We start from the raw sequence: 56329 nt of genomic DNA, 5'->3' as shown, positions 1-56329 counted from the left end.
TCGCCTTTTTTGCCAGCCGTTACGAAGAGGCGGCCCGCTATTTTCGCACATCGCTCCAGTTGGACCCAGACCAGCCGGAAGTGTGGAGCTATTTCGGACTCGCCTCGGCGTACGCCGGTCATATCGAAAAAGGGCTCATCTCTTCGCGCGTGGCGGTCAGCTTGTATCCGGGCGATTTGTTTATCGAAACGAACCACGGTGTGCTGTTGTTCCACGCGAAGCGGTTCACCGAAGCGCGCGCCTGGTTTGATCGTCTTGTGCGCCGCGAACGGCGGGATGCCCAGCTTTGGTATGAGCGGGCCCGCTGCGATCGGGAGCTCGGCCGCCGGCGCAAGGCGGAACGTGGCTTTTGCGTCGCCAAAGCGCTCGACCCGCAGGAATCGTACCCGTATTTGATGTTGGCTGACTTGTATGATGACGACGGCGATCGGGAAAAAGCGAAAGCGGCGCTGGAAGAGGGGCTGGCTGTTGCTTGGCGTTTGGCGCCGCTTTACGTCCGCCTTGGCGATCTATATATGGATGAAGGAGAGGCGGAACAAGCGGTTTCGTGCTACGAAGAGGCGATCCGCCATGACAGCGATGACGTGTTTGCCCATCTAGGCTTGGCGGCCGCCCTCGCGGAGCGCGGGGATGTGGAAGCGGCGCGCCGGTATGTAGTAGAGCAGCGCACCCGTTTTGCCAACAACAGCGAATATTGGCTCAATGCAGGCAAATGGCTCATCGCCCACGGTTTCGCTGATGAGGAGGAAGGACGCGAGACGGCGCTGTCGTGGTTGGAGGAGGGGCTGCGCCTTGCCGAGTTTGATGCCGAAGAAGCGTACGAGTTTTACATCGACCAGCTGACAACGCCAACTCTTCGAGAGCGCGGCCGGGCGTTTTTGAAACAGCTTGTCTCGGCTCGCCCGAAACTCGCTTCGGCCCATTCCGCTCTCGGCGTCCTTTATGAGCGGCAAGGCCGGCCGTCCAAGGCCATGGCGTTTTACCGAGAAGCCGCCGCCATGGGCCATTGGCTTTCACTCTTCCGGCTGGCGGAGCTGTGCGCCTCGCTCGGACGCTACCAAGAGGCGAAACAACATTATGAGGCGTGTCTCAAAGCCGATCCGTCGTTTGTCCTCTGCCATTTTCGCTTAGCTGCGCTCTATGAGGCAGAAGGAAACGAAGAGCGGCAGCACGCGCATTTGCTTCAGGCGGTTCGCCTTGCTCCGCTGCGTGTGCATAGCGAACAGCTTGCAGCGATCATAGAGCCTTCAGCGCTGCTTCAGGCGTTGGCCGATGCCCGTCCGCGTGGAGGAGATGCGTGGTACTATGACAGCCTCGGGTATGTATATGGGGCGCTCGGACGCAACGATCAAGAAAAGGCGGCGGTCGAGAAGGCGCTTGCTCTTGACCCGGATCACAGTGAAGTGCTTCGTCATTACGCGAACGTGCTTAGCCGGGAAGGACGCACGAAAGAGGCGATCAAGCTGCTCGAGCGGTTGATGGTGCGCCATCCCGACGATGAATCGTTGTATTCGGCATATGTCGCCTTATTCCCGAAAACGATGCGCGGCTTAGGGAAGCTGCGCCACCGGCTGGAACGGCTGAAGATCGGCCGTGAGGCGAAAAGCGTTATTTATCGGAACGCGGCCGCCGCTCTCCTTCCGTATTTGGAAGAGGAACAGAACGAAAACGACGAGCCGGTGCGGTGGTGGACAAAAGCGAAAGAATGGATGGGCAGGTTTTCCTTGTTTTCGATCGTCATTGATTTGTATGAGGAGGCGATTCGCCTCAATCGCAGCCATGCGGAAGCCTATGGGCAGCTCGTCCGCCTTTATGCGGCGATCGAGCTGGAGGACGATGCCGTCAAAACGTGGCGCAAAGCGCTTGCCCGCGTTTGGGATCCTTCATTGGCGCGTGAATTTGTCGAACACTTGTTGAAGGCCGACGAGGAGAAAAAGCGCCAAGAAGCCAAGCGGTGGCTTGAGCGGCTAGTGGCTGATGACCCGGACGATGTCGAACTGCGCGTGTTGCAGGCGGTCGTTTGGCTTCAAGAAGGGCAGCACGAGAAAGCCGAGCGGCAGCTGGAGGCGATCGTGGCGGAAGAACCGCTCGCCCGTGAGGCGCTCATGTTGCTTGGCGAACAGTATATGGAAACGGGCCGCTATCAGGAAGCGGCGGCGCTTTGGGAGCGCTACGCCGATTGGTATCCTGAGGATGAAGAGCTGAATATGCAGCTCGCGGCTGCTTATGAAGCGGCAGGGCACATTGAGCGGGCGTTGGCTGCCATTGAACGGTGCGCCCATATGGCCAAAGATGCTCGACTTCGCTACGAACGAGCCCGCTATCTCGCGCTACTTGGACGCTTCGATGAGGCGAAGCAAGAGCTTGAGGCGGCATTTTCGGCCGATGAAAGCGGAGAGCTCGCCATGTTGGCGGCTGACGAGCCGGCATTTCACCGCTTGGAGCGGATGTGATCAATTGTTGCTTTTCTTTTGATGGAAAGTTTGCTATTGTATGAGAAGAGAAGATGGACGGGGCAAAAGGGGGTGGACGGGACGCATGGAAGCGCCTATTGATTTGCTTGTGTATATGTCGCTTGTCGGCGCGTTATGGATCATCATGAAAGGGTATATGGGCGCACATCGGACAGCGAAATCATTGTTTTACGAGCCGGCGTTGGCCTCGGTTCGCGAGCGGGAGGCGGGAGGAGGCGCCGAACGAGCGGCGCTTCCATGGCGCCCGCTGTTTTTGCCGCAGCGGCGGAAAATTCCCGTTCGGGAACGGACAAGCCGAACGGATGAGGATGGAAGGCCCTTTCCTTTATGATGAAACGGCATGATTTTGCAACATGATATTAAGGAGGGCTTTTCATGAAAAAATGGGTATTGGTGCTGCTTGGTGCAGTCTTGCTTCTTTCCGGCTGCAACCGCAACGAACCGATCAATGAACATAGCCAAGGCATTTGGAACCATTATTTTGTCTACCCGATGTCGAAGCTCCTTTTGACGCTTGGGCACTGGTTTGGCGACAACTACGGCATCGCCATTATCGTGCTGACGCTCATCGTCCGTTTTTGCTTGCTGCCGCTCATTTTGAAGCAGTTCCGCGCATCACTCGCCATGCAAAAACTGCGCCCGGAATTGTTGAAGCTGCAAGAAAAATATAAAAGCAAAGACCCGGAAACGCAGCGCAAGCTCCAGCAAGAAATGATGCAGCTGTACCAAAAGCACGGCGTCAACCCGGCGAGCGGCTGTCTGCCGGTGTTAATTCAAATGCCGATTTTTATGGCGCTTTATTACGCGATTTCGCGGACGCAAGAAATTAAAACCCACTCGTTCCTATGGGTCGAGCTTGGCCACCGCGATCCGTATTTCATTTTGCCCGTTTTGGCGGCGTTGACGACGTTCATCTCGCTCCGCCTCTCGCCGTCGATGGCCGAAGAACAAATGCCGCAAATGGCGATGATGTTGTACATCATGCCGGTGATGATTTTTATCGGTGCCAGTTCCGTTCCGTCGGCGCTGTCGCTCTATTGGGTTGTCGGCGGTTGCTTCTCGATCATCCAGTCGCTCATTTTGCGCAGTCAGCTAAAAGCGGCGAAAGCGGCGGAAAACAGCTAAAACCACATCGACAATCCCCTGTCCGCTTCAAGTAGGCAGGGGATTCAGTATGAGTAAAATATTTGTGGGTGACATTCCGAAATGATTCCCTGATGAGGATTACGAACTTTTGCTTGTGATGCTCGCCTAGAAGGCTGGTGAAAAACTAGTTTTTTGCTCAAATCGGCGGTATTTGATCAGAAAGGAGAACAGATCTGAAAAGGCTTATCTCATTGAAAAAGAGTTAGGGTGAGCCGCTTTTTCATTAAAAATCACCGGCCTTCTAGGTCACCAAGCTGATGAGCGAATAGAGGCCTATGATCCGTGCCGAGACCTGTTGGTCATCCAGGCCAAACGGAAGGCAGGACGGTTATGGGCGGATGTGGTGCGTCAGAACATCCCGTATCTTCAACCGTCATCCAGGACGCCGATTGATCAAGCGTTGTCGGCGCTTCGGGATGAAGGTTGCGTGTAAAAAATGAAATACAATGTCATCGCCGTAAGATGAGGGATGAGAGTTCAAAAGCGCTTACGATATCCATTCCTGAAAATGGTTCACTAATCGGTGATGGACAACGCCCGTAGTGAACCGAAAAAAGTTCTCCACAAAGTCTTGACTGACTCGGGGATTCGTTGTTTCATCTGATGTTAACGTTGCTATGGTATAATGATAGAAAAGGCCAAAAAGATGTGGGCGAGATGGAAAAACAGCAACCCGACCATGTAGGAATAGAGGAAAAGAGAAAAAGGGAGTGAATGGGAATGAACAAGGCGCTCATTAACATCGACTACACCGTCGATTTTATCGCCGATGACGGCGCGCTCACATGCGGGAAGCCGGGGCAGGCGATTGAAGAAGAACTTGTACGGGTGACGAAACAGTTTATCGATCGTGGAGATTTTGTTGTCTTTGCCATTGACAAACATGTGGCGGGAGATCACTACCATCCGGAAACGAAGCTGTTTCCGCCGCATAACATTGAAGGGACAGAGGGACGAAAGCTGTACGGGGAGCTCGAGGCGGTATATCAGGCGAACAAGCATAAAGACAATGTGTATTGGATGGACAAAACGCGCTACAGCGCGTTCGCCGGGACCGATTTGGAGCTGAAATTGCGCGAGAGAGGCATCACGGAAGTGCATTTGGTCGGCTGCTGCACCGATATTTGCGTCCTCCATACGGCGGTTGATGCATACAATAAAGGCTTTCGCATCGTCGTCCACCGGCGGGCGGTCGCGAGCTTCGACGCGGCGGGACACGAATGGGCGCTCCGCCATTTTCGCCATACGCTAGGCGCAGAAATAGTGGAATAATGGAGAAAACATGATAGAATAGACGGTGAACGTTCTTTTTCTCCATTCGGCGGCGCAGTCATTCGTGTGTTGGAGGTTGCACATTCATGAACGAAAAATATGCCGATGACAGTTTGATGCTTCATACGGACTTATATCAAATCAATATGGTCGAGACGTATTGGGAAGATCGTATGCATGAGCGCCGCGCCGTGTTTGAAGTGTTTTTCCGCAAGCTGCCGTTTGGCAACGGCTATGCGGTGTTCGCTGGGTTGGAGCGCGTCATTCAGTTTTTGCAACAATTCCGCTTCTCCGACAGCGACATCGACTATTTGCGGCATGAGCTTGGCTACCGCGACGACTTTTTAGACTATTTGCGGACGCTTCGTTTCACTGGCACGGTCCGTTCGATGCGAGAAGGGGAAATCGTGTTCGCCAACGAGCCGATTATGCGCATTGAGGCGCCGCTCGCGGAGGCGCAGCTCATCGAAACCGCCATTTTAAACATCATCAATTTCCAGACGCTCATCGCCACGAAAGCGTCACGCATTAAGCATATTCTCGGGGATGAGCCGGCCTTGGAGTTCGGCAGTCGGCGGGCGCAGGAGATGGATGCGGCGCTATGGGGCGCGCGCGCGGCGTATATCGGTGGGATTGAGGCGACATCGAACGTGCGCGCTGGGAAGCTGTTTGGCATTCCGGTCGCCGGAACGCATGCCCATTCGATGATTCAAGCGTATCAGGATGAATACATCGCATTTTTGAAGTATGCACGCCGCCATAAAGACTGCGTATTTCTCGTCGATACGTACGATACGTTGAAGTCGGGGGTGCCAAACGCCATTCGCGTCGCTAAGGAGCTGGGCGACCAAATCAACTTTATCGGCATCCGCATCGACAGCGGCGATCTCGCCTATTTGTCGAAAGAAGCGCGGAAAATGCTCGATGAAGCCGGATTTCCGAACGCGAAAATTTTCGCCTCGAACGATTTGGACGAAGATACGATTTTAAACTTGAAGTCGCAAGGGGCGAAAATTGACGTCTGGGGGATCGGCACGAAGCTGATCACGGCGTACGATCAGCCGGCGCTCGGTGCCGTGTACAAAATGGTGGCGATTGAAAACGAACGCGGTGAGATGGTCGATACGATCAAAATCAGCGGCAATCCAGAGAAAGTGACGACGCCGGGGCTGAAGCGGGTGTACCGCATCGTCAACAAAATCAACCATAAAGCGGAAGGCGACTACATCGCCTTAGAGAGCGAAAACCCGCAGCAAGAAGAGCGGCTGAAAATGTTCCATCCGGTGTACACGTTCATCAGCAAATTCGTCACCAATTTTGAAGCGCGTGATTTGCATGTGACGATCTTCGACAACGGCCGGCTTGTGTATACGTCGCCCCCGCTTTCGGACATTCAAGCGTATGCGAAAGAAAGCTTGCGCTTGTTTTGGGAGGAATACAAACGGACGCTCAACCCTGAGCAATATCCCGTCGATTTGAGCCAAGCGTGCTGGGACAATAAGATGGAAAACATCCGCAAGGTGAAAGAAACGATCGCGCGCATGTCGACGAAAGAGTAACCGACCGCCGGACGCGGACAAGTCGAAAGGCGGATCCGCCTAACTTTCGCGCTGCCGGGCGGCCATTCGATGCTGAACAGAGAAAATCGGGCGTCTCGCCGCGCCTCGTTCGCTGCTTGTGGGGCGGCGGATGCGGCGCGCGGCGAAGGAAAACGTGTCCCGCGGCGAGGCGAGGCACGTTTTCGTTCATGATTAGGAATTTTCGCTTGCCAGTTGTTTGTCGAGTTCATCGACAAGAGCAGTGAAGTGGCGCAAGACGCGCTCGATCGGTTCGGGGCTTGTCATATCCACTCCGGCTCGCTTGAGCAGGCGGATCGGGTCATCGGATGCGCCGGAGCGCAAAAATTGTTTGTACCGCTTCACCGCTTTCCCGCTTTTGTCGGTTTGGATATCGCTCACAATGGCGTACGACGCAGCGAGCGATGTTGCGTATTTGTACACATAAAAGGCGTCATAAAAATGCGGGATGCGCAGCCAGCCCAGCGCCGATCCCGGATCGGCGGCGTATGCTGGACCGTAATACGTTTTGAGCAGGCCAAGCCAAAGATTGTTCAGTTCGTCCGCCGTCAAGCTGCCGCCTTGGCGCACTTTGTCATGGATTATCCGCTCAAATTCGGAATACATCACTTGCGTGTACAACGTGCCGCGGATTTGCTCGATTTGTTCGATGAGCAGGCGGAGCTTTTCCTCTTTTGTTTTCGCCTGTTTGTACAAATAATCGAGCATGAGCCATTCGTTCGCGGTCGATGCCACTTCCGCGGTGAAAATCGAATGGCCGGAATAATGGTACGGCTGCGTGCGGTTCGTGTACACGGAATGCATGGCGTGCCCGAGCTCATGCGCCATCGTCAACACGCTGTCGAGCGACCCGTTGTAATTGAGCAAGATGAACGGATGGGTGTCATACGCTCCCGTGTTATAGCCGCCGGTATATTTTTTCGGACGCGGGTAGACATCAAGCCATCGTTCTTGAAACGCTCGGTGCACCTGTTTGATATAGTCGGCGCCGAGCGGCTTGAGCCCTTCCACTATGAGCGTCTTCGCCGTTTCGACCGGAATCGGTTTCATTGTTTCACCGACAAGCGGCACGTACAAGTCATAGCTATGGACGCGGTCAAGCCCGAGCGCGCGCCGCCGCAGTTCGACATAGCGGTGAAGCGCCGGCAAGTGGCGGCGGGTGGCGGCGATCAAGTGATCAAACACTTCCTTCGGTACGTCATCGGCGGCCAGCGCGGCGGCAAGGCCGGACGGATAGCGGCGCACGTTCGCATACAGTTCGTCCGCTTGGACGGAGGCATACAGCGTCGCGGCCGCGGTTTGTTCAATGGCTTCATAACTTTTGGCTTTCGCTTCAAACGCCGCCTTTCGATAGCGGCGGTCCGGGTGCTCGAGCATGGCGGCGTATTGGTCGTCGGTCAATGTCACCGTTTTTCCGTTCGGCATCTTGACAGACGGCGGCTCGTAATCGCCGCGGGCGGCGTGGTCATAAATGTTCTCCGCTTCGCCGAGCGCCGGCGATAGTTTCGCGAGCAGCTGTTCTTCGCGTTTCGTGAGCGTATGCGGCTTTTGCTCGAGCAACTCATTGAAGTAATGGCGATACGCCTTCAGCGGTTTGCTTTTTTGGAGCTTCCTGAGCGTCCGCTCTGGGAGGGCGAGCAGTTCCGGCTCGATAAACGCTGTTTTCGCCGCATATTGGGCGGCGAGCGCTTCCACTTTTGCCCCGAGCCGGGCCGCCGTTTCATCTTCAATGTTGATATCGCGTTTTAAATGGGCGTAAAGCGACAGTTTTTCCAGCTTGCGGGCCGTTTGTTCGTTTAGGGCGAACAGTTTGGCGATCGTCTTTGCATCGTCAAGCTTCCCTTCAAACGCCGCCAATTTCGGCAAGGCGTTTTGCACCGCCTTATAGTCGCGCATCCATTCGTGTTCGGATGGGTAAATGTCGGCTACATTCCATTCGTATGCGGTTTCGGCGGCTGATGTCGGCCATGGGGAGGCCAAAAGAAGCACGGCGGCGAGCCCAAGGAGCCAGCGCCTCATATCATCACGTCCTTTCCGTTTTTTCCTCTTGTTGGTAGTATGCGCAAGCGGAACGATTTTAGCCAAAAAAAGAAAGGGAGACGATCAATGGAACGAATCCGTTTAGCGGACGATTTGACTTTTTCCCGCCTCATTCACGGCTGTTGGCGGCTTGCGGACTGGGGCTATTCGCGCGAGCAGCTGCTGTCGCTCATTGAATTTTGTCTTGAGCGCGGCATTACGACGTTTGACCATGCTGATATTTACGGCAACTACACGTGCGAATCGCGCTTTGGCGAAGCGCTGGCGTTAAAGCCAAGCTTGCGCGGTCAGATCGAGATCGTGACGAAATGCGGCATCAAGCGGCCGCCAAAATACGGGATGAAATTATATGATACAAGCAAAACCCATATCATCGCCTCGGTCGAGCAGTCGCTGCGGAATTTCCGCACCGATTATATCGATGTCTTGCTCATTCATCGTCCGGATCCGTTCATGAATCCGGAAGAGGTGGCCGAGGCGTTTTGCCAGCTGAAACAGGACGGAAAAGTGCGCTATTTCGGCGTCTCGAACTTTAAACGTTCGCAGTGGGAAATGCTTCAGTCGTATTTGCCGTTTCCGCTCGTGACCAACCAAATCGAAGTATCGGCGTATCGGTTGGAAAATCTTGAAGACGGCACAGTTGACCTTTGCCTTGAGAAGCGCGTTCCGCCAATGGTATGGTCGCCGCTCGCCGGTGGAGCGATTTTTTCCGCTGACGATGACCGGGCGGTGCGGTTGCGCGGCGCGCTTGAACAGGTGCGAGAAGAACTCGGCGCCGAGACGATCGACGAAGTGTTGTATGCGTGGCTCTTCGTTCATCCAGCGCGGATGATGCCGATTGTCGGCTCGGGGAAACAAGAACGCATCGAGCGGGCGGTGCGGGCGCTGTCCTTCCCGCTTTCCCGCGAGCAATGGTTCGCCATTTTGCAAAGCTCCATGGGGCACGATGTGCCGTAAGGGGAAAGGACGATGAAAGTCATTATTGCGGAAAAGCCGGACCAAGGGGCGACGCTCGCCTCGATTTTTCGGACGAAAAAACGGCAAGGCTATATCGAAATTTTGCCGAATGACTTGTTTCCCGACGGGGCGTATATGACATGGGCGATCGGGCATTTGTTCCAGCTCGCAGCTCCTGAGCGGTACCGCCCCGAGTGGAAACGGTGGACGCTCAACACGTTGCCGATCATCCCGGAACGGTTCGAGTATGAGATCGAAAAAGCGAAGGCGAAACAGTTTCAAGTGGTCAAGGAACTGTTGCGAAAGCCGGAAGTGACGGAAATCATCCATGCCGGCGACGCGGGGCGCGAAGGGGAGCTCATTGTGCGCAACATCATCCGCATGAGCGGCGTCAACAAGCCGATCAAGCGGCTTTGGCTGTCATCATTGACCCCGAAGGCGATTGAGGAAGGGTTCCGCCGTTTGCTTGATGAGCAGACGACGCGCCCGCTCTATGAGGAAGCGTACGCCCGCGCCTGCGCTGATTGGCTCGTCGGCATGAACGCCTCGCGCGTGTACAGCCTCTTGCTGAAAGAGCGCGGGATGAATGATGTGTTTTCCGTCGGACGCGTGCAGACGCCGACATTGGCGCTGATCGTCCGGCGTGAGCGGGAAATTGAGCAGTTCCGCCCTGAACCGTTTTGGGAAGTCGTCGCTTCGTTTGTCATCGGCGATAAGCGCTATGAAGGAAAATGGACGGATGAAAACGGCCAAACGCGTCTCAAGGACGAGGAGATGGCGAAAAAGATCGCTGCCTTTTGCCAAGGAAAACGAGCGGAAGTCGCCGACGTCCGCACGGAGCGGAAAACGTATCAGCCGCCGCTGTTGTTCAACTTATCGACGCTGCAGGCGACAGCCAACAAGCTGTACCGCTTCTCGCCGAAAAAGACGCTTGATGTGCTGCAATCGCTCTACCAAAAAGGGATCGTTTCGTATCCTCGTTCCGATTCGATGCATGTGACGAAAGGGGAAGCGGAAACGTTCCCTGCCATTTTGCAAAAGTTGTCATCGTTTCCAGCGTACGCTTCTTATTTTCCGCTGCCGCAGCCGTCGATTTTACAGAATAAACGTTATGTAAACGAGAAAAAAGTCACCGACCACTACGCGATCATCCCGACTGAACAAGTTGTTGCCCCGGAGAAGCTGTCGGACGACGAGCGGAAAGTGTACGATTTAGTCGTTCGCCGCTTGATTGCCGCCCACCACCAGGCGGCGGTCATCGATTATACGACTGTCACGACACTCGTTGACGGTCGGGCTCGCTTCGTTTCGAAAGGAAGACAGGTCGTCGAGGAAGGATGGCGCGCGGTCATCCGCCCGCATGAGGAGGAGAAAGATGCTGTGCTGCCTGCCCTTGAGCGAGGCGAGGCGGGGGAAGCGGCCGCTGTAAAGGTGAAAGAAGGGAAGACCGAGCCGCCGAAACGGTATACAGAAGGCGAACTCATCACCTTGATGAAAACGGCGGGAAAATTTTTGGACGATGAGGAACTGGAAAAAGTGCTCGCCAAAACGGAAGGGCTGGGCACGGAAGCAACAAGGGCGGCGATCATTACCATGCTGAAAGAGCGGAAGTATATTGAAGTGAAAAAGAACCTCGTGTACGCGACCGACAAGGCGAAAGTGTTGATCGAGGCGCTTGGCGGCACGATCCTCGCCTCGCCGGAAATGACGGCGAAATGGGAGCAGCGCTTAAGCGAAATCGGCGAAGGGAGCGCCTCGCCCGCCGCCTTTATGGAACAGGTGAAAAAGTTGGCGCAAAAAGTGGTCGCTGACGCCATCGCCGCCGCGCCAAATTGGAATTTCAGAGAGGTTAACACCGCCTCGATCCAGCGGACAAGGAAGAAAAAAACGATGGGCGAGAAGCTTGGGCCGTGCCCGCTTTGCCGCGGGACCGTCATCGACAAAGGAACGTTGTACGGCTGCGACCAGTACGCGAAAACAAAATGCTCGTTTACGATCTCCAAACGCATTCTCGGCAAGTCGATTTCGGCGGCGAATGTGAAAAAGCTGCTGGCGCAAGGGAAAACAAATGTCATAAAAGGGTTTAAAAAAGGCGGGAAAACGTTTGACGCCATACTCGTTTGGGATGAAAACGAGAAGAAATTGTCGTTTCAGTTTCCGAAGCGGTGACGAAGGCAACAGGCGTTGGGGGACGGGAGGTTTGGCGAAAAGGCGGACCGATGGCGGCCCGCCTTTTTTTGCCCTTTACTCCGTTCGCGGCTCTTGAATCCGCTCCATCAACCGCTCCGGCTCGCTCGGCGCGGCAAAGCCGAACTGCCTGTACAGCCCGTGCGCGTCTTTGGTCGCGAGCATCACCTTGCGGACAGCGGCGACATCAGGATGGGCGAGCACGCATGATAACAGCCATTTCCCGAGACCTTGCCCACGGTATGCTTCATCGATGAACACGTCGCAGAGATAGGCGAACGTCGCCCGGTCGGTGATGACGCGCGCCATGCCGATTTGCCTGTCACCGTGAAAAAGGGAAAAGCAGAGCGAATGGTCAAGCGATTTGACGATCGTTTCGCGGCTGCGCTCATTCGCCCAATACGAGCGGGCGAGGAAGTCAAACACGCGCTCGAGCTGAACGCGGCGGCGTTCCGTCGTCACGGTAAATGGGCCGTTTTCGTAATCGATGATCGTCCACATGATCTGGCCTCCTTTTTCTCAAATGATACACCGAATCGGGTCAAATGGAAATGATTTTCGTTTTTATTAACCATAATAACATTATGTAAACAATAAGCTCCCCCTGGCTCCCTGAAGGCCGGTCAATGGCGGGGCAGCCGGCGGCAGGCAGCAATGCGAGCCGGGCGGTCAGGGTAATCAGTAAACACACCGTCAACGCCCATGGCGCATAGGCGCTCCAGATCGTGCGGAGCGTTGACGGTATAGACGTGAACAATGAGCCCGCGGCCATGGGCGGCGCGCACCCACTCTTCGGTGACGGCCGAAAGCGGCAAGCCGATGCCATCGGCATAGACGGCGATTTGTTGCAGCAGTTCGTCGCGGCCGCTGTGCGCTTCCTTTTCGCCGACCAATTGAATGAGCCGAATGCCGTGCGGGATGAGCGGTCGGAGCGCTTGCAAGCTTTCCGGGTGGAACGATTGAAACATGACGCGGCGCTGTTGCAGGAATCCGTGTTTTTTCAATAGATGGACGACCGCCTCTTCGATGCCGGGCTGTTTCGTTTCGATGTACAACGGGGCTTCCACACGCTCCGCTTTCAGCATCTGAATCACCTCATCAAGCGTCGGGATGCGCTGGCCGGCAAAGCGTGGATGAAACCACGACCCGGCATCCAGCCGCCTCAGTTCAGCGAACGAAAAATCATTTACCCGCCACGGAGCACGGCGCGGGTAGACCGTTTCGGCATTTGTCGTTCGGGCGAGCGTCGCATCATGCAGAGCAACGAGCTTCCCGTCTTTGGCTGCGCGCACATCGACTTCGATATAGTCCGCCTGCATGCGGGCGGCAAGGCGGTAGGATGAGAGCGTATGCTCCGGCGCGTATCCAGACGCGCCGCGGTGGGCGATGATGATCGGTTCAGGGGCAACGGACGGCTGTGAAGCGGTTGATGCGGCGAGGCCGAGCGGCAGCCACAACAAAAACAACACATAAAGCCATTGGCGGAGGGCGGCGGTTCGGCGCAACGTCGTTCCCCCCTTTCTGTTTTGTATCATAATGCCCGGATGCAGCGATTGTAAAGAGTTGGTTAAGACAAGGCAAAACGTGCGGAAAATGTATCTGTATTTTGCCGCATGCAGCAAAATGATATTCGGTTTTCGCGCATAAAGAGCCGATTCGTGCTGCATACTTTGACACTCCACACGCCTAAAGGGCGTGGGATTCTTGGGTCGTTGGCGCCCTCATCCATTTCTGGTTCGGACAACGCCCAAGTTTAGGGGTGTGTCATCACCCCGTCCCATCGGGTTAAGATGTACCCCAATGGGCGGCGCACCTGTGACCAGTGCGCTAGGCGCTCAAGCCCGAAATCGCTTTGGCGATGTTGATGGCGCCATTCAAGTCGGCATGAATCGTATATCCGCATTTTTTGCATTGGAAGTGGATGCCGTTTCGGTTCGCTTTCTCTCGATGCCCGCATCGGCATGTTTGGCTTGTATAGGTCGGCTTCACCCACTCCACCCGAATGCCCGCCATTTCCGCTTTATAGGCAATCATCGTTTGCAGTTGATGAAACGCCCAAGAGTGAAGGCTTCGTCCCGCTTCTTTGGCCGGTGTTGCCCGCTTTCGAATCCCCGTCAACTTTTCCATCCGAATCACGCCAACACCGTTGGCGAGGGCAAAACGGACGATTTGACGGCTGATTTTATGGTTCCTATCCTTCATCCAGCGGGACTCTTTACGGCCGATTTTACGAATCATATGGAGCTTCTTGGCTTTGCCCAACGTTCGCCGCAAAGCCGCATATCGTCGGCGTACAAAGGCGCATTGGTTCCCTTTGAAAAACAACGATTTCGTTCCCACGCTGGCAACGGCAATATAGCGAAGTCCCAAATCAACGCCCATTGCCTTGGTTTCTTCCCGTTGTTGGACTTCAACTGTGATCGCAATAGCGAAGTACCATTTCTTTTTCTTCTTGTAGAGTTTTGCCGCCCCTTGTTTGGCTGTTCCGTCCAACAATCGATTCAGCCATGCTTCTTGATAGGGACGCGTGACCACCGGCACACCGACTCGCTTCTCTAATGTTGGGAATGAAACGGTGTAGAACTCTCCTTTCTTTTCAACCTTTACGTTTTGATTGTTAAAGCAACACCATAATGTTCGAAACTTCTTTGTTTTCTGGTTTTTCTTTTGGGACTTCACTTCTCGAATCGTCTGATTCGCGACGGCAGAAGGAAACCGCTGCGACGAAAACTCTTTAAATAGTTTGCTCGTCGCTTGATTCAGCTCGGGATGATTCAACAGCCAATTCGCAAACGCTGTATTCACTTCTGTCATCCGTTCATACATTTCTTGTTTGACTTTCGTTGGTTTGTGCAGTTCCAGCCTTAGTGTGATCGTGGGCATGGATTCACCTCCTTGCGACGATTACATGATACCGTTTTTTCATAATCATTCAATATAAGAAAACGGCTCGCTTTCATCCCCCCCTAAAGGAGTGGGCTTTCTCGCTCGCAGGTCTGTAAACTGATCCGGACGCTCCATCATGAATTGGTATTGCAATGGACGCGGGTCATGGTCATTCGTCAGCTCCATCACTTCCCCCGGCTTCAAACTGTCAAACAGCCGAAAAATTGCCGGATGGCGATCGCGCGGCGGATAGTCCGGGGCGTGGATTTTTGCGGCAAATTGGTTCATAACATTGGCCTCCTTTGTAGTATAATGAATTATATACTTTATCATAACCGCTTGAACCTTGGGGGGTAGTGACGAGCGTCACAGCCCGAAGGTGAACATGTTCAATCCCCATGAAAGGAGAAATGGCGGTTGGAAGAGCTTGTTGGCTTTTGCGCGCAATGCGGCAAGCCGATCCATTGTCTGCATGGGTTTTTAAACGGCGTCGTCAGCCGAGAAACAGAGACGTTGTACTGCTTTCCATGCCATGACAAACAAAAGGAAAACGAACACGCCAAGCCAGACAAATGCCACAAGTAATTGAAAACGTTCACAAATGAAATGCACAGCGGAATCCCGCTGTGCGTTTTTGTTATTCTTCCTCCGCCAAATTCGCCACCGGCAGCTCTTCTCCCTCTCCATGCGTCGGTTTGCGCAAATGGAACATCGCTTTGATGGCAAAGGCAAGCAGCGCGACGACGCTGATTAAAAAGATCGTATCCGGAACGAAGCGGACAAGCAGCAAGTTTTGGACAATGTCTTGCTTGAGGAACGAAGGCGAACGCGACGCCCAATAGCCGTGTTCGAACGCTTCTTTGATTTGCAATATCCCGACCGGGAGAAGCGTGATGAGAACCATGCCAGCCAGGCCGATGTTCAGCATCCAGCATGAGAATTTCAGCCATTTGTCGTTCCACACTTCCGGTTTGACGATGTTGCGCAGCGATTGACACTCCACACGCCTAAAGGGCGTGGGATTCTTGGGTCGTTAGCGTCCTCATCCATTTCTGGTTTGGACAACGCCCAAGTTCGGGGGTGTGTCATCACCCCGTCCCATCGGGTTAGGATGTACCCCAATGGGCGGCGCACCTGTGACCAGTGCGCTAGGTTAGGCGGCGAAGCCCGAAATCGCTTTGGCGATGTTAATGGCGCCATTCAAGTCGGCATGGAGGGTGTATCCGCACTTTTGGCATCGGAAGCGGATGCCGTTTCGGTTCGCTTTCTCTCGATGCCCGCATCGGCATGTTTGGCTCGTGTAGGTCGGCTTCACCCACTCCACCCGAATGCCCGCCATTTCCGCTTTATAGGCAATCATCGTTTGCARTTGATGAAACKCCCARGAATGGAGRCTTCGTCCTGCTTCTTTTGCAGAAGCGGCTCGTTTCCGAATCCCCGTCAAATCTTCCATCCGAATCACGCCAACACCGTTGGCGAGGGCAAAGTGGACGATTTGACGGCTGATTTTATGGTTCATATCCTTCATCCAGCGGGACTCTTTACGGCCGATTTTGCGAATCATATGGAGCTTCTTGGCTTTGCCTAACTTTCGCCGCAGAGCCGCATATCGTCGGCGAATGAAGGCGCATCGGTTCCCTTTGAAAAACAACGATTTCGTTCCTACGCTGGCAACGGCGATATAACGAAGTCCCAAATCAACGCCCATTACCTTGGTTTCTTCCCGTTGTTGGACTTCAAATGTGATCGCAACAGCCAAGTACCATTTCTTTCTCTTTTTGTAGAGCTTGGCTGCCCCTTGTTTGGCGGTTCCATTAAGCAGCCGATTCAGCCATGCTTCTTGATAGGGACGCGTGACCACCGGCACGCCAATTCGCTTCTCCAGTGTGGGGAATGAAACCGTGTAGAACTCTCCCTTCTTTTCCACCTTTACGTTTTGATTGTTAAAGCAACACCATAATGTTCGAAACTTCTTTGTTTTCTGGTTTTTCTTTTGAGACTTCACTTCTCGAATCGTTTGATTCACGACGGCAGAAGGAAACCGTTGCGACGAAAACTCTTTAAAAATTTTGCTCGTCGCTTGATTCAGTTTAGGATGATCCAACAGCCAATTCGCAAACGCTGTATTCACTTCTGTCATCCGTTCATACATGTCTTGTTTGACTTTCGTTGGTTTGTGCAGTTCCAGCCTTAGTGTGATCGTCGGCATGAATTCACCTCCTGGCGACGATGATAGGATACCGTTTTTTTTTAGAATCATTCCATATAAGAAAACGGCTCGCTTTCATCCCACCCCTAAAGGAGCGGGCTTTCTCGCTCGCAGGTCTGTAACCAGCAAGCTTGTCGGATAGGAAGCGCTTACACTCCTCCGCGAGCGGTTCAAGCGGCACGCTCAGCACGACAAATGCTTTTGCCGTTTCGCCCCACTCCGGATGCGGCACGCCGATGACGGCGACGTCCGCGATCGCCGGATGCGTTCGCAGCACATCTTCCACTTCTTTCGGGTAAATATTCACACCGCCGGAAATAATGACGTCCTTCTTCCGGTCGACGATCCAAATGTAGCCGTCTTCGTCGCGGCGCGCCAAATCGCCGGTGTATAGCCATCCATTTTTGATCGCTTCATTCGTTTTTTCCTCGTCTTTGTAATATCCTTTCATCACGCTCTCGCCGCGCAGCACGATCTCCCCGACCTCGCCGGGCGCGACTTCCTGTCCGTTTTCGTCCACAATCGCCACTTCGCAATGGAGGGCGGCATAGCGGCCGACGCTTCCCGCTTTCTCCGCATGCTCCTCAGGCGCCAAGTACGTGCCGTTCGGGCCGGCTTCGGTCAAACCGTATAAACACATCATCCGCTCGGCACCAAAGCAGTCGGCGACAAACCGCACTTCCTCGCGCGACAGCGGCGCCCCGCCGTACATCCAACAACGGACCAAAGAAAGGTCGTATTCAGCAAACCGCGGATGCTTCACCGCGTCCGACAGCAAGCCGAGCCAATGACGAAGCCAAGCGATTGACCATGCGGTTGACCTCGGCATACGACAGCGCTGATTCTCCTTCTATGACCGCCGTTTTCTCTGGAAATTTCCTCGCATTGCGGGCGAGCAATTCGGAAATGTTCATCCACCCGATTCCTCCCATTCACACAACCGTTTTTCAAAATCGGAAAGCAGCGCTTCCATCTCCGCCTTCAGCTGCAGCAAATCTTCAATCCTCTCGTCCACCTCCTTCAGTTTTCGGCGTCCGTATTCCACCGTTTTTTCAAGCTGTTTCTTCCCCGTGCGATCCTCATCAAACAGCGCAATCATCTCATGAATTTCGTCAAGCGAAAAGCCGAACCGTTTGCCGCGCAAAATGAGCTTGAGTTTCGCCCGCTCCTTTTTCGTATACAGCCGCTGCCCTGACTCGGTCCGAATCGGGGAGAGCAATCCGCGTTCTTCATAATAGCGGATCGTCCGTGTGCTCACATCAAACTCGTGCGCCAAATCGGAAATGGTGAAATAGTGCATGGCCATCCCTTTTCTAGAATCAATATTCTGAATTTTATTTTAATTGACGTTGACGTAAAAGTCAACGGATATGAAAGCAAAGAAACCATCATCCTCCCTTCTCTGTGTCCATTCTCTCCGCCATCCAACCATCAATATAAAAAAATGGATCTGGGAGTCGCCGGCGAAAGGTGAGCATCCCGAGCCAATGCAAGGAAAGAAACAGTCAACCGAACGCTGGAGTCATAAACACTGGAACGCTTCCCCATCATTCACGGCGGCCAGAAGCGAATCGAGCGGCATGATGCTCGTCGATATACTGCCGATCACCGCCGATATCTTGGCCAAATAGCCATGACCAAAGAAAAAAAGCCCCCGTCTAGGGAGCCGTTTCCTCACCCGCCCGCCCCGGTGTAAAAGCGCAAGGCAAACCGCCAAAAGCGACGGGCCAGCCATAAAAAGAGAATGGCCGCAGCCAAAGCCGCCAGCGCTGTCGGGATGCGCCATTTTCCAAGCAGCGCCAAAGCCGGCGTATTGGTGATCAACACCGCCGGCAAGATGTAGGTAATCACCAACCGCACCGCCCCGCGGTACATGCTGCCGGGAAAGCGGGCCGTATCAAAAAACGAATCGAAAATAAACGACAAGTCATCGATGCGCACGACCCAAAACGAGGTCGTCATCAACATCATCCATAGCGAATAAATAAGCAAAAGAGAAGCGGCCATCACGATCAGAAACATGCATACGTCGGCCGCCGATGGCACGTAGCGTTCAACATACAAGCCGAAGCCGATGACGCCGATGCCAAGCGCCACATCGATAAGCCGCCAAAAGACAAGGTGGCGGAAGCTGACGTAAAACATGCTGTCGACCGGTTTCGTCAAAATATAATCGAGCGTGCCGCGCCTGACATGCTCAAGCAGCCTTGGCATGTTCGGGCGGAGCGCAAAATCGATGAATCCGCGCAGCGTATTAAAGACGCCGAGCAGCACAAGCACTTCCCCATACGTCCAGCCGCCTAAGCGATCCGTCTGGTAAAAAAAGATATGGACGGTCAACAGAGCGATTGCGATGCCAAAAAAGCTGGCGATAAAATTGCCGAAAAATTCGCTCCGGTATTCCATTTCCTCGACCAAACAAGCGCGGAAAAACTCGCGGAACACCCGCCCGTATCGCCGCATGTTCATCCACCTACCGCCTGATTTTTTCTCATCCCCGCTTTCCACAGCCATTGCAAAGCACCAATCAGCGCCATCATCCACCCGGCGGCGATCGCAAAGCCGCGCGCCAACTCTCCTCCATCCGCCGCCCCGGTGGCGATTTCGATCGGAAAACTGATCATATAGCGAAACGGCAGCCACTCGCTCCATTCGCGAAGCTGCGGCGGAAGCAGCCCAAGCGGCGCGATCCGTCCTGACAAAAACAACGAAATGACGTCGATCACGCCGTACACAGCCGCCACTTTCGTCATCCAAAACGCAAGCAACCCGCACGAGTAACTAAGCAAAAAACGAAGCGCCGCACCCAATACAACCGCCATCAAAAACAACATGATTTGACTTGCCGTCATGTGAGGACGAAGCGCCGGCCAAAATGTCGCTGCCACTACCCAGACAGGCACTAAAATGACGGCAAACAGCCATTTATAAATGATGTTTTCCGCGATCGCCCAATGGATCGGGTGAAGCGGCCTAAGCAGCAAATTCGAAAACGTCCCTTCGCGAATTTCACGGTCCAGCTCCCATACATCCCACGCGCTCGTCATTCGTTCGACAAAAATGACGGCCATAAAATAAAAGACAAACGAATCGCTCTCTTCCGGATGAATGTTCATCCAGACAAACATCGTGATCAGCGGCTGCGTGATCGCACCCGTCATCCAGACGAACGTCGCCAAACGATACGCGAGCATTTCGATGTATTTCATCCGCAACAAAGCGATATATTTGCGAATCATACACGCTCCTCCTGAAACGCGCGCGTAATCACTTCCTCAAGCGGCGGGTCTTCAATATTGATGTCGCGGACATCAAACCGCTCTAATAACCGCGCTGCTGTCCCCGCCGCCTTCTCGCGCGCCACCCGCAATACGACTGTTCCTTCTTCGATTTCCGCCACTTCGCCATACTCTCCCCAATCCATGTCCGGAACCCGTGAAAACCGGACTTCCAATCGCTTGTACGGCGCCAGCTTCTCCGTCAGCACTGACAGTTCCCCGTCGTAAATCAATCGCCCGTAGTTGATGATCATCACCCGGTCGCAAAGCGCTGCAACATCACCCATGTAATGCGATGTCAACAAAATCGTCGTCTCGTGCTCCCGATTGTAGTCAACGATAAAGCGACGCACGTTTTCTTGCGTATGAACGTCAAGCCCGATCGTCGGCTCATCCAAAAACAACACTTGCGGCCGATGCAAAAGCGCCGCCGCCAGCTCGCAGCGCATCCGCTGCCCGAGCGACAGACTGCGCGTCGGCTTGTCCAACAGCGGCGCCAAGTCGAGCAGTTCCGTCAATTCCTCGAGCGTCTGGCGGAAAGCCCGATCGTCGATGTCATAAATGGCTTTATTGACCAAAAACGTCTCCATCGGCGGGATGTCCCAAATGAGCTGGCTTTTTTGCCCCATCACCAAGCTCATCATTTTTTTAAACTCCGGCTTTTGCTCAAACGGCACAAACCCGCCGACCGTGATCTCTCCTGATGTCGGATGCAAGAGGCCAGCAAGCATTTTCATCGTCGTCGTTTTCCCCGCCCCGTTTGGACCTAAAAAGCCGACAATCTCCCCTTTTTCAATCGTAAACGAAACGTCCTTCACCGCCTCAATGACGCGGTAGTCGCGCCGCCATAAACTGCGCGCCGCCTCAAGCCATCCCGCTTCGCGGCGATGGACGCGGAACGATTTATGCAAATGGCTGACACGGATCACCATGTTCATCCTCCAGTATGTGCATACTACTGACATTCTTTTGTTATATCACATTCGAAGGACGCGCCGCAAAGAAAAACGTTTCGTCATCTTTCTTCTATCATCTCTTTCTTTCGTCATGTATAATAGAAGGAGAATCGAACCAGAAAGGGGATTGTCGAATGGGAGCGATCTCAAATGAAATGATTTGGCAAGCGATTAAAGAACTTGCCGAGCAGCTGCAACAAACAAATAGACAAGTACAACAACTTAGCCAACAGGTGCAACAAACGAACGAGCAAGTCGAACAACTTGGCGAACAGGTACAGCAGCTTCACAACCAAGTGCAGCAACTCAACCATCAAGTACAGCAAACCCATGAGCAAGTCGAGCAGCTCGCCAAACAAGCACAGCAAACCAATGAACAACTCAACCAATTAAGCCAGCAAGTGGCCGACATGGACAAACGGCTCACCGATGTCGCCAACGGCCAAAAAATTTTGGTCGAAGAGCTGTTTGAAAACAAAAAGGAGATCAAGCGCGTCAAAACGGCGCTCAATATGTACTAGACGTCAGTCCGCTCCATTTCCTTGATCTCTTCGACGTTTAACGCTTGTTCCATATCCTGTGTGAACATAGCCATCATCAAACAACATTCCCCTGCTTACGTCATACTAAAACTCCGAATCATCTTCGCCGCAAATGAAGCCCGGAAGGTTCTCCTAAACGGATCTTCCGGACTTTCTCATCATGAAAACGGACACGGTCTCGTCTCATCGGCCCAACACCCCTTTCACCATCGTCCGCTCCTCAATCACCGATGGATTTCCAAACTAGCCTAGTCCGCTTGCTTTCTTCCATGCCCCCGACTCCTTTACTTATAATCACTAATACATAGAAAGGTTGTTATTAAGCGTCGTCACTTAATAACAACCTTTCGCACGTTTCAAGAAAAGGACTTCAGCTTATCTGCGTCTTCGCCGCCAGCGTCTTCGCCAGCTCGAGGAAAAAGTCGAGCGCCTCTGGATTGGCCATTGAGCCCGGGTTGACTGCCTTTTCGAGCGGGAAGCCTAAGAGCAGTTTCCGGATCGGAATCTCCATTTTCTTGCCGTTTAGCGTTTTCGGAATTTGCTTCACCTCGTAAATTTCATCTGGAACAAAGCGCGGCGAGACGTGTTGCCGAATCGATTGGCGGATGCGTTCTTTCAGCTCGTCATCGAGCACTGCGCCCGGCTTGAGGACGACAAACAGCGGCATAAACGATTGCTTGCCCATCATTTCCAAATCGACAATGAGGCTTTCGAACACCCCGTCGACCGCTTCGACCGCACGGTAAATTTCGCTCGTGCCCATGCGGACGCCGGCGCGGTTGATCGTCGAGTCGGAGCGTCCGTAAATGACGCATCCCCCTTGTTCGTCAATTTTAATCCAGTCGCCGTGCTTCCAAACGCCTGGGTACGTATCAAAATAGCTGTTCCGGTACCGTTCGCCGTCTGGATCGTTCCAGAAAAAGAGCGGCATCGACGGCATTGGTTTTGTGATGACAAGTTCACCGACTTCATTGACAAGCGGCCGACCGTTTTCGTCAAATGCCTGCACATCCGCGCCCAACGCGCGGCACGAGAGGACGCCGGCGCGCACCGGCAAAATGGGGGAGCCGACGACAAACGCGGTGCACACATCCGTTCCCCCGCTGCATGACGCTAGACAAATATCGTCCTTGACGTTTTCATACACCCATGCGAACCCTTCGACCGTAAGCGGCGAACCGGTCGAGAGCACGGCCTTCAGCTTTGACAAGTCATATTGCTCTTTTGGCTTCAGGCCGAGCTTCATGCAGACGTTAATAAATGCCGCGCTTGTGCCAAAATGGGTGATGCCCGCCTTTTCGGCCAAATCCCATAGGACGTTGCCGTCTGGATACGTCGGGCTGCCGTCATAGAGCACGATGGTCGACCCGGCCAGCAGTCCGCCGATCAAAAAGTTCCACATCATCCATCCAGTCGTCGTAAACCAGAAAAACGTGCTGTCTTTCGTCAAGTTTTCTGAAATAGTCAATGCTTTCAAATGTTCAAGCAAAATGCCGCCATGCCCTTGGACGATCGGCTTCGGCAAACCGGTCGTTCCCGAAGAATACAAAATCCAAAGCGGATGGTCAAACGGAACGTCTTCATAGACGAGCTCCGCCTTGTCCGCCACGACATCATCCCACAGCACGACGCCCTCATCCGGTGCTTCCATCTGCCCGCGCCAATACGGAAGCAGCACTGTCTTTTTCAATGACGGCAATTTGGCGCGCAATTCGGATACGACCGGCATTTTGTCAAACTCTTTGCCGTTGTATTGGCAGCCATCGACCGCAAACAAGACAGTCGGCTCGATTTGCGCGAACCGGTCAATGACGCTGCCGGCGCCAAAATCCGGCGAGCAGCTTGACCAAATGGCGCCGATCGAGGCGCACGCCAAAAACGCCATCACCGTCTCGGGAATGTTCGGCATATAGGCGACGACGCGGTCGCCGCGCTTCACTCCCATCGCTCGCAATGCTTTGGCGATCGCCGCCGTTTTTTCGGTCAGCTCCTGCCATGACACTTCCCGGTACGGCACGCGTTCCGAACGAAAAATGATGGCCGGGCGGTTGGCGCGCGCATGCCGGAAAATATGTTTCGCATAGTTGAGCGTAGCGCCTGGAAACCACCCCGCCCCTGGCATCTTCCGCTCCCGCAGCACACACTCATACGGCGTTGCCGCCTGAACACCGCAATATTCCCAAACGGTTTCCCAAAATGACTCAAGCTCCTCGACCGACCATGTCCACAGCTCGCGGTATGAAGAGAAGGAGAGCCCTTTATGTTCTCTCAACCAATCCATATATCGATGAAGGTTGGAGCTCTTGATTTGTTCCTCCGTCGGCTGCCAAAGAATCGTCCCTTCCGTAATCGCTTTCATTTCATCGTGCGTCAATGGACGCCGTCACCGCCTTTCTGCCGATAGTTTGTTCAGACTATTCATATAATAACATGATTTCCTACTGTTTTGAATAGTTGTTGGTTCGACAACTCTGTCAGAAAAAGATGAAACAAATTTGTTGACAACAGCGAGGCGACTGGAATATGATAAACACAAAAGTTGGTCTAAGTAAAAAAAATGTCTTTTATAAAAAATATTAACCGGAGGGAAACTTTTATGGCACAAGGAAAACGTTGCCGCCTCTCCGATATGAAACCGGGCGATCGATTTCGCATCGAAAAGGTTGATGTTCCTGATCCTATGTTAAAAAGGCGGTTGCTTGATTTGGGATTTGTGCCCGGCGGGGAAGTGAAGGTTGGACAAAGAAGCCCGCTTGGCGACCCGACCGCCTATCGCGTTTGTGGAACGACGATCGCATTAAGGAAAGAAGAAAGTGACTATATTTACGGGGAGAAGATCAGCCATGACTGATATGACGTATACGATTGCCTTAATGGGAAATCCAAACACCGGCAAAAGCACGTTGTTCAACGTCTTAACGGGCCTGCGCCAACATACCGGCAACTGGCCCGGGAAAACGGTCACTCATGCCGAAGGAGAATGCCGCCACCGCGGCACATTGTACCGGATCGTCGACTTGCCGGGAACGTATTCGCTCTATTCCAATTCAGCCGATGAAGAGGTGGCGCGCGATTTTCTCCTGTTTCAACGTCCTGACGTCACGGTCGTTGTGGTCGACGCTACGGCATTAGAGCGCAACCTAAATCTGGCGCTTCAAGTATTGGAAATGACCGACCGCGTCATTATCGCCATCAATTTGATGGATGAAGCCAAAAAGAGAGGCATCCTGATCAATACAAAAAAATTAGCAACCCGACTCGGCGTGCCGGTCGTGCCGATCTCGGCCCGCAACCGGGAAGGAATCGATGCACTGCTTGATACGGTGGATGCCATGGCGCATGGCCGCATCAACACCAACCCGCTTTCCATCCGGTACAGTCCGGAAATCGAACGAGGCATTGCCAAACTTCTTCCACTCGTTAAAGAAGTGATGGGAGACACGTATCCTGCTCGCTGGATTGCTCTTCGTCTCCTTGACGGCGATACATCGCTGCTTCAAGCGCTGAAACAGCCGCCGCAACCATTGATCAAGGAGGGGAACGCGTATGCCTGCTGCGGATCCATCAAATCGATTTGACCGCTTAATGACAGAAGCGAAATCATTGGCGCCGGACAATGTGCGCGAGCAAATCGTTGCCGCCATCTTTCAAACATCGGCCGAGCTTTATCGGGAATGTGTCACCCATACAAACAGCGTGAAACGTGATCGAACGGAACAGATTGACCGGATCGTCACATCGAAGCGGTGGGGATTTCCAATTATGCTGGCGCTGCTCGCCGCTGTCCTTTACGTGACCATCGCCGGCGCCAACGTATTTTCCGATTCGCTCGCCCGCTTGTTCGGGACAATCGAAACGTATCTCACCATGGCCTTTCAAGTGATTCACGCCCCCGACTGGCTGCACGGCCTCATTGTACTTGGCCTATACCGCGGCACGGCTTGGGTCGTCAGCGTAATGCTGCCGCCGATGGCGATTTTCTTTCCCGTATTCGCTTTGCTCGAAAATTACGGCTACTTGCCGCGTGTCGCCTTTAACATGGATCGCTTGTTTAAAAAAGCGGGGGCACACGGCAAACAATCACTGACGATGGCCATGGGCTTCGGCTGCAACGCGGCGGCCATCATGTCGACGCGCATTATCGAATCACCGCGCGAACGAATGCTGGCCATTTTGACCAACAACTTCGTCCCCTGCAATGGACGCTGGCCGACGCTGATCCTGCTTTCTTCCTTATTTATGGCAGCCGGCTATACAGGCGGATGGAAAACGTTCGTTACGGCGGGTGTGGTCGTCGCCATGGTGTTGTTTGGCATCATCGTCACGTTGACCGTTTCATGGGTCTTATCCAAGACGGCCTTGCGCGGCATTCCGACCCATTACACTCTGGAGCTGCCGCCGTACCGACGCCCGAAAATCATGGAGACGATCATCCGGGCCACCCTCGACAAATCACTCTATGTGCTGAAACGGGCGGTAACGGTTGCGGCGCCGGCCGGCATTCTGACATGGGTGCTCGGCAACGTTCACGTGGGAGATACGACCGTGCTGGCGTATTTAGCCGACTGGCTTGACCCATTTGCCAAAGCATTGGGATTGGATGGCTACATTTTGATGGCGTTCATTTTAGGCTTGCCAGCCAATGAAATTGTCGTGCCGATTTTGCTGATGGGCTATTTATCCGCGGGGGCGCTCACTGAAGTCGATGGCCTGCATTCTCTAAAACAAATTTTGCTCGACCACGGCTGGACGTGGCTCACCGCCCTCAATATGATGCTGTTTTCCTTGCTTCACTACCCATGCGGCACGACGCTCGTCAACATTTACAAAGAAACGAAAAGCGCGAAATGGACGTTCGTCGCCTTTGCCTTGCCGACAGCGATTGCCATTGCGGTCACCTTTACGACCGCACAGCTGGCGAGATGGTTGGGGCTTATTTGATCTCTTCTCGAGACTGGCTTAACAGGCTGTCCCGCTCCGAACTTTCTCCTCTCACCTTCTGTTTCAAGAGGAGAGGCTTCTCAGTAAGTAGTGCCGACAATAAAGAAGGATGTCCCGCTTTTTTTGAGGACATCCTTCATGTTTGGCATCGATGTTCCTTGCTAACACCTGCGGATCATATAGAGCCTTCTTGACAAGCCTTCGAACCTTCCGGCCATAAAACGTATAATTGTTGCGCTCACCCTTTGCCTCATAAAGACCTGGTCGGCGTGGAGGCTCAACTTTTTCGAGGTGTTTCCATCCGATGGGCAAACAACGATTCCTATGCTGATTGTAGGGTGCCCAGCGCTGTCTTTCAGCAATTCCATGCTGCTCTCTGCTTTCTGCTGAAAAACTCACCTAATTATTCATATCGAAAATTCTTCTCTGCACTTCATGAAATTTCAGTTTCGAAATATATGCGACTTTCTCACTATCGAAAAAATGAGCCAAATACGTTTCGCCAACTTGCGTAATTTTTACTATTTTTTTCAAATTGATAATATAAGATCGGTGAGTCTTAAAAAAACAATTGTCCAGCTCCCTTTCAATTTCGTTCAGCGTCTCCGTTGTTTCATATTGCTCATTTGCCGTGTGAATGACCGTTTTTCTGCTTTCCTTTTCCACGAATAAAATATCTTCCATCGGCAACAAAACAATAGAGTTTTTCGATCGGATTCCAAGCCTTTTGCTCGGCTGTTTCGCTTTTACAGCGGCGCATTGCTTAGCCATTTCAATCAGTTTGCGGGCCTTTTCCAACGCATAAAAGAGACGCGTTCGCTCAATCGGTTTCACGATATAATCCGTAGCGGACACTTCAAAAGCCTCTACGGCAAATTCATCGTATCCAGTAATAAAAATCACCTGGAGGGAAGGAAAAATATTCCTGCATATTTTGACCGCCTCCATGCCATCGAGCCCAGGCATATTGATATCGACCAATACAATATCCGGCTGTTCTTGGAGGACAAGCTGCAAAAACTCCTCTCCGCTTGTCGCCTCAGCCACAACGTCGTAATTGGGGAATAAATGGATAAAATGCCGCAAAATCGTTCTTGAAGACGCATCATCATCAGCAATCACGATTTTTAAATCATTCATTGCTTCCTTCCCTTCTTTCTATCCTCCTATTCCAACTAGTGATCTCTCGATTAACAGAACATTTATATCCCCCTCAACTTTTTTCGTCCAAAATGATTTGACCGTTCTCATCTAACACGACCTCAATTTGGCGGTGTTCTTTTTGAAACGTATAGGATGTTTTTCCAATTTGGACAATCGTCCCTTCTTTTACGACACCGAATTTCACCGTTTGGCCATGCGGCACTACGATGCGTGTAACCACTCCGGAATCCGAACCGGCTTCTTGAATCAACGCTCCTTTTCGGGCGTAAGCGCAACCCCCGCGCATGGTCCCTTTTATATCTAGAAAACCATTGGAATGAATGGTGCAGTTATAGCACCCTTGGCCAAAAACGGTTATATCGCCGCTGCAGTAGATCGTGCTATTCAACGCGTAGGCCATCTCGATATAACTGTCTCCGTCATTTGTGTCCGCATATTGTTTCGTTGTTGCCTTTATGTCCTCAAGCAGCTTGGCGAGCTGTTCAAGGGAATGGAGCTCGTTCGGGATGCTCGAGAAAAAACAGAGTTGAAACCGCTCGGCCAAATCGAGCCAAACCGGGTGAAGCTGCTGGCGGCCGCTTTTCCTGACCGTTTCGATATACTTTTGTCCTGTCACAGCCAAAGAGCGGAATTTATGATCCATTAAAAGCTTAATCAACGGGAACAGTCCGTTCTGTTTCCAATCTATCCTTTTAAACGCTGGAGAACTTACTAATTGTTTTATAGAGGAAATCATTCTTTCAATATATTCTTCAATTGTCATTAACAAATGTGCGAGCTCGGAAGCCAGTATATGGCCTGTTCCCGCCGAGATGATGCTTCCAATGACATTTTGTCTGATAAAGACAGCTTGTTTTGACGTAATCGTCGCTCGAGTGACATTTTGGAATATCGTAATATTGCCCTCCGCCTCGACGCTCATCCCGTCTTCGACGCTGCCGGTAATGTCGACGTCGCCATGAAACCGAATATTGCCTGAACTCAAATCGACGTCGCCTTGATGAGTAAGCTTGTCCATCATAAATATATGCACATCGAGTCCTTGTTGCCGAAAAACCGGCCGCCCGCTAGCCAACGCTACAATTTTCGTCCCATTTTCAATTGCTGTTACACCTTTTCCTAAATGGACAGCCACCGGGTGAACAGGTTTAGGCAGAATCGGCTCATTCGTCACCGTCACGCCCGGAACGCCCGGGATCGGAGGATGAACGATCGCGATGACTTGTCCCGGATGAACGGAAGGAATATTGTTTACTTCACGGAAATCAACGGTGCCGTCTTCCCGAAGTTTCGGCCCCGCCTGTTTACTGTCCAAATTGACCGTTAACTCCACCCAACCGTTTTTTCCTTGCTGCGGTTTCACCCCTCTAGCGATGACAAAATCGCCCGGTTTTGTCGCCTTCGCTGCTTCAGCCATCGCGGTAAAATCAAATCCTTGAACAATATTCAGCGATTTTAGTTTTTGCAAAACTGACTTGTACTCAAGTGTATTTTGTATTTCAATATGCTGTTCGGCTTTTAACTCAATATGGTAATCAGGGGAGGCATCTTTAATTCGAAACCGCTTTTTCATCCCCGGCTCTATGTGCAAAATGGCGTGCAACTTGTCTTCATCAAGGACAATATCCCATTTCGTTTCGACCGTTTCCTCTGTAGTTTGTATTTCTAATTGGTCACCTTCAGTGACAACCGTCGTTCCAGCCACTGGATGTCCATTTTTTAACAGAAGAACACCTTGCCCTACAGTAATAGTAGGATAGCATAACGGCGACGAACGATAAAAAATTTTCTCTCCTCGCACCCATGCTTTTCCACTCAAATGATCTTCTGTTGCTTTGATCTGCGCCTCATTCGCATTTGTTGAACCAAATTTCTCTTCTTTGACAGCGCCTGATGATTCCGTTTGCCTTTCTATCTTCGTTAGTTTGACAATGGCTGGTTGGGAACCGATAAACCAAATTCTTCTAGTTTCCTTTTGGATGATTTCAACATGCACCTCTTCGCGTTTGCTTTGCAAAATCGCCAAGCCGACGTGAATGGCCTCATCGATGTTTTTTCCTTTCGAAATGATCGTTTGCCCCATCGCCGCTCCCCCTTGGCAACAACTATTTTTCCTAATGCACTCAAAAGCCATATTCTGCGCCAAATCAACGAAGCCGTGGATTTTTCCGTCATTCACGATTGGGTGGCCCCGTTGTACACGGACAAAACCAGCCATCCGGCAGACGACCCGGAACGGTTTCTTCATTAGGAATGACGAAAGAAGCTTTTTAATTTAAAAAGTTTCGCCACTATCCACCTTCATGTTCACGGTGATGCCAGCAAGCAGGTTGACAGGTCCTTTCACCGTCACGTCAAGCCGGTAGTCATGGCCATGCCCGTTCGGATTGCTGCATAAACCAAAAACGGCTTTATTTTTTCCGCACTCCAACCTCGATCCATAACGGTGTGTCGCCGAAACCGCAATTGCACGTATTAAGTATGTTTATACACCTGCCAGTATTGATCTTTCGCTTATGTTAACTTACCCGGTTTTCCTAAAAGATACCCTTGCGCTGCCGGCACTCTCAAAAGCTTCGCTTGGGCGAGATCCACTTCTTCCTCAATTCCCTCTAAAACGAGCACCATTTTGCGGCCGCAGTAGCTTGCCAACAAACTGACCATTTTTTGTTTTTCTTCATTGGCTGCCAGCCCTTGAGCAAAGTACCGATCCAACTTCACATAATCAGGCTGCAATTCAATAATTTTTTGCAAGGTCGATGCCCCTTTGCCAACATCGTCAATAGCAATGTAAAAACCATACCCTCTCATCAACTCTATAGCTGCTTTTAACTCTCCATCCTTCCATATACCCTCTTCTTCTTTTGTCTCGTTCAATTCGAACACAATTCGGTTTTCAATATACGGAAAGCGTTCAACTACTCTTTTCAAAAACGGTTTAAATTCATGATGCAAAATAGTGGAGGGATATACATTTAAAAAAAGCAGCCTTCCCTTATTCTCCAAAAAAGGAAACTGAAAGATGGAACTTTCCAGCAGTACGAGATCCAGTTCGTATAAACATCCTTCCTCCCGAGCCTTTTGAAAGAGATGCTCAACGTTATTGATCCCGTTTACCCGCAACAGCGATTCATATCCAAAGATGCTCCAGTTAAACAAGTCCCACAGCGGCTGGTACACATGTTCAAACTGTTGTTTGTCGATCATTTTTCGGATAGAGACTAAAGTCACACTTTCACTATCCTTTCATAGGATATTCGCCCTGCATCATACTAGTCGACGAACATGAAAATTCGCCTAATACCTTTCGTTTAGCTTTCAATATAACCTTTTTCCATGCATCTGTCTAACTTCGTTCACGCACATCAAGCATCTATACAGCCCTTATCAACACATAAAAGGACATATTAGACCTTTTTTTCGACTTTTTACGACATGTTCAACTCTCGTTTCTGTTATTTCTTGTCATAAAATGCAAAAACGCCCCTTACTTATGAGGGCGCTTTTCCTCCCATATGTGTATTAGTTTTTCAAGAAACACGTTTACCTCCAACGGTTTTGTCATGTAATCCGTAAATCCTGCTTTTAAAGCCCTTTCAATCTCTTTTGGTACCGCATTGGCACTGAGCGCAATCATCGGAATATGCTTTGTTCGTTCATCGCTTTGCAACATTTCCAACACCGTATATCCGCTTATATCTGGGAGATGAATATCGATGAGAATCAAATCAAACCAGCCACTGATAGCCTTTTGCAAGCCTTCGCCGCCATTGCAGGCAAACGTTAACAAAAGATTTGGAAACGGCTTCAAGATATGCTCCAACAGTTTTACGTTGGATATATGATCTTCGATGTATAAAATTTTTTTGTTTCCGAGCTTCAATAGCCTCTCCTGATTCACCGGTTTGTTTCGTGATGAATGCGGCCAGCCGTGAAAATAACTGACAGCCGGAAGACTGAACGAAAAGTCGCTTCCCACGCCCAACTTGCTTTTCACCTCAATCGTGCCGCCCAAAAGACGGATAATCTGCTTGACAAAAGCGAGCCCAATGCCATTGCCGTCGACATGAGTGCCTTTTATGCGATAAAATGGTTCAAAGATATTTTCTTGTTCTTCATCCGGGATGCCTATCCCATTATCTTTTACATGTATAACCACTTTTTCCTGATCATATTTCCCTTCAATGAGGACGGTACCGCCATCACGATTGTATTTAATGGCATTGTCAAGCAAGTTTAATAACACTTGTCTCACTCTCGTCGCATCTGTGTATAAATACACTTGTTCACTAAAGCTCGATCGAGCTTGAATGTCGATGTTTTTCTTATTGGCTAACGGTTCGACTAATTTAATGCTTTCTTTAATAATGTCGTCTGGATGGACTACATCATAAGTTAAGGGCAGCCTTCCTGTTTCGATCCTTGCCAAGTCTAACATTTCGTTGATTAAATTTAATAAATGGCGGGCACCTCCCAATATTTCTTGCACAAACTCCCGCTGCCGGCCGTTTAAGGAAGGGTCCATCTCCAACAATTGGGCGAACCCTAGCACTCCGTTCAATGGCGTACGAATTTCGTGGCTCATGCGCGAAATTAAGTTGGATTTTGCTTGATTGGCTCTTTCTGCCTCCTCTTTTGCCCGCAGCATCTCCTGTTCCATCATTTTTCTTTCTGTAATATCGATCGCTGAACCAACCACTTCAATCACTTTGCCATCTTTTTTTATGGGACGTAAACTGACTAAATAATCAATCCCGTTTATATTCCCCTCATAGTACAATGTTTCCCCGGTTTCCCATGTATACCGATAATATTGTTCTTTTTGATCAGCAATAGGCCCCGGTAAAAAATCATGTAATCTCTTACCTAGCACTTGTTTAGGATCTATGCCGAAATTATTGAGTAATTCCCCGCCGCATAACGTATGAATAAAACTTTCCCCTCTTTTCACAAATTTAAAAATCATGCCTTGCTGCTGGCACATGGCATTCCATAAATCTCGTTGCACTTTTTTGATGCGCTCCTGATATTTTATTAGCTCTGTAATATCTTTTCCCACCACAAACAACCCTATGACATCTTTCTCTTCCACTATCGGAATAAAAGTAAACTCCATGATGACTCTTTCTTCCCGAGACGTTTTCACTGAAGCCTTAAAGAAGCACGATTGACCTTTTTCTACTTTTCTTAAACATTCATCAATTTTTTCATCATCATGCTCATAAAATAGGTCGTATAAACTGGTCAACGGTGCATCTTGATGAACATGCAGGATCTCCATCGCCTTTGGATTGATGCTTACAATTTCTCCCTTAAGGTCAGCAGACAACACAAGATGCGGATTGTAATCGACTAAACATTTGTAATGAGCTTCAGTAAAGTTTTTTTTTTCGCAAAACTTCACGCCGTTCGAGATAAGCAATTACATTAGTCATGATCAATATAGCCATTGTAATAAAAGCGAGGATGTAAGCCAAACTATTAACCGAAATCAAGGATGCCGATTCCGCTCGCATTATTTCTTGGCCATAAGGCAGTTGGAACAATGTTCCTTTCATCGATATATAATGCATTGCTGCGATTCCTCCTCCCAGGACAACGGAACGAACCGCCTTTTTTAAAAACTGATCGTTCTTTACACGGCAGGCAACAAACAGGATAAACAATGTCAAAAACGAAGCGAAAAATGAAATAGCGATCGACAGACAAACAAAAAACGGATGATGATGCATAGACATCTCCGTTTTCATAGCCGCAACCCCTACGTAACAATGGAGTCAGCCATCCAACATTGTTGCGATGGATCGTTATGACCTATATTTAAGAAGCTGTTGTTTCACAAAAAAAGACGAGCAGCGGTCAAGCGCCCGTCCTTCCTGTCTTAATCAATTATTCAGCGCTATACTTCCCTTACTTCCTCAATATGTGACACATCTCCTTCAACGGTCACGTGAAACGTCCCACCGTCCACTTCAATGATCGTCACACTCGTGCCGTACATATACGGCGGCGACCACAGGTGGTCAAGCGGCGTGTCTTTGAACGCCGCCACAAGCGTTTTCAGCACGACGCCGTGAGTGACGATTAACACCGTTTCTCCCTCGTGCCGCTCGATGATGCGCCGCACCGCTTCAAGCGCCCGCTGCTGCACGTCACAAAACCGCTCGCCTCGCTTTGGAGCGTACAGATGGGGCGCGTTCCAAAAATGGTCGAACGCGATCGGATCCATTTGCCGAATCTCGTCATGCGTCTTTCCTTCCCAATCGCCAAGATAAATCTCGCGCAGCCGCTCGTCTTGATAGATCGGAATGAGCCGCCCGCCGCGGACAATCTCCGCCGTCTCAAGCGCCCGGCCGCTTGTGCTTGTGTAAATCGCGGCCAATTCCACCGCTTCAAGCCGTTTTCCAAGCCGCATGGCGTCTTGCCGCCCTTTTTCCGTGAGCGGCGAGTCTTGCCATCCTTGCATCCGCCTTTCGACGTTCCACTTCGTTTCCCCATGTCTGGTCAAATACAAGGTTGTCGCCATGTCTTCCCTCATGTCTCCTCTCTATTAATCTACCTCTCATTCAACCGCCCGCTCAGGCAAGCGAAACGCAACAGATCCGCTTTTGTCCGTTTTCATCTCTGCTTGAATGCCTTTTGGCAACACTGCCATTGGATCTGTATGGCCAAAATCGGCATCATACACAACCGGAAACTCGTACCCGCGTGTCATCCTCTTCGTTTCACGAGTTTCGTTAACTCGATTCTTTCCGGCGTTTCGATGCGCTCGATGGCACGAAACCCATGGCGTTCGTAAAAGCGAATGGCCGGCGCGTTGCCGCTTCCGGTCGTCACGACGATCTCGCTTATCGACGGTTCTTGCTTGATGACAAAGTCGAGCAACGCGCTGGCGATCCCTTGGCGGAAACAATCCGGGTCGACCATCAGCCGGCAAAGGTGAAGCGTCTTCCCATTCCGCTCGCAAGCGATCGCCCCAACGAGCCGTTCCCCTTGAAAATAGCCGAAAAAGCGCTCGCCGCATCGCTGCAGAGAAGCGATCGTATCGTGAAGCGGCGGGAGCGCCTTGCTGCCGATGAGCTGCGCCTCGATCATATACGCGCGCCGTTGTAGGTGCAGCACCTTAACGGCCGTTTCGTCGTCTGCTATGTGAAGTTCCGCAATCATGCTCCTCTCCCTTTCGATGGCGAAAAAGCGGCCGAGCCCGGCCGCTTATCATGAATGAATCACTTCCTCCATCGCCTCTTGCAGCGAATGAAAGCCTTTTTTCTCTCGGCCGTCTTTTCGGACGGTCCATTCCTGCTTCTCAAGCGCCAGTTCACCGCGTTCGTTTTTTACAAACGGCATGTGAATGGTGATCATCTCATCGTCTTTGTTGATCGTATAGCCGACATAATAGCGATTGCCTTCACCATGCTCTTCAAAAATGCCGACTTGGTCGAGTCCATAGGCTTCCATCATCGGCTCGAGCGTGTCGATGAACTCCTCGATCACAACGCTTCTAGGCGCAAATTCCATGGTTTTTCCTCCTCTTGCCTAGTCATCAAGTGTAGTTTGCGGCAAGCCGAGGAAACTCATGAGTGGAAATGACCGACTTATGACGAAGGCCCATTGCAAGCCGTGCGGTTGTACTCCTCAAGCCATTGCTGCAACTTTTCCGCTTCGAGCGAGCGGCTGAAGTAAAACCCTTGCGCATAGTCGCAATGCATTTGCGAAAGAAGCGCCACTTGCGGCTCGGTCTCGACCCCTTCAGCCAACACTTCAATATCCAGGCTTTTTGCTAAATGAATGATCGTATCGACAATCGTGGCATCTTTCGAGTTTTCCGCAATGCCTTGAATAAAACTGCGGTCGATTTTCAACAGCGACACCGGCAAATTGCGGATGTAAGCCAATGATGAAAAACCGGTTCCAAAGTCATCGATCGCCGCCTGTACGCCAAGTCGCTGCAGTTCGGTTAAAATGTGCCTGCCGGTCTCAATGTTTTCCATCAATCCGCTCTCCGTCACTTCCAAAATGAGCCGGTTAGGCGCAAGCCCCGTCTCGCGCAAAACGCGCTTCACATGCTCGATGAGCTCCGGACGATTGAGCAAAAACGGCGACAAATTGACGGCAAGCTTGAGACCCGGAAATTTTTTTTCCCACTCTTTCACTTGGCGGCACGCCTGTTCCAACACCCATAATGTAATTTCAAAAATAAACCCGCTTTCCTCCGCCAACGGAATGAAATCGAGCGGCGGAATGTCACCGAGCGACGGATGACGCCAGCGCAAAAGCGCCTCAACCCCCATCGCCTTTCCTTTCGCGAGCTGCACTTTCGGCTGATAGCATAAATACAACTGCCCGCGCATAATGGCAAACGGCAAATCTTGCTCGATCACCGCCTGCCGATGCTCGGTCGGGCGGTAAAAGGCATAGCCGTTCCGCCCCCGCTCTTTCACTTCGTACAACGCTTGATCAGCGTATTTCATCACTTGCTCGATCCGATCGCTGTCTTTCGGGAAAAAAGCGATGCCGATCGACAATGTTGATTGAATCAGCTGTTTTTCGTAATAAAACGGCTCGTGAAACGAACTGACAAGCCGCTCCGCCAAGGCGGTCATCTCTGTTTTCGTTATGTTCGGCAGCAAGAGAACAAACTCATCACCGCCGATGCGGGCAAAAAAGTCGCCGGGACGCAACGCCCGCTCGACGCGCTTGACCGCCTCGCGCAAAAAATAATCGCCGGCTTGATGGGAAAAATGATCGTTGATCCATTTGAATTTGTCAAAATCCAAATAACAAAGAGCAAACGGCGTCTGACTCGCGATCAGCTCATGAATATGCCGCTCGAAATAGCTGCGGTTGGCGATGCCCGTGAGCGAATCGAAATAGGCAAGCTGACGGAGCTTTTCTTCGTACCGCTTCCGCTCGCTGATGTTTTTCACGGTCACAATGACGCAATCGAGCGTCCCCGCTTCATCGATGATCGCCTTCCCTTGCGCCTCCATCCAAACCCATTCGCCTTTCTCGCCTTGCTTGCGAAATTCGGCGGATTGCGTCTCGTATGTATCGTACAGCTCAGCCAATTTTTGTGCCACGACCGGGGCGTCATCAGGGTGGACAAACGTCAGCACCTCTTCGTATGACACTGGAAGACGCTTGTTTGTTTTTCGCTTCCATGACGGCGGAATGTATGACAATTCACGATTAGGAGAAAAAATCAACACGTAATCGTTCGAATGCTCAACAATCAGCTGCAGACGCCGTTCCGCTTCGGCAAGCCGCGCTTGCAGGCCGCTCTCCTCCGCTTGGCGGCGAAGAACGCATAGGACGGCGGCCGTTTGTCCGTTTTCACCGATGATCGGCGACACGCCCGCAACCAATAAGCCGTCAAGCAACTCCCAGCGAAAGGAAGCCGGGCGCTGTTTCACCCGTTCAACCAACGCCCGTCCTTCGACGGACAGCGTCCTCTGTTCTTCTTCACTCAGCGCCAAGCCGGCAAAAGCCGGATTGTTGTAAATGATCACGCCTTGCAAATTCAAGATGACCACTGCTTCTGTGAAGTGATGGAAAAAGGCCGTATATTTGTCCATGCAATTGCTACCTCGCCGTTTCACCAAAATAAGCGATGTCCACACTTCCATTTTCACGAAAATCACGGCAAAAATCAACAAATTTCGCAAACATTTTGTCAAAAATATGGAACTGCCCACCGGCGGCCTTCCGGTCACCCGGTTTGCCGTTGGCGGGCGCGAATGGGACACGTTTGACAGCACGTTCCCCCATTTGTTTTCACGTACAGGCAGCACGTCGTCCGCTGCATGCCGCTTGCCCCTTTAAAAAAGCGGCGAAGTGGGTTGTCTTTTTGTCCAAACAACCGGCCGTCTGCTTCATGAATAAGGAAGCGGAAATCATCGCGCAGCCGGTCGGCGACCGGGGCAAGCGACTCATCCTCGAGCCAACGTTCATATACCCAATACACGTAAATCGCGACATTTTCCCATAAGACGAGCGGCGATATGCGCGTCAGACGCCGCAACCGAGCGATGAGCGGAGCGAACAAGCCGGCGAACACGTCGCGAACGACTTGCTCGCGCCAGCGGCTGCGCTCAATGCCGCACGCCTCCGCTTCCGGCGGCTCAAAGCGAAACCGCGGCATCCACATCTCCCCTTCGCCGTCCGTGTCAAGCCAAATTCGCCCAGGATCGAGCACAAGCCGCTTGTTCCATACCGACATGGCGTATAGCGTCATCGGCGCCAAAAAGCTTAAGCGCTTGACAAGCATCGACGCCGCAACGGCGTCATTTGCCGCTCCCATCTCGGTGCGGACGTGCGCGACATACTTCGCGAGCTGCCCGTCGTCATGAAGCAGCCAAGCAAACAACATCGACGACGAGACATCAGCCGCCCCGCTTGAAAAACGGTACGTTTCCAACGTTTTCATTTCGTCTTCACGCAGTCTCATCATGATACGCCTTCTTTCTGTAAAATTCGCCGTCCTTTCCCATACGGAATGCAAAGCGGGGTGCCAAAGATCGGATCGTACGTGATTTGGCAATCCATCTGAAACACGTCTTTCACGAGCTGGCGGGAAATGATGTCTTCCGGCTTTCCTTCGGCATACACCGTTTTATCGCGAATGGCGACGAGATGATGGGCGTAACGGCACGCTAAATTCAAATCGTGAAGCACCATGACGATCGTCCGCCGTTCTTTTTCATTCAGCTCAAACAATAAATCTAAAATGTCAATTTGATGCGCGAGATCCAAATACGTCGTCGGCTCGTCAAGCAAAATGATGTCTGTTTCTTGCGCTAATGTCATGGCGATCCATGCGCGTTGGCGCTGTCCGCCGGAAAGCGAATCGACCGGCCGCTCGGCGAATTCGGCGAGTCCAGTTGCCTCTAGGGCCCGCACAACCGCCCGCTCATCTTCGTCACTCCATTGCTTGAACCACGTTTGATACGGGTAGCGCCCTTGCTTCACAAGTTGCAACACGGTCAGTCCTTCCGGAGCCATAGGCGACTGCGGCAAAATGGCGAGCCGGCGGGCGATTTCTTTTGTCGGCTGTTTGGCGATTTCTTTTCCATCCAGCAGCACAGCGCCGCTTGTTGGTTTTAGCAGCCGGGCCAAGGCGCGCAGCAACGTCGACTTGCCGCAGCCGTTCGCGCCGATGAACACCGTGATTTTTCCTTTTGGAATCGTCAAGTCTAAACGGTCAATAACGATCGCCTCGCCATAGGATAGCGTCAACTCTTTCGCCTGCAACCCATGCATGCGCATCCCTCCTTATAATTTCCGACTTCGGTACAATAAATAAATGAAATACGGTGCTCCAATCGCCGCGGTAAACACTCCAGCCGGAATTTCCGTCGGCGCCAAAAGCAGCCGCCCAGCCAAATCCGCCCCCATGACGAACACACCGCCTAACAGCGCAGCAGTCGGAAGAAGAGCGCCAAACGCCGAACCGACAAGGCGGCGCGCCATATGCGGCGCCATCAGCCCGACAAAGCCGATGCCGCCGGCGAAAGCGACCGCGCCGCCGGTGAGCGCGGTGCTAAGCAAAACAAGTCCTAGCCGTTGCCGTTCGACCGCCCCGCCAAGCCCAATCGCCAGCTCATCGCCCAGCTCCTGCACATTGACATGCCGCGCGGCCAATATCGCCACAAGGAGCAGTCCGATGACCCATGGCGCCATGAGCGAAACGTGCTGCCAAGAAGCACCATACACACTGCCCGTAATCCACACGTTTGCCTGGCTCGCCCGATAGATGGGTCCTGTGATCATCAACAGTGTCGTCAACGCCTGCATGAGCGCAGAAACGCCGATGCCGACAAGCACGAGCCGAAGCGGGGCGAGGCCGTTTTTCCACGCCAGCATATATACGAGCCAAGCAGCGGCCGTAGCGCCGAGAAAGGCGGCAAGCGGCAGCCAGTGGATGCTGACGGTCAAAGAGTTGTTTTCATCGCTAAACAGCGCCAAAAAGCCAACGACCGCGGCCGCCGCTCCGCCGGTGATGCCGAGCACATCCGGCGAAGCGAGCGGATTGCGCACCATTCCTTGCAAAACCGCGCCGGCGACAGCCAGCGCCATCCCCGCCATCCAGGCAACCAATACGCGCGGCAGGCGGAACGTCACAATCACCGTCTGATGAATTTCCTCTCCGTATCCGAACAGCGCGGCAGCGGCCTCAAGCGGGGACATGCGCATTTCGCCGCTGCCAATGCTGATAACGAAAAGGAAGACGGCCGCTGCTATGAGCGCGGCGAGCACCGCAACAGCTTTTTTGTCATAGAAAAACGAGATGTGTTTTCCCATTCGGACCGTGATGTATTTTTTCATTTTGCGGCGATCCCCCTGCGGGCAATGTAGATGAAAAATGGAACGCCGAGCAAGGCGGTGACGATGCCGACCGGCACTTCGCGCGGCATCAGAACGTAGCGCGCCCCAATATCGGCCATAAGAAGCAAAATCCCGCCGAGCAAGGCGCAATACGGGAGCAGCCAGCGGTGGTCGACGCCGGCCAGCGCCCGCGCCATATGCGGCACCATCATGCCGATAAAGCCGATCGGACTGGCGACGGCGACCGATCCGCCAGCCAGTAGCACGACTAACAGAGCGGCGGCAGCCTTGATCAAATTCGTTCGCTGTCCGAGTCCTTTCGCTACATCGTCTCCCATCATTAAGATGTTGACATGGCGCGCCAGCAACAAGGTTCCAATCCAAGCGGCTGCCAAATACGGAAAAACGGCCGTCAACAACTCGAGCTTCCGGCCAGCGACCGACCCGGCCAGCCAAAAGAGCACTTCTTCAAGCGCTTTTTCATTCATCGCCAGCATTCCTTGCGTCAGCGAGGCAAATAAAGCCGCGACCGCCGTGCCGGCAAGCGTCATTTTGAGCGGCGTCAGCCCGTCTTTCCCCGCGGCGCTGATCACAAACACGATCGCCGCCGCGGCAGCCGCCCCCATAAATGCGACCCAAGACAACATTTGCAATGAAGAAATGGAAAAAAAGGTGACCATCACAACAATCAAAAAACCGGCCCCGGCGTTAATGCCGAAAATGCCTGGCGAAGCGAGCGGGTTTCGCGTCAGCGCTTGCATGAGCGCCCCAGCCATCGCCAAGCTGGCGCCAACGGCAGCCGCAATCAACGCTCGCGGCAGCCGAACCGTCGCCACGACTAAATGGGTGTTCGATCCATTATTGTCGATAAGAGCCGCCACCGCCTGCCGCCAACTCGTGTCGGTATATCCACAAACGATGCTCATCCACATGGCGGCAAGCAGCACAATCAGCAAACCGATGAGGCCAACCATTTTTTGACGGTTTGTCGCCAGCATCTCTGAGATCTCCCTTGCTTCATTTTCTATATCTCTATCGTCAAGTCTATTTGATAATGACTCTCATCGTCAATGTTTTTTCGCATTTTCTTATGATTTTTTTATCATTTTTTCATTTATAGTTGACAATGATTCTCAATTTTATTTATCATATCAACGTAAATGAAATTCATTATCAAATTCAAAGGGGGATTAGCTAATGAAATCAAGGCATCTCACCCTTCTTTCCGCCTTCATCCTTTCCCTCCTGCTTCTTGCCGGCTGCGGCGGAAAGCAGGAAGAAAAAACAGCCAAACCAGCGGAAAACAATGGGGCGAAAGCGGAAGTGAGCTACACGGTCGAACACGCCATGGGCACGGCCGAAATCAAAGGAACGCCAAAACGAGTCGTCATTTTGACGAACGAAGGAACAGAAGCGCTTCTTGCGCTAGGCGTGAAACCAGTCGGCGCCGTCAAATCGTGGACGGGCGATCCGTGGTACGACCATATTAAAGATAAAATGGAAGGCGTCAAAGAGCTCGGTTTGGAGTCAGAGCCGAACGTCGAAGCGATCGCCGCCTTGAAACCAGATTTGATTATCGGCAACAAACTGCGCCATGAAAAAATTTATGAACAGTTGAACCAAATCGCCCCGACCGTGTTCTCAGAAACGCTGCGCGGCAACTGGAAAGACAACTTTATGCTGTATGCGAAAGCTGTGAACCAAGAGGAAAAAGGGAAACAAATCATTGCTGAATATGACAAACGCATTGAAGACTTAAAAGCAAAACTCGGCGACAAGCTGAAGATGAAAGTATCGATCGTCCGCTTTATGGCCGGCGACGTGCGCATTTACCATAAAGACTCGTTCTCCGGCGTCATTTTGGATCAACTTGGCTTCGCCCGCCCGGAATCGCAAAACGTAAACGACTTTGCGGAAACCGGCGTGACGAAAGAACGCATTCCAGCAATGGATGGCGACATCCTGTTCTACTTTACATATGAGACGGGGGACGGCAAAGCGAGCGAACTTGAAAAAGAATGGATCAACGACCCGCTCTTTCAAAACTTAAACGTCGCGAAACAAGGCAAGGTGTACAAAGTGAGCGACACGATTTGGAACACGGCTGGCGGTGTGCTCGCGGCTCATTTGATGTTGGATGATATTGAGAAATATTTCTTGCAAGGGCAATAATCGCCCGCTAACGAAAGGCAGAAGCGGTCAGCTGCTTCTGCCTTTTTCCTCTTCCATCATTCCTGCCCTGTGGCTCGTCTCGACGCTAACTTCATTTCCCAAGGGCAAAAATAGTTGCTGCTTATCCATCGGTATGGTACATTCAAAATGCAAACCTCGCACGGAAAGGAAGAAAGATGGTGAAACGTTCTGCCTTCATCACCGCATGTGTATTGTCATTCAGCGTTCTGCTCTCAAGCTGCACCGATGACGGCGTTCAGGAACAAAGCCGCTCACAGATGACGAAAACCGCCACCGGCGATATTCGTGAAACGACAAAATCGATCGAGCATTTGCCAAGCTTTTTGAGCGCGTTTGAAGAAGAGATGGCTGTCTTGTACCAACAGGCTGCTGAACACCGCGAGCTGCTTGAGAATATCCCTTGCTATTGCGGCTGCGGGCAATCGGCTGGCCATAAGAACAATTATGACTGCTTTGTGTATGAAAATAAAAAAGACGGCTCGGTCGTCTGGGATGATCATGCGACCAAATGCGGCGTCTGCCTCGACATCGCCGCTGAATCGATCGCCGCTTACGATCAAGGGAAATCGATCAAAGACATTCGGCATATGATCGATGAAAAATATAAAGAAGGCTACGCCGAACCGACGCCGACAAAGCCGCTCTAATACGAACGAAAAAAAGCGCCAAATCCGGCGCTTTTTTCACTGCAACCAGCCCCCCTTTGCCTGCAACCCCCTTTTTGTCCCGCCGAGCGCCCACTGCTTTTCGATCAACAGAAACAGGCTGCTTAAACTGGATTTCGCTCCTCTCAAGGAGAGTTCACAAAGGCTTCGCACAGGCAACATCAACACCGGCTGAGCGCGGCGTACAGATCATGCAGCGTGTCGATGCCGCGCTGGCGGAATTCATCGAGCAAGATCGCCCATAGCTTCGCCATCGCTTCGACGTCGCCATCCGCCGTATGGCGGCGCGGGCAACAGATGCCATAACAAGCTAACGCATCGTCAAACGTCGGGCACGAATGGCCGATCAGCGTCATCATCGGCTGCAAGTCGACAAAACGTCCGCTCCATTTTTGCCGATAATGACGCCAAAGGGCATGGCGCAAAAACGCCAAATCATGACCGATATGATAGCCAATTAAGACGCCGGCGGCAATAAACGGCACAAACGTGCGCAGCGCCTCGGCAAGCGGCGGAGCGAACACCACATCCTTCGCCTCAATCCCGGTCAAGGCGGAAATATGTTCCGGAATCGGCTTTTCCGGCTTGACGAGCGTCATGTACGCATCGGTCACGACTCCTCCAACCGTTTTCGCTGCCGCCATGGCCAAAATTTCATCGCCTTGCTCCGGGGAAAAGCCGGTCGTTTCCATATCGATGATGACAAACGGGATGTCAGTCAAACGGTCATGCCAATCGATGATGTGCTGTTTTTCCTTTTGCAGCGAGCGAAGCCATGTTTCCTGTTGCAGCGAATGGTCATGCCCAAATAAGGCGGATGATGCCTCGCGCGGAACGCCGAGCGACAACAAGCGGAGCGCCCGCTGCCAAAAACGGTGCCGCTCATGCATGAATGTTAGCCACCCGCCGGGCGACAAAGCGCTGCAACCGTTTTGCGGTGCGCATCGCTTGCTTCAGCTGCTTTTGCTCTGTCCGCTCAAGCGTCCGCCATAACACATATTCACGCCCGTCCCCCGCCTCGGTGCTGTACTTAAGACGAATCGAATAGTAAACAGACAGCGCCTCGCAAACGGCGGCGGAAAGCGGCGCCGTCAATACGCTAGCCGCCTCAAGCGCCCGTCGCCGCTCAGCCGTGTCCGCCGCCGGGACGCGCGCAAAACAGGCCAACCATTTTAAGGCATTGGTGAGCTGCACGTAGCCGCTTTGTTTCATATGAACGGCCCCGCTGTGCGGCCCCCATCGCTCCGTTTGCACGTTGCCCAGCCAACCGAGCGGAACCGGAGGAAATTGAACGTGCTCCCCCATGCGCGCCAACAGCGGCGGCCGTTTGGCCACCGCCGAAAACAGCATCCTCCTGCCCTCCTCAGCCAATTCCGTCTCGCCATAAAGCGGACGCATATCCATCGCGATCAACAAAAAGCGAATGTCGTTCGGCCACCCGCTGTCTAAATAGGAAGAAAGTTGTTGCTCCCAACCGCGGACCGACTGCGCCCACCGCTTGTTCGTCGCCATCACGTAACCGGAGCAGTACGGATAGCCGGCCTCATGCAACATGTCCACCCCAACCGCCGCCATATGGCGGATGAATTCATAACAAGCCGCCTCCTCTTCCTCAGGACAGTCGAATAAAATGCCGTGGTCCTGGTCCGTCCAAATCGTCGGCTCACGTCGGCCGATGCTTCCCATCACATACCAGCACCACGCCGGGGGACGAATGCCGACCGACCGTTTCATCGTCTCCCGCTCCGCAAGGAAAAACGCGCGGCGAAGGATGGCTTCATGCACGCAAACGACGTCGCCTGCAAGCTGCTTCATTTGTTCAGGTGCCAGACAGCGCCGCAGTTCGCGCGCCAGTTCATCATGACAAAAACGAAGTTCGGCGGCCGACTCAGCTCGGTTTAGCCGCTCGACCACCTTTGCCGCCAACGATTCCATCACCTTTCCCCTCCTGGCTACTGCTGGGCGAGGGTCTTGGGCTGATACGCCGGATCGAGCTGTTCCGGATAGCCATAAGAACCGTGCTCGCTAATATCAAGACCTGAAATTTCTTGTTCCGCCGTGACACGCAGCCCGATCGTTTTCTTCATGGCATATAAGATGACAAACGAAACAGCAGCGACATACACCGCAGCGCCGAGCACCCCGACCGTTTGCACAATCAGCTGATCAAATCCGCCGCCGTAAAACAGTCCAGCCTTCCCGATGCCCGTGATCTCGACTAAACGCGGCGAGGCGAAAAACCCGGTTGAAATCGTGCCAATAATGCCAGCGACACCATGGACGGAAAAAGCATAAATCGGATCGTCAATCCCTTTGCGTTCAAAGTAGATGGATGTCCAGAACGTAAACGACCCCGCCACTGCACCGATCACAACCGCCGCCCACGGTTCGACAAACGCGCACGCGGCGGTAATGGCAACCAAAGCCGCGAGCACGCCGTTGACCATCGCTGGAATGTCCGCTTTGCCGACCAAAATTTTCGCCGTCACAATCGCGGCGATCGCTCCCGCCGCGGCGGCCAAATTCGTCGTCAGCGCGACATAGCCGAAAAATCCGTCGCCAACCGCCATCGTGCTGCCAGCGTTAAAGCCGAACCAGCCGATCCATAAAATCAATCCGCCAATGACCGTATATACTTGGTTATGCCCAGGAATGACGTTCGGAGTCTTGTCTTTATTGAACTTGCCGATGCGCGGCCCAAGCAAAATTGTAGCCACGAGCGCCGCAATCGCTCCTTGCAAGTGGACAACGGTCGAACCGGCGAAATCTTGCATTCCCATTTTTCCAAGCCAGCCGCCGCCCCACACCCAATGGCCGATCACCGGGTAAATGGCGATCGTAAAAATCGTGCCGAAAAGAAAATAAACAGACAGTTTCGCCCGCTCAGCGAAGCCGCCCCAAGCGATGGCCAGCGACACGCCGGCAAAGCCGAGCTGGAATAAAAATTTGAGCTCGAGCGGCACATTCGCCCACGACAACGAGTCAAACGTTCCTTTTCCTTCTTTTAAAAACCATCCTTCCGTCCCGATGAAGCTATTCCCAGCCCCAAACGTAATAGCAAAGCCGAACGCCCAAAACGCCAATGAGGCGATGGCAAAGCTTAAAATTTGTTTGCCAGCCACATGCCCGGAGTTTTTCATGCGCGTTGATCCAGCCTCAAGCAAAGCAAACCCTGCCTGCATGCCGATGACGAGCACCGCCGAAAGCATGACCCAAAGGGCATCCAGCCCGAGCGTCAACGTTTTTTCATCCATTTACGCATCCCCCTTTTTGTTATTTATCATTCCTTTTATATGTCATAATATATAACACAAATACACCAAAAGCAATGTCTGTTTTTGGTTGTAATCGGTTTCATGCACAAAAAATTTGTTAAGTTTTCTAACAAAAAAAGAGAATGCCCCTCATCACGAAGGGCATTCCTCACAGTGTTACGCCACGCGAATCGGCTTGCCAAACGGCACGCGCGGCATATAATCGTCCGGCACAAGCCAAAACACTTCATAGTCAACTTGCAGTTCTTCATAAAAATAGCCGGTTACATCGGTGATGTAAAACAACGTATCGATTTTTTGCGCAGCGGCCCATTCCAGCACTTCGGTGTACGACGATTTCCCGTGCTTGAAATATTTAATCGTCGCCACGCCAACCGGAGATACATCGCGAATTTTAAAATCCGCTTGGACGAGCAGCGTGTCCGGGCGCAGCTTTTCAAACAGCTTCACAATGTTTTGAATGAGCATTGGCCGCTCCGGACGGTTTGATGTGTCGATCGCCAACGCGATGGAATGGTCTTTCCGCTCTTTGAGCAACGCCAATAAAGCCCGCTGCCATCTCACGATGATCATCCCCCTTATATCGGTGAATCGCCGTGCGCACTACTAGTATAGACGACGATGGGGGAAAGTACGAACTGTTTTTCTTTCCTTTTTCCCCTCCCGTTTCACAAACATAAACCAAAACGCCAAGGAACAGCTCCTTGACGTTTCTTACTCCCGCGGAGAAAGGGGGGAGTCTGAGCCATTTTTGTGTTCGATCGTGGCCTCGATGGTTCCCTCCGCGTACATATCGCTCACTTGTTCATGTGTTTCAGCCAATGCTGAACCAAGAAACGAAGCTGCCTCATCATTCGACGGGACATACTGCTGTCCAGCCATCTCAAGCGATTGTTTGTTTTCCGCCATCTGTATTCCTCCTTGTTCATGCCGTTCATTATATTAATGTAGAACAGGGGGGGAAAATAAAAAGAGGAAGTTTATGGATCATGTATGTATACATCAAGACAAACGCGGCAAACTAACGATAAACAAATGGAAAGAGAGGATGATGGCTAATGAGACAGCCAAAGCAAAACAACAGCCCTGAACAACAAGAAAAAAAACAACAACCGGACAAAGACAGGGAAAAACAGCCGGGGGACGGCGATAAAAAACTAGAAGGTCCAAACCATCCAGCAGAATAAAGGCGGCGAATCCCAATGAGACATTTGCTTGCGTTAGTGCTGAAATATTTGCTGACCGCCACGGTGATGTTTGCCATTTTACCGCTGTTTTTGCGCATTTCATCGGCAGAGATTTTATGGTTTAGCCTTTGGCTGACGCTTGTCGCCTATGCGCTCGGCGACTTGTACGTTCTGCGGCGCCTTGGCAACGTCTCAGCGACGATTGCCGACTTTGGACTTGTGTTTGTGGCGGTATGGATCGGCATCGGCGCGTTTTATGACATCGCCGGCGCCGCCATATTAAACGCGGCGTTTTTCTCTGCTCTGCTTACAGCGTTCGGAGAATTGCTGTTTCACGCCTATGTGCTGCGATTTGTCACTGTCGAGCACGGTGAAAAAGACGCCCCGCTTATCGGCCGCCAATGGCAAACGGAGGCGGCAGAAGAGTTTGATGTCCGCGCTGCCCGCCCGGACGGCAACGATCGTGAACGAGCGGAACAAGAGGATGAACAGCATCATCAAGAGCCTCCCCATCCCCCCATCCTATGAAGGAGGAACAAATGTTGGCGGCTGCAGTCCGAGACGCCAGCCTCTTCCCCTTCCTTCCAAACAGGGCTTCAACGTGAATGACTCCACCTTTGTTTGGAACATTCAATGGCCGCATCTCCACTTCGTTTTGGGTTGCGCCCTGTACAAAAGGGAAGTGGGGGAGCTTCAATTGGGAAATCATAAAACAGATGGCCAACGAAAAAACGGGTGTCTTCTCGTTCGCTAGACACCCGTTTCGCATGAGGATCTTTGGTTTTTCGGCGCTTTCTTCTACAGCCATGGTCGGATCCATCGGACGTTTGGCCGCAAGCCGAAACAGGACGATCTCCTATCCGCCCTTATTGCTCCGGTCGCTTCAGCGCAAGCAGCGTCTGTTTCAATTCCGCTTCCATCGCCGCCAGCTCGCGTTCGGCCTGCTGCCGTTTTAATCGGCCTTCCGCTTGGATTTTCAACGTTTCTTCGAGCGTAGCGATCAAATTTTCTTGTGTTCGCTTCAACGTTTCGATATCAACCAAGCCACGCTCGTTTTCCTTGGCGATTTCAATGCTGTTTGTTTTTAACATCTCCGAATTGCGCAATAACAGCTCATTCGTCGTTTCGGCGACCTGCTTTTGCGCCGCAGCCGCCCTTTGCTGCCGAAACAGCGTCAAGGCAATCACGACTTGATTTTTCCAAAGGGGGATGGCATGCAAAATCGACGATTGAATCCGCTCGACAAGCGTTTCGTTCATATGCTGAATCATGCGGATTTGCGGTGCCGTTTGAATCGTCACTTGCCGGCTGAGCTTTAGGTCATGCACCCGCTTCTCAAGCCGCTCGGCAAACTGCCGCAAATCCTGTACATCCTGCCATGCCATTTGGTCGCCGGAGCGCTCCGCTTCCGCTTGCTTTTCTGGAATCGTCTTCGTCCGCAGCTCTTCGAGTTTGTATTCCGCTGCCGCAATATAAATATTGAGCGCTTCAAAATAGTCTTTGTTTTTTTCATAGAGCGTCTCAAGCATCATGATGTCGCGAAGCAACAAATGCCGGTGCTTCTCAAGCCGATCAGCGATTTTGTCAATTTCAACGCCGATTTTTTGGTATTTCACCACCATCTCTTGCAGCGGCTTGGCCACTGCGCCGAACAAGCGGGACAGCCACCCTTTTTTCGCCGGCATTAGGTCATCGGGGTTGACCTCCTTAATTTTGGCCATCAGTTCGCTGATCACTTCGCCGACCGGCCCAGCGTCTTTCGTTTGCACATGATGCAAAATCGCATGAGAAAACTTCGACAGCTCGGCTTGCGCCGCCACACCGTATTGCAAGACGGCCTGATGGTTGGCCGGGTCGATTTGTTTGGCGAGCGCAAGCGCTTTTTCCCGATGCTCAGGCTTCAACGCATCAAGCGCGCGCGCCGGCTTTTCTTCCTCCTTGAGCCGCGGTTCGGCCGGCGAAGAAAACGGCTTTGCAAGCAGCTCATCAAGGGAACTTGTCCGTTCCAGCCCTTGCAGCCAATCCGTCGATTTCATCCCGTGATTCCGTTCGTCCATCGTCATTCTCCTTTCTTTGACAGCGGCAGACGAAGCCCATCCGATTGTCGGAGCGATCGCTCGAGCCATTTCGCTTCCGTTTGCAACGACCAGATGTCGTTCGATAACACCTCAAGCAACTGCCGTTCAGCCGCTGAAGTCAGCTCGTCAAGCACTCTTTCCGTCTCCTGCAACGCTTTTGCCATATCGGCGCTTTGCACCGGCTGTTGCGCCAAATAAACGTATTTCTCCACCATCTCCACCGCCGTCGGCCATTCGTTTAAGAAAAATGGCTGGGCGAGGCGCAGTTGATGTGGTTGTTGCTCGATGGCGCGAATGATTCGATCGACGATGGCACTCAACCGGGAAACCGTTTGCCACATCACCACAGAACGAAGCCGATAGCGAGCGCGACGCAGCCGCTTCCATAACGCGCGCGCTTCGCCAAGCTGGCTGCGAACGTAGACAAGCTCCTCAGCGGACACATCAGCCGGCAGGCGATGATGCCGCCTTTTCATGATGGCGGACACCCCCCACATCGCCCCCATTCCGGATAAAATCGAAGGCCAAAAGCGAAAATCAGCAGCGATGAATACGATCACCGCGACGATGACCCCTGCGTTCCATGAGACAAACCAACGCCATATCGTACGAAGCAGCTGCTTCATTGTCCCTCTCCTTCTTTAATCTTTTCTTTCATTATAGCATGTCCATTCCATGATACGTACAAGCGCCCAAAGAAGTTTCATCGCCAACTGGACGGCGCGCATAGGACAATGGCCGTTTCGAATAGGCTATAGTAACAGGGCCATCGAAAGGGGAATCGGGATGAAAGCGATCAATTGGCAGCTTGTCTCCTTTGTCGCGATCTCGCTGTTGAAAGAATATTGGTGCTATGCCGGACTGCCGCGCGTCTACTATTGGCAGGCGGCGGATGATGACAAAAAAACTGCCTAACAGCAGAAGGAGGGAACACGATGCAGCCTTGGCACCGCCCCACACCGCCAACCGCCTCCCGCGCCGCACTGACCGTCACCGGCCAAGGGACAGTCAGCGCCAAGCCAGACACCGTCCTCATTGCGCTCGGGGTGCGCACCGAACACGTCCATATTCAAGAAGCGCTTGCTGACAACGCGAAACGCACCGACGCAGTCATTGGAGCACTCAAGGCGCTTGGCGTGCAAACAGAAGATTTGGAGACGACGGCGTTTTCCATCTATCCCCAATACGAACATCACAATGGAGCCGACGTATTATCCAGCTATGGAGTCGAACATTGGCTTGAAATCACCGTCCGCGACCCTAAAAAAGCCGGCGCCATTTACGAGGCGGCCGTTGCCCATGGAGCAAACCTCGCCCGCGGCTTGGAATTCCGTCTAGCAAACGAACAAGCCCATTACCAGCAGGCATTGGCGTTGGCCGTGAAAAACGCCAAAGAAAAAGCGCTGGCCATCGCCCGCGCTCTCAGCTTGCCTCTTTATGACACGCCGATTGAACTGAAAGAACAGTCATCGATCCGGCCGACGCCATACGGTCCGACTGTTCTCAGCGTTTCCTCATCAGCGCCGCCTGTGCAGACGCAAGATGTTGTCATTACCGCCGTCGTGGAAGCGGTATTTGCTTATTCGTTCATTTCGTGATATCGACTTCATGGACGCGGGCGCCGCCAAACAGCTCGACGCGGACGGTTTTCTTTTTCCCATTCGAATGGACGACGGTTACAGCGTACGCGCCCGGCAAATACGGGCCGATTTTTTTGACAAATGGGTCTTTCGTCGCCTCCTCTTCCGTTTTCACCCCATTGACGACAAGCAACGCCTCCGGATCATCGACGCGCACATGGAGAAAATAGAGGGCTGGCTCAAACACATACCGGTCCTCAAACACGTGAATCGTAAACACCGGCGGGTGAGATGTCAATCCTTTAATATACACGTGGCCGCTCTTGCGCTGGCGGGCAAACTCCCGATCTAGCTGTTCATACGCTTCTGGGTGCCGTTCCACATACGCGAACAACGGCGCCAACGTTTTCTCGTTGATCGGCACGCTTTCCTCCGTCACCCGCAGCATCGCCTGCAAAGCGGCCACATCGCGGTCTTCGATCGCATCTTTTAAGCGCATAATCGCCATTTCTCGGCTCGCGGCCGTCTTCAACGCCCCATACCCGCTCCAAAGAAGCGCGCTCGCCCCCCACAGAACGACGATGGAGACAAGCAGCCAGCCGATGAGACGGTATTGCTTTTTTCTCCTCTTTTCCCGAGACAAAACGCGCGCCTGCTGCCTCTTTTCGCTGCGCGCCAACGCCGCGGCGCCGTTCTGACCGCCGCGGCTTCCCGTTTCCCCCTCAATTGCATCCGGTTCGAACACGCGCGGTTTCATGAGCGCTTCCCCTCTCCTTCTCGCTGTCTAGTTCCACTTTATGTCAGAGACAGGGAATATATGTTACACGAACAACGGTGCGCTTTTTATTATACCCGCCTGAGCGAAAAACGGATAGCCGTTTGCACCGCCCATTATCGCAAAAACGAAGCGTTCGGTCGCTCCATTCGCCGCCCGACTTGTTGAAACATCCAGGCGTATAAGGCCGCGCTTCCTAGCGCCAGCATCCCAAGGACAACGAACGTCCATGCATAGCCGATCCATTCCGCAGCGGCGAGCGACAGCGGCGCCAACATCCGCCCGATCGTAAAACGGAGACTGGCGGCGGCAAAATATTGGCCGCGCATCGCCTCCGGAGCCAAGCGGGAAATGAACGACTGCTGCAAGCCAGCTGTCATCAGCTCAGCCAGCGTAAACAGCGCCATGACCGCGATCAATCCGAGCAGCGAAGACGTTTGACTAAACAGCCACATCGAGATGCCGTATAAGACGGATGAACCCACAAACGCCTGCCGCTCCGAGTAGCGAGACATCCAACGCGTCACAGCCACCGTGCATAGTGCGACCAACAGACCGTTTTCGGCAATGAGCCAACTAAAGGCGCTCGCGCCGTCAATCGTCCATCCTGCCAATGTTTCGGCTTCGACCGTTTCTTTTGTATATACCGGGATCAGCAAGTCAAGCTGTGTAAACGTTTGTGCCACCAACACTCCAGCAACGATAAACAGGAAAAAGACACGGTCGCGGACAATGATGGCATACTGCTTGAACTGCGTGCGCAAAAAAGACTGCCATGTCCCTCTCCTTTGTTGGCCGGCTGCGGCTAGAGGCGCCGTCTCACGCAACGTTTTGGAGAGCAGTGTTGCCATCGCAAAACATGAACATGCCGCCAAAAGCAATAAGGCAAACCGATGCTCAGCATAAAAAAGACCGCCAATTGTCGGGCCGATGACAACAGAAATATTGATGGATGTGTAAAACACAGCAAACACATCGCTCCGGTCTTTCTCCGGAACCACATCGGACACCATCGCCTGGCTCGCCGGCCAATAAAATGACCCGCAAATGCCAGCCAGCGTAAAACTAAGAAATCCAACAAACGGCGACGACCACCACGGGGAGCTGGCCAAGGCGAAAACGAAAAACGCCGCCCCCTGTCCGTAGGCGGATAACACCATCATCCGCTTGCGTCCGAATACATCAGCACAATAGCCGCCCATTAAATTGGCGATGACCGAGAACAACTGCGAAACAATCAACAACAACCCCGCTGTCTCTTTGCCAAAGGCATCGGCAAAATAAATCGAGATAAACGGAAAAAACATCCAAAACGTCGTATTCATGAGCGCCTCGCCAAACAGGCGCACTTTTAGGTTGCGGTCCCAATCGCGTATTCGCATCCGCTGTCCCCCTAATCTTTCGTCTTTCGAATTTCTTTGGAAATTATATCATATTTTTATAAAGGATCGGAGAAATATTTTTCAAATAAAAAACCTGCCCATCTTGCGGATGGACAGGACTTACATTTATTTTGCTCCTTACTTGCGGATGAATTGCTGCGTCCAAATATATCCATTTTCTTCAAAACCAACGCCGATGTGCGTAAAGTTTTTGTTCAAAATGTTCGCGCGGTGGCCTTCACTGTTCATCCACGCATTGACGACTTCCTGTGGTGTGCGTTGGCCTTTGGCAATGTTTTCCCCGGCAGCCGTGTACGAGATGCCGAATTTTTTCATCATCTCAAATGGAGAACCGTACGTCGGGCTGTTGTGCGAGAAGTAGTGGTTGACCGCCATATCGCGCGATTTTTCGCGGGCGACTTTGCTGAGGGCCAAGTCAACTTGAAGCGGCGGCAAGCCGTATTTTGCCCGCTCTTTATTCGTCAGTTCAACGACTTGTTGCTCATAGGCGTTTAAGCCAGTTGCTTTTTGCGGCGCTGCTGTTGGGGCCGTCGCTGGCGTTTTTGCCGGTGCTTGCGTATTCGCAGCCGGTTTCGTCGCTGGCTGTTTGACCGTTGCCGGCGCCTGCGGTTTTGTCGTTGGCTGTTTTGCCGCCGGTTGTTGTGTTGCCGGTTTTACGGGTTGGAACGACACGAACGGGAAGTATTGTTGCAGCCATTTCTCAAAATCTTGAACGTTTGTGCTGACATATTTTACTTGATACGCATTCGCTGTCGGACACGTCGTCCCAGCTGCTTCCGTTTTCGTTGCCGCGAACGAAGCGCCGGCGAGTGCGACCGAAGCTGCGATTGTTGCTAACGTTTTTTTCTTCATCGGAATTCCTCCTTGTATCCTCTATTTGAAAGTTTCAGAGATATTGCGTCCGTCAGTCATGCCTACACGATGAGATTCGAAGAGGAACGGTTTCGTTGTTCCCTTGCCTTCGCCCTCATTATAACACGAGTTTTTTGTAATATTTTTGGGCTAAAATGGAAAAAAAACGCAGGCTGGCAACACCCGGAAAAACAAGCGCTTGTTTTCATTGACAGTTGGCTGCCCATCACGGCAGTTGCAACGATTGGAAGTGGCATCCTTTCACTAACTGTCCTTCCTTTTTCCCCTCTATTATTCTAGCCACCCACATTTTTCTAGGAAAAAGGGAGTTGACAGCCTCTTTTTTGGACCATTTCGTTTAACAATTGTTACATCTGTGTTACAAAACAGGGGAGATATTCACATTCTTGTTTTAAAAAAGAAGCTGGTGGCGATCAGCCCCAGCTTCTGTCATGATCTTTTTCGTTCCTAGTCGACAACGAGCACCGTTTGCACTTCATTCGGCTTCACCTCGACGGCAAACGTCCCGCATTCGTCCGCCGCGAGCGAGTCAAGCGGCTCCTCGTTGAGATTCGCGCGAAAAACGCCCGAGAACGGCTTGTTCCATTGGAACGCCGCCGCCGTCGTCGTTGGCATCGGATTGTAAAAGAGGAGCTTATCGGCATACAGCCGCACCCGTTCGTCAAAGTGCATCGATCCCCATCCTGATATAAACATAACAAGTCTCATCACTTCCTTAAATATACGAAAAGTTTTGGAAGCGATGAGACTTATATCCTTTTAGCGCCAACGGAACGTTAAAAAACTAAATACAGGAATACGACAAATAAGATGCATAAAACGATGAAAGAAGTGCACATCCAAATAAGCACTCTAAAAAAACGAATTTTTTTATCCATTTCCCCTTTTGTTTTCTTAAGAAAAACCGCTCCAAACATAATCGCAACCAAACCCCTAGATATAGTAGCAAACCAGGTATTCATTATATTTGGACCAATAATTAACGTGCTGATCGCATAAATGAACAAGATAACAGATACACATAGAGAACTATAAATAATCGTCTTGCTTCTTGTTTGTTTCAAAGGATTCATAAAGCATTTCCTTTCCCTTTAGATAAATAATGAGGGGGCACATTTATTTCTTTTCTTTTGCTGCTTGATCTAGCACATGATTAATGAAAGCTTCACGAATGGCTTTCACTTGGTTATCTGTCGGAATTCCATACTTCTCAAACTTGCCACTATCCATTACAATAGGTCCGGTTTTTAAATTAACATTATTGACAGCTTCTTTGAACTCTTTTTTGCCTCCAAACGATTCAATAAACTCACTAAACCGTCTATTCACTTCCCCAGATTTTGAATAATATTTTTCAATGGCGTCGGACAAATGTAGTTTAGAATTTCCTCTTATCATATTTGCAATATTCACAGCATCTATATCAGCCAGCAAATCGGAGGTAGAAAACGAACTATTCCCACCTATAATCTTTTTAGCTTCTTTCTGAAGAATCTTCAAATCGTTCGAATCGTTTGTATTCCGCTGAAGGTCTATGACTGCAGTTTGTAAATCCCCAGCCCATCCAGATAAGTCATCAGGAAATTGATTGAACAACTTGATTGGTTAGCGTGTTAGAAACTTGATTTTTGGAAACCTTCTGTTCATAAGCTCTCTTAGCAGCATCGCTAATCGTTACAACATCCTTAGAAATCGTTGCTTTCGCTGGTGTATATGACACTGATGCTGTCACAGAGCCAGAAGGTTTTGTAGTTACAATCGTGGGAACATAAGAATTTGGTTTCTGTTGAAAATACTGCTTAACAGAAACGGTAGGCATTGTCATCCCTCCAAGATCATAATTCTTAGGATAATAATAATCCAAAATTGTTTTTTTTTTCAATATGTTCTTTTTATTTTTTAGTATTTTTGCTTAAAAAACACCATTAAAAACAATCTTTACAAGAACATCCAACGGCTGATACGATAAAAATAAATGAAAAACATGGGAGATCACCTATGCGCGAACGGATGCTACCAATCTTCCTTCTCATCATCGCTACTGCTTTTTCCGTGAAAATCCCCACCACTTGGTGAGTGCGGTATACGCTCCTGATCCGTGAGGGTATACTGAAAATGGCCAAAAAAGGCAATAGGAAAGCAGAGGTGCCCGATTTTAGGCATCTCGTATAACCTGTCTGCCTTTTGGCTAGACTAAATAAGTTGTGGTTGGCGGAACGGCTCTTTGCGGGAGATCATGCAAAAGATGATCACCAACATCCGCCGAGCAATGGCGAGGAGGGCTTTTTTCTGCCAGCACCGGGCAGCCCACGACCAACACTTTCGGGCCACGGGATGAGTCGTGGAT

At 51.8% G+C, this 56329-nt stretch carries 57 protein-coding genes and 3 pseudogenes (1 of these 60 cut by a window edge); 19 read left to right on the top strand and 41 right to left on the bottom strand.

Annotated features, from left to right (window positions below):
- The 5 genes from B1A75_RS11755 to B1A75_RS11735 all read left to right on the top strand — a co-directional run.
- Window positions 1-2453, top strand: partial view of a bacteriocin-processing peptidase family protein gene (locus tag B1A75_RS11755; RefSeq protein WP_079936240.1) — the 3' portion only. The gene continues 1708 nt to the left of window position 1, outside the view; 2453 of the gene's 4161 nt are visible here — the last part of the coding sequence; its start codon lies beyond the left edge, outside the window; it ends in the stop codon at window positions 2451-2453.
- 85 nt (window positions 2454-2538) lie between these two features.
- Window positions 2539-2805, top strand: coding sequence for a hypothetical protein (locus B1A75_RS11750; protein WP_011231313.1), 267 nt, complete (start codon window positions 2539-2541; stop codon window positions 2803-2805).
- 44 nt (window positions 2806-2849) lie between these two features.
- Complete coding sequence (gene yidC / locus B1A75_RS11745; RefSeq protein ID WP_011231312.1) at window positions 2850-3599, top strand: membrane protein insertase YidC; 750 nt, start codon at window positions 2850-2852, stop codon at window positions 3597-3599.
- 741 nt (window positions 3600-4340) lie between these two features.
- A complete protein-coding gene (locus tag B1A75_RS11740; protein WP_011231310.1) occupies window positions 4341-4892 on the top strand; it encodes a cysteine hydrolase family protein in 552 nt (183 codons plus the stop codon).
- A gap of 86 nt (window positions 4893-4978) precedes the next feature.
- Window positions 4979-6451 carry a nicotinate phosphoribosyltransferase gene (locus tag B1A75_RS11735; RefSeq protein ID WP_011231309.1) on the top strand — a complete coding sequence of 491 codons (1473 nt, stop codon included), beginning with the start codon at window positions 4979-4981 and terminating at the stop codon, window positions 6449-6451.
- 192 nt (window positions 6452-6643) lie between these two features.
- On the opposite strand, the gene pepF is transcribed toward B1A75_RS11735, so the two are convergent.
- Entirely contained in the window at window positions 6644-8488 is a 1845-nt protein-coding gene (gene pepF / locus B1A75_RS11730) for an oligoendopeptidase F (RefSeq protein WP_074044431.1), read from the bottom strand.
- 87 nt (window positions 8489-8575) lie between these two features.
- On the opposite strand from pepF, the gene B1A75_RS11725 reads away from it, so the two are divergent.
- Window positions 8576-9466 (top strand): aldo/keto reductase, encoded by an 891-nt coding sequence (locus B1A75_RS11725; protein ID WP_074044432.1) that lies wholly within the window; start codon window positions 8576-8578, stop codon window positions 9464-9466.
- A gap of 12 nt (window positions 9467-9478) precedes the next feature.
- Entirely contained in the window at window positions 9479-11635 is a 2157-nt protein-coding gene (locus tag B1A75_RS11720) for a DNA topoisomerase III (protein ID WP_074044433.1), read from the top strand.
- Between the two features lie 75 nt (window positions 11636-11710).
- On the opposite strand, the gene B1A75_RS11715 is transcribed toward B1A75_RS11720, so the two are convergent.
- From B1A75_RS11715 to B1A75_RS11700, 4 genes are all read right to left on the bottom strand, one after another.
- Complete coding sequence (locus B1A75_RS11715) at window positions 11711-12154, bottom strand: GNAT family N-acetyltransferase (protein ID WP_074044434.1); 444 nt, start codon at window positions 12152-12154, stop codon at window positions 11711-11713.
- Between the two features lie 122 nt (window positions 12155-12276).
- On the bottom strand, window positions 12277-13188 hold the full coding sequence (locus B1A75_RS11710; RefSeq protein ID WP_139268078.1) for a glycerophosphodiester phosphodiesterase family protein: 912 nt from the start codon (window positions 13186-13188) through the stop codon (window positions 12277-12279).
- A 292-nt stretch (window positions 13189-13480) separates the two neighbouring features.
- Complete coding sequence (locus tag B1A75_RS11705) at window positions 13481-14536, bottom strand: RNA-guided endonuclease TnpB family protein (protein ID WP_079936239.1); 1056 nt, start codon at window positions 14534-14536, stop codon at window positions 13481-13483.
- 45 nt (window positions 14537-14581) lie between these two features.
- Complete coding sequence (locus tag B1A75_RS11700) at window positions 14582-14827, bottom strand: DUF2249 domain-containing protein (protein WP_239691183.1); 246 nt, start codon at window positions 14825-14827, stop codon at window positions 14582-14584.
- Between the two features lie 129 nt (window positions 14828-14956).
- On the opposite strand from B1A75_RS11700, the gene B1A75_RS19920 reads away from it, so the two are divergent.
- Window positions 14957-15124: a hypothetical protein gene (locus tag B1A75_RS19920; RefSeq protein ID WP_167367365.1), complete on the top strand. Its 168-nt coding sequence runs from the start codon at window positions 14957-14959 to the stop codon at window positions 15122-15124.
- Window positions 15125-15176: 52 nt separating this feature from the next.
- Here B1A75_RS19920 and B1A75_RS11695 read toward each other — a convergent pair.
- The 5 genes and pseudogenes from B1A75_RS11695 to B1A75_RS11680 all read right to left on the bottom strand — a co-directional run.
- Window positions 15177-15530, bottom strand: a pseudogene (locus tag B1A75_RS11695) (nitric-oxide reductase large subunit); the annotation flags it as partial.
- 162 nt (window positions 15531-15692) lie between these two features.
- The gene (locus tag B1A75_RS11690; RefSeq protein ID WP_079936238.1) at window positions 15693-16748 is read right to left on the bottom strand and encodes an RNA-guided endonuclease TnpB family protein; all 1056 of its coding nucleotides are present in this window, start codon (window positions 16746-16748) and stop codon (window positions 15693-15695) included.
- 115 nt (window positions 16749-16863) lie between these two features.
- Window positions 16864-17508: pseudogene (locus B1A75_RS11685) on the bottom strand (AMP-binding protein); the annotation flags it as partial.
- Window positions 17489-17662 carry an AMP-binding protein gene (locus tag B1A75_RS20295; RefSeq protein WP_239691214.1) on the bottom strand — a complete coding sequence of 58 codons (174 nt, stop codon included), beginning with the start codon at window positions 17660-17662 and terminating at the stop codon, window positions 17489-17491. The gene B1A75_RS20295 and the pseudogene B1A75_RS11685, both read right to left, overlap by 20 nt.
- Entirely contained in the window at window positions 17659-18048 is a 390-nt protein-coding gene (locus tag B1A75_RS11680) for a MerR family transcriptional regulator (RefSeq protein ID WP_074043441.1), read from the bottom strand. Before B1A75_RS11680 ends, B1A75_RS20295 begins: the two co-directional genes overlap by 4 nt.
- 70 nt (window positions 18049-18118) lie before the next feature.
- On the opposite strand from B1A75_RS11680, the gene B1A75_RS11675 reads away from it, so the two are divergent.
- Window positions 18119-18379, top strand: a complete 261-nt coding sequence (locus tag B1A75_RS11675) for a hypothetical protein (RefSeq protein ID WP_239691215.1) — start codon at window positions 18119-18121, stop codon at window positions 18377-18379.
- Window positions 18380-18422: 43 nt separating this feature from the next.
- Here B1A75_RS11675 and B1A75_RS11670 read toward each other — a convergent pair whose 3' ends face one another.
- From B1A75_RS11670 to B1A75_RS11660, 3 genes are read right to left on the bottom strand one after another with little or no spacing between them, the layout of a single operon-like run.
- The gene (locus tag B1A75_RS11670) at window positions 18423-19211 is read right to left on the bottom strand and encodes an ABC transporter permease (RefSeq protein WP_011230985.1); all 789 of its coding nucleotides are present in this window, start codon (window positions 19209-19211) and stop codon (window positions 18423-18425) included.
- Window positions 19212-19213: 2 nt separating this feature from the next.
- On the bottom strand, window positions 19214-19987 hold the full coding sequence (locus tag B1A75_RS11665) for an ABC transporter permease (protein WP_023634112.1): 774 nt from the start codon (window positions 19985-19987) through the stop codon (window positions 19214-19216).
- Window positions 19984-20955, bottom strand: a complete 972-nt coding sequence (locus B1A75_RS11660; protein ID WP_011230983.1) for an ABC transporter ATP-binding protein — start codon at window positions 20953-20955, stop codon at window positions 19984-19986. Before B1A75_RS11660 ends, B1A75_RS11665 begins: the two co-directional genes overlap by 4 nt.
- A gap of 161 nt (window positions 20956-21116) precedes the next feature.
- On the opposite strand from B1A75_RS11660, the gene B1A75_RS11655 reads away from it, so the two are divergent.
- Complete coding sequence (locus B1A75_RS11655; RefSeq protein ID WP_074043444.1) at window positions 21117-21503, top strand: hypothetical protein; 387 nt, start codon at window positions 21117-21119, stop codon at window positions 21501-21503.
- A 391-nt stretch (window positions 21504-21894) separates the two neighbouring features.
- Here B1A75_RS11655 and B1A75_RS11650 read toward each other — a convergent pair whose 3' ends face one another.
- A complete protein-coding gene (locus tag B1A75_RS11650) occupies window positions 21895-23883 on the bottom strand; it encodes an acetoacetate--CoA ligase (protein WP_176202412.1) in 1989 nt (662 codons plus the stop codon).
- 237 nt (window positions 23884-24120) lie between these two features.
- Here B1A75_RS11650 and B1A75_RS11645 point away from each other — a divergent pair, with 237 nt between their 5' ends.
- Genes B1A75_RS11645 through B1A75_RS11635 form a run of 3 tightly spaced genes read left to right on the top strand, consistent with a single transcriptional unit; the run spans window position 24121 to window position 26465 of the window.
- Window positions 24121-24375, top strand: coding sequence for a FeoA family protein (locus B1A75_RS11645; RefSeq protein ID WP_011230980.1), 255 nt, complete (start codon window positions 24121-24123; stop codon window positions 24373-24375).
- Complete coding sequence (locus tag B1A75_RS11640; protein ID WP_074043445.1) at window positions 24368-25102, top strand: FeoB small GTPase domain-containing protein; 735 nt, start codon at window positions 24368-24370, stop codon at window positions 25100-25102. Before B1A75_RS11645 ends, B1A75_RS11640 begins: the two co-directional genes overlap by 8 nt.
- Window positions 25071-26465 (top strand): nucleoside recognition domain-containing protein, encoded by a 1395-nt coding sequence (locus B1A75_RS11635; RefSeq protein WP_079936236.1) that lies wholly within the window; start codon window positions 25071-25073, stop codon window positions 26463-26465. The genes B1A75_RS11640 and B1A75_RS11635 overlap by 32 nt, the downstream gene beginning before the upstream one ends.
- Before the next feature lie 399 nt (window positions 26466-26864).
- On the opposite strand, the gene B1A75_RS11625 is transcribed toward B1A75_RS11635, so the two are convergent.
- The 14 genes and pseudogenes from B1A75_RS11625 to B1A75_RS11560 all read right to left on the bottom strand — a co-directional run bounded on the left by B1A75_RS11625 (window position 26865) and on the right by B1A75_RS11560 (window position 40951).
- Window positions 26865-27605 carry a LytR/AlgR family response regulator transcription factor gene (locus B1A75_RS11625; RefSeq protein ID WP_079936234.1) on the bottom strand — a complete coding sequence of 247 codons (741 nt, stop codon included), beginning with the start codon at window positions 27603-27605 and terminating at the stop codon, window positions 26865-26867.
- Window positions 27606-27678: 73 nt separating this feature from the next.
- Window positions 27679-29712 (bottom strand): flagellar assembly protein A, encoded by a 2034-nt coding sequence (locus B1A75_RS11620; RefSeq protein WP_079936233.1) that lies wholly within the window; start codon window positions 29710-29712, stop codon window positions 27679-27681.
- Between the two features lie 431 nt (window positions 29713-30143).
- Window positions 30144-30836, bottom strand: coding sequence for an EAL domain-containing protein (locus B1A75_RS11615; RefSeq protein WP_303048391.1), 693 nt, complete (start codon window positions 30834-30836; stop codon window positions 30144-30146).
- A 280-nt stretch (window positions 30837-31116) separates the two neighbouring features.
- On the bottom strand, window positions 31117-33051 hold the full coding sequence (locus tag B1A75_RS11610) for a PAS domain-containing hybrid sensor histidine kinase/response regulator (RefSeq protein WP_079936231.1): 1935 nt from the start codon (window positions 33049-33051) through the stop codon (window positions 31117-31119).
- Window positions 33002-33385: pseudogene (locus B1A75_RS11605) on the bottom strand (hypothetical protein); the annotation flags it as partial. The pseudogene B1A75_RS11605 and the gene B1A75_RS11610, both read right to left, overlap by 50 nt.
- 143 nt (window positions 33386-33528) lie before the next feature.
- On the bottom strand, window positions 33529-34155 hold the full coding sequence (locus B1A75_RS11600; protein WP_079936230.1) for a histidine phosphatase family protein: 627 nt from the start codon (window positions 34153-34155) through the stop codon (window positions 33529-33531).
- A gap of 36 nt (window positions 34156-34191) precedes the next feature.
- Window positions 34192-34344 carry a peptidase U61 gene (locus tag B1A75_RS11595; RefSeq protein WP_013145567.1) on the bottom strand — a complete coding sequence of 51 codons (153 nt, stop codon included), beginning with the start codon at window positions 34342-34344 and terminating at the stop codon, window positions 34192-34194.
- Window positions 34341-34796, bottom strand: coding sequence for a GNAT family N-acetyltransferase (locus tag B1A75_RS11590; RefSeq protein WP_079936229.1), 456 nt, complete (start codon window positions 34794-34796; stop codon window positions 34341-34343). The genes B1A75_RS11595 and B1A75_RS11590 overlap by 4 nt, the downstream gene beginning before the upstream one ends.
- Before the next feature lie 48 nt (window positions 34797-34844).
- Complete coding sequence (locus tag B1A75_RS11585) at window positions 34845-35147, bottom strand: DUF5634 family protein (protein ID WP_013145569.1); 303 nt, start codon at window positions 35145-35147, stop codon at window positions 34845-34847.
- A 77-nt stretch (window positions 35148-35224) separates the two neighbouring features.
- Window positions 35225-37204 (bottom strand): putative bifunctional diguanylate cyclase/phosphodiesterase, encoded by a 1980-nt coding sequence (locus B1A75_RS11580; protein WP_079936253.1) that lies wholly within the window; start codon window positions 37202-37204, stop codon window positions 35225-35227.
- 134 nt (window positions 37205-37338) lie between these two features.
- On the bottom strand, window positions 37339-38076 hold the full coding sequence (locus tag B1A75_RS11575) for an IucA/IucC family C-terminal-domain containing protein (RefSeq protein WP_013145571.1): 738 nt from the start codon (window positions 38074-38076) through the stop codon (window positions 37339-37341).
- Window positions 38076-38888: an ABC transporter ATP-binding protein gene (locus B1A75_RS11570; protein ID WP_079936228.1), complete on the bottom strand. Its 813-nt coding sequence runs from the start codon at window positions 38886-38888 to the stop codon at window positions 38076-38078. The genes B1A75_RS11575 and B1A75_RS11570 overlap by 1 nt, the downstream gene beginning before the upstream one ends.
- Before the next feature lie 12 nt (window positions 38889-38900).
- Entirely contained in the window at window positions 38901-39953 is a 1053-nt protein-coding gene (locus B1A75_RS11565; RefSeq protein WP_079936227.1) for a FecCD family ABC transporter permease, read from the bottom strand.
- Window positions 39950-40951 carry a FecCD family ABC transporter permease gene (locus B1A75_RS11560; protein WP_079936226.1) on the bottom strand — a complete coding sequence of 334 codons (1002 nt, stop codon included), beginning with the start codon at window positions 40949-40951 and terminating at the stop codon, window positions 39950-39952. The genes B1A75_RS11565 and B1A75_RS11560 overlap by 4 nt, the downstream gene beginning before the upstream one ends.
- A 199-nt stretch (window positions 40952-41150) precedes the next feature.
- Here B1A75_RS11560 and B1A75_RS11555 point away from each other — a divergent pair, with 199 nt between their 5' ends.
- Both B1A75_RS11555 and B1A75_RS11550 read left to right on the top strand, forming a co-directional pair.
- A complete protein-coding gene (locus tag B1A75_RS11555; protein WP_013145575.1) occupies window positions 41151-42125 on the top strand; it encodes an ABC transporter substrate-binding protein in 975 nt (324 codons plus the stop codon).
- 176 nt (window positions 42126-42301) lie between these two features.
- Complete coding sequence (locus tag B1A75_RS11550) at window positions 42302-42793, top strand: PCYCGC motif-containing (lipo)protein (protein ID WP_013145576.1); 492 nt, start codon at window positions 42302-42304, stop codon at window positions 42791-42793.
- Window positions 42794-42972: 179 nt separating this feature from the next.
- On the opposite strand, the gene B1A75_RS11545 is transcribed toward B1A75_RS11550, so the two are convergent.
- From B1A75_RS11545 to B1A75_RS11525, 5 genes are all read right to left on the bottom strand, one after another.
- On the bottom strand, window positions 42973-43701 hold the full coding sequence (locus tag B1A75_RS11545; RefSeq protein WP_013145577.1) for a 3'-5' exonuclease: 729 nt from the start codon (window positions 43699-43701) through the stop codon (window positions 42973-42975).
- The gene (locus B1A75_RS11540; RefSeq protein WP_079936225.1) at window positions 43694-44746 is read right to left on the bottom strand and encodes a DUF294 nucleotidyltransferase-like domain-containing protein; all 1053 of its coding nucleotides are present in this window, start codon (window positions 44744-44746) and stop codon (window positions 43694-43696) included. The genes B1A75_RS11545 and B1A75_RS11540 overlap by 8 nt, the downstream gene beginning before the upstream one ends.
- 17 nt (window positions 44747-44763) lie before the next feature.
- Complete coding sequence (locus B1A75_RS11535; RefSeq protein WP_013145579.1) at window positions 44764-46065, bottom strand: ammonium transporter; 1302 nt, start codon at window positions 46063-46065, stop codon at window positions 44764-44766.
- Between the two features lie 177 nt (window positions 46066-46242).
- Complete coding sequence (locus B1A75_RS11530) at window positions 46243-46650, bottom strand: VWA-like domain-containing protein (protein WP_013523547.1); 408 nt, start codon at window positions 46648-46650, stop codon at window positions 46243-46245.
- A 150-nt stretch (window positions 46651-46800) separates the two neighbouring features.
- Window positions 46801-46995: a YozQ family protein gene (locus tag B1A75_RS11525; RefSeq protein ID WP_013145582.1), complete on the bottom strand. Its 195-nt coding sequence runs from the start codon at window positions 46993-46995 to the stop codon at window positions 46801-46803.
- 149 nt (window positions 46996-47144) lie between these two features.
- Here B1A75_RS11525 and B1A75_RS20550 point away from each other — a divergent pair, with 149 nt between their 5' ends.
- On the top strand, window positions 47145-47273 hold the full coding sequence (locus B1A75_RS20550; RefSeq protein WP_303048390.1) for a hypothetical protein: 129 nt from the start codon (window positions 47145-47147) through the stop codon (window positions 47271-47273).
- Between the two features lie 15 nt (window positions 47274-47288).
- Window positions 47289-47801 carry a YndM family protein gene (locus B1A75_RS11520; protein ID WP_013145584.1) on the top strand — a complete coding sequence of 171 codons (513 nt, stop codon included), beginning with the start codon at window positions 47289-47291 and terminating at the stop codon, window positions 47799-47801.
- Between the two features lie 338 nt (window positions 47802-48139).
- On the opposite strand, the gene B1A75_RS11515 is transcribed toward B1A75_RS11520, so the two are convergent.
- Window positions 48140-49330 (bottom strand): toxic anion resistance protein, encoded by a 1191-nt coding sequence (locus B1A75_RS11515; RefSeq protein WP_176202411.1) that lies wholly within the window; start codon window positions 49328-49330, stop codon window positions 48140-48142.
- A 2-nt stretch (window positions 49331-49332) separates the two neighbouring features.
- On the bottom strand, window positions 49333-49977 hold the full coding sequence (locus B1A75_RS11510; RefSeq protein ID WP_013145586.1) for a 5-bromo-4-chloroindolyl phosphate hydrolysis family protein: 645 nt from the start codon (window positions 49975-49977) through the stop codon (window positions 49333-49335).
- A gap of 160 nt (window positions 49978-50137) precedes the next feature.
- Between B1A75_RS11510 and B1A75_RS20545 the strand changes: the two genes are divergently transcribed.
- Window positions 50138-50266, top strand: a complete 129-nt coding sequence (locus tag B1A75_RS20545) for a hypothetical protein (RefSeq protein ID WP_013145587.1) — start codon at window positions 50138-50140, stop codon at window positions 50264-50266.
- Window positions 50267-50286: 20 nt separating this feature from the next.
- Window positions 50287-50949, top strand: coding sequence for an SIMPL domain-containing protein (locus B1A75_RS11505; RefSeq protein ID WP_079936223.1), 663 nt, complete (start codon window positions 50287-50289; stop codon window positions 50947-50949).
- On the opposite strand, the gene B1A75_RS11500 is transcribed toward B1A75_RS11505, so the two are convergent.
- The 6 genes from B1A75_RS11500 to B1A75_RS19385 form a co-directional block, all read right to left on the bottom strand.
- Window positions 50939-51688: a zinc ribbon domain-containing protein gene (locus B1A75_RS11500; RefSeq protein WP_079936222.1), complete on the bottom strand. Its 750-nt coding sequence runs from the start codon at window positions 51686-51688 to the stop codon at window positions 50939-50941. The two genes, B1A75_RS11505 and B1A75_RS11500, sit on opposite strands and share 11 nt — an antisense overlap.
- A gap of 134 nt (window positions 51689-51822) precedes the next feature.
- Entirely contained in the window at window positions 51823-53088 is a 1266-nt protein-coding gene (locus B1A75_RS11495) for an MDR family MFS transporter (RefSeq protein WP_079936221.1), read from the bottom strand.
- Between the two features lie 138 nt (window positions 53089-53226).
- Window positions 53227-53961: a CAP domain-containing protein gene (locus tag B1A75_RS11490; RefSeq protein WP_013145590.1), complete on the bottom strand. Its 735-nt coding sequence runs from the start codon at window positions 53959-53961 to the stop codon at window positions 53227-53229.
- Window positions 53962-54429: 468 nt separating this feature from the next.
- Window positions 54430-54654, bottom strand: a complete 225-nt coding sequence (locus tag B1A75_RS11485; RefSeq protein ID WP_074043478.1) for a glycosyl hydrolase-related protein — start codon at window positions 54652-54654, stop codon at window positions 54430-54432.
- A gap of 444 nt (window positions 54655-55098) precedes the next feature.
- Window positions 55099-55482, bottom strand: coding sequence for a hypothetical protein (locus B1A75_RS11475; protein WP_074043480.1), 384 nt, complete (start codon window positions 55480-55482; stop codon window positions 55099-55101).
- 76 nt (window positions 55483-55558) lie between these two features.
- Window positions 55559-55864, bottom strand: coding sequence for a hypothetical protein (locus B1A75_RS19385; RefSeq protein ID WP_139761729.1), 306 nt, complete (start codon window positions 55862-55864; stop codon window positions 55559-55561).
- Window positions 55865-56329: the final 465 nt, after the last annotated feature.

The organism is Geobacillus sp. LEMMY01 (assembly GCF_002042905.1).
GTDB lineage: Bacteria > Bacillota > Bacilli > Bacillales > Anoxybacillaceae > Geobacillus > Geobacillus proteiniphilus.
The sequence above is the reverse complement of the archived record's forward strand: the minus strand, read 5'-3'. Positions and strand labels throughout refer to the sequence as shown.

Excerpts from the sequence above, each read along its gene's own strand:
- B1A75_RS11750 (WP_011231313.1), top strand. The coding sequence starts at position 2,539 with ATGGAAGCGCCTATTGATTTGCTTGTGTATATGTCGCTTGTCGGCGCG.
- yidC (WP_011231312.1), top strand. The coding sequence starts at position 2,850 with ATGAAAAAATGGGTATTGGTGCTGCTTGGTGCAGTCTTGCTTCTTTCC.
- B1A75_RS11740 (WP_011231310.1), top strand. The coding sequence starts at position 4,341 with ATGAACAAGGCGCTCATTAACATCGACTACACCGTCGATTTTATCGCC.
- B1A75_RS11735 (WP_011231309.1), top strand. The coding sequence starts at position 4,979 with ATGAACGAAAAATATGCCGATGACAGTTTGATGCTTCATACGGACTTA.
- pepF (WP_074044431.1), bottom strand. The coding sequence starts at position 8,488 with ATGAGGCGCTGGCTCCTTGGGCTCGCCGCCGTGCTTCTTTTGGCCTCC.
- B1A75_RS11725 (WP_074044432.1), top strand. The coding sequence starts at position 8,576 with ATGGAACGAATCCGTTTAGCGGACGATTTGACTTTTTCCCGCCTCATT.
- B1A75_RS11720 (WP_074044433.1), top strand. The coding sequence starts at position 9,479 with ATGAAAGTCATTATTGCGGAAAAGCCGGACCAAGGGGCGACGCTCGCC.
- B1A75_RS11715 (WP_074044434.1), bottom strand. The coding sequence starts at position 12,154 with ATGTGGACGATCATCGATTACGAAAACGGCCCATTTACCGTGACGACG.
- B1A75_RS11710 (WP_139268078.1), bottom strand. The coding sequence starts at position 13,188 with ATGATACAAAACAGAAAGGGGGGAACGACGTTGCGCCGAACCGCCGCC.
- B1A75_RS11705 (WP_079936239.1), bottom strand. The coding sequence starts at position 14,536 with ATGCCCACGATCACACTAAGGCTGGAACTGCACAAACCAACGAAAGTC.
- B1A75_RS11700 (WP_239691183.1), bottom strand. The coding sequence starts at position 14,827 with ATGAACCAATTTGCCGCAAAAATCCACGCCCCGGACTATCCGCCGCGC.
- B1A75_RS20295 (WP_239691214.1), bottom strand. The coding sequence starts at position 17,662 with ATGAACATTTCCGAATTGCTCGCCCGCAATGCGAGGAAATTTCCAGAG.
- B1A75_RS11680 (WP_074043441.1), bottom strand. The coding sequence starts at position 18,048 with ATGCACTATTTCACCATTTCCGATTTGGCGCACGAGTTTGATGTGAGC.
- B1A75_RS11675 (WP_239691215.1), top strand. The coding sequence starts at position 18,119 with ATGAAAGCAAAGAAACCATCATCCTCCCTTCTCTGTGTCCATTCTCTC.
- B1A75_RS11670 (WP_011230985.1), bottom strand. The coding sequence starts at position 19,211 with ATGCGGCGATACGGGCGGGTGTTCCGCGAGTTTTTCCGCGCTTGTTTG.
- B1A75_RS11665 (WP_023634112.1), bottom strand. The coding sequence starts at position 19,987 with ATGATTCGCAAATATATCGCTTTGTTGCGGATGAAATACATCGAAATG.
- B1A75_RS11655 (WP_074043444.1), top strand. The coding sequence starts at position 21,117 with ATGGGAGCGATCTCAAATGAAATGATTTGGCAAGCGATTAAAGAACTT.
- B1A75_RS11650 (WP_176202412.1), bottom strand. The coding sequence starts at position 23,883 with ATGAAAGCGATTACGGAAGGGACGATTCTTTGGCAGCCGACGGAGGAA.
- B1A75_RS11645 (WP_011230980.1), top strand. The coding sequence starts at position 24,121 with ATGGCACAAGGAAAACGTTGCCGCCTCTCCGATATGAAACCGGGCGAT.
- B1A75_RS11640 (WP_074043445.1), top strand. The coding sequence starts at position 24,368 with ATGACTGATATGACGTATACGATTGCCTTAATGGGAAATCCAAACACC.
- B1A75_RS11635 (WP_079936236.1), top strand. The coding sequence starts at position 25,071 with ATGCCTGCTGCGGATCCATCAAATCGATTTGACCGCTTAATGACAGAA.
- B1A75_RS11625 (WP_079936234.1), bottom strand. The coding sequence starts at position 27,605 with ATGAATGATTTAAAAATCGTGATTGCTGATGATGATGCGTCTTCAAGA.
- B1A75_RS11620 (WP_079936233.1), bottom strand. The coding sequence starts at position 29,712 with ATGGGGCAAACGATCATTTCGAAAGGAAAAAACATCGATGAGGCCATT.
- B1A75_RS11615 (WP_303048391.1), bottom strand. The coding sequence starts at position 30,836 with ATGATCGACAAACAACAGTTTGAACATGTGTACCAGCCGCTGTGGGAC.
- B1A75_RS11600 (WP_079936230.1), bottom strand. The coding sequence starts at position 34,155 with ATGGCGACAACCTTGTATTTGACCAGACATGGGGAAACGAAGTGGAAC.
- B1A75_RS11595 (WP_013145567.1), bottom strand. The coding sequence starts at position 34,344 with ATGACACGCGGGTACGAGTTTCCGGTTGTGTATGATGCCGATTTTGGC.
- B1A75_RS11590 (WP_079936229.1), bottom strand. The coding sequence starts at position 34,796 with ATGATTGCGGAACTTCACATAGCAGACGACGAAACGGCCGTTAAGGTG.
- B1A75_RS11585 (WP_013145569.1), bottom strand. The coding sequence starts at position 35,147 with ATGGAATTTGCGCCTAGAAGCGTTGTGATCGAGGAGTTCATCGACACG.
- B1A75_RS11580 (WP_079936253.1), bottom strand. The coding sequence starts at position 37,204 with ATGGACAAATATACGGCCTTTTTCCATCACTTCACAGAAGCAGTGGTC.
- B1A75_RS11575 (WP_013145571.1), bottom strand. The coding sequence starts at position 38,076 with ATGAGACTGCGTGAAGACGAAATGAAAACGTTGGAAACGTACCGTTTT.
- B1A75_RS11570 (WP_079936228.1), bottom strand. The coding sequence starts at position 38,888 with ATGCATGGGTTGCAGGCGAAAGAGTTGACGCTATCCTATGGCGAGGCG.
- B1A75_RS11565 (WP_079936227.1), bottom strand. The coding sequence starts at position 39,953 with ATGAAAAAATACATCACGGTCCGAATGGGAAAACACATCTCGTTTTTC.
- B1A75_RS11560 (WP_079936226.1), bottom strand. The coding sequence starts at position 40,951 with ATGCTGGCGACAAACCGTCAAAAAATGGTTGGCCTCATCGGTTTGCTG.
- B1A75_RS11555 (WP_013145575.1), top strand. The coding sequence starts at position 41,151 with ATGAAATCAAGGCATCTCACCCTTCTTTCCGCCTTCATCCTTTCCCTC.
- B1A75_RS11550 (WP_013145576.1), top strand. The coding sequence starts at position 42,302 with ATGGTGAAACGTTCTGCCTTCATCACCGCATGTGTATTGTCATTCAGC.
- B1A75_RS11545 (WP_013145577.1), bottom strand. The coding sequence starts at position 43,701 with ATGCATGAGCGGCACCGTTTTTGGCAGCGGGCGCTCCGCTTGTTGTCG.
- B1A75_RS11540 (WP_079936225.1), bottom strand. The coding sequence starts at position 44,746 with ATGGAATCGTTGGCGGCAAAGGTGGTCGAGCGGCTAAACCGAGCTGAG.
- B1A75_RS11535 (WP_013145579.1), bottom strand. The coding sequence starts at position 46,065 with ATGGATGAAAAAACGTTGACGCTCGGGCTGGATGCCCTTTGGGTCATG.
- B1A75_RS11525 (WP_013145582.1), bottom strand. The coding sequence starts at position 46,995 with ATGGCGGAAAACAAACAATCGCTTGAGATGGCTGGACAGCAGTATGTC.
- B1A75_RS20550 (WP_303048390.1), top strand. The coding sequence starts at position 47,145 with ATGAGACAGCCAAAGCAAAACAACAGCCCTGAACAACAAGAAAAAAAA.
- B1A75_RS11520 (WP_013145584.1), top strand. The coding sequence starts at position 47,289 with ATGAGACATTTGCTTGCGTTAGTGCTGAAATATTTGCTGACCGCCACG.
- B1A75_RS11515 (WP_176202411.1), bottom strand. The coding sequence starts at position 49,330 with ATGGACGAACGGAATCACGGGATGAAATCGACGGATTGGCTGCAAGGG.
- B1A75_RS11510 (WP_013145586.1), bottom strand. The coding sequence starts at position 49,977 with ATGAAGCAGCTGCTTCGTACGATATGGCGTTGGTTTGTCTCATGGAAC.
- B1A75_RS20545 (WP_013145587.1), top strand. The coding sequence starts at position 50,138 with ATGAAAGCGATCAATTGGCAGCTTGTCTCCTTTGTCGCGATCTCGCTG.
- B1A75_RS11505 (WP_079936223.1), top strand. The coding sequence starts at position 50,287 with ATGCAGCCTTGGCACCGCCCCACACCGCCAACCGCCTCCCGCGCCGCA.
- B1A75_RS11500 (WP_079936222.1), bottom strand. The coding sequence starts at position 51,688 with ATGAAACCGCGCGTGTTCGAACCGGATGCAATTGAGGGGGAAACGGGA.
- B1A75_RS11495 (WP_079936221.1), bottom strand. The coding sequence starts at position 53,088 with ATGCGAATACGCGATTGGGACCGCAACCTAAAAGTGCGCCTGTTTGGC.
- B1A75_RS11490 (WP_013145590.1), bottom strand. The coding sequence starts at position 53,961 with ATGAAGAAAAAAACGTTAGCAACAATCGCAGCTTCGGTCGCACTCGCC.
- B1A75_RS11485 (WP_074043478.1), bottom strand. The coding sequence starts at position 54,654 with ATGCACTTTGACGAACGGGTGCGGCTGTATGCCGATAAGCTCCTCTTT.